Here is a 44,796-nt window from a genome sequence, read left to right as displayed (position 1 = left end):
TTCGAGAAGCATGCCAGCCTGAAGTATAAATATGGCAATCGGAAATTTTGGGCGGAGGGCTACTACGTCAGCACAGTAGGCTTAAACGAAGCAACTGTCGCAAAATATATACGTGAACAGGAAGCACATGACCAAGCAGTTGATAAACTGAGTGTGAAAGAGTATGAAGATCCGTTCAACAGAAACAGTAGCAAGAAGAAGTAAACCAGTTTAACTGGTAAGTGAAAGTGACAAGTTACACTGAGCCTGAACAATTTTATTGTAAGGCTAGCGTCTTTAGGCGCAGTTTGGCAACAGGGGGTTATACCCCAAGTGCAAACCACCCGTTGGACGGGTGGTTTTGATTTATGAGCGGGGGGAGGGGCTTATTAGGACAGTAGCTTGCGGAATTCCGCGGTAAGCAGCGGGACGATCTCGAACAGATCGCCGACGACTCCATAATCCGCCACCTGAAAAATCGGGGCTTCCGGATCGGTATTAATCGCGACGATGACGCGCGATTGATTGATGCCGGCCAAATGCTGAATCGACCCGCTGATGCCGCAGGCAAAGTAGACCTCCGGCGTCACCACCTTGCCGGTCTGCCCGATCTGGAGTGCATAATCGCAATAGCCGGCATCGCAGGCGCCGCGGCTGGCGCCGACCGCTCCGTTCAGGACGAGAGCGAGCTGCTGCAGCGGCTTGAACCCGTCCGGGCTCTTCACGCCGCGGCCGCCGGAGACAATGATTTTCGCCTTCGCCAGATCGATGGAGCCGCTCATTTTCGTGGCGACATCCCGCACGATAGAGCGTAGCGTAGGCGGAGGATCGGGGAGAAAGCGGCGTTCCGGCACTGCTGCGGTACCCGGAAGCGGCGCTCCCGCCTGCCCGCCGGGCGGGAAATTGTTCGGCCGGATGGTGAGAACCCAGCACTTCGATGCTTGGGTGAACCGCTTCGTCTCGAACGCCTTGCCGGCATAAATCGGCCGATGGAAGGCGAAACCGTCCTCATACGCTTCGATGGAAATAACGTCGGAGATTTGACCGGACTGCAAATGGGAGGCCAGCATCGGGGCCAGATCCCGACCCATCGCCGTGTGCCCAAGCAGGATAATATCGGGCTTCTCCTGATCGACGAAGGTGCGGGCGGCCGCAAAATACGTTTCTGCCTCATAATATTGATATCGATCGTTGTCCGCTGCAACGATCATGTGGATGCCGGGAAGAGACAGCGCGTCTACGGCTTTCCCGATGGCATGCCCGATAACCAGCACGATGACGCGATCCTCGACTTTCGCCATTTGCGCGACAGCACCAAGCGCTTCCCATGTCACTTGTCTGACCTGATTGCCACGCATTTCCGCGATAACGGCAAATGTGCGTCCCATGCGGACTCACTCCTTTCGTTCCTTCTGTTCATCATTCCATAGTAATGGCGGCTCATGCCAAGCTCTACGGATGCTATATGCATTCGCTTCCCGCCTTGCCAGGCGGTTTATCTGACGCTCTTTCCGCCAGCATGTGTGCGATCCGGAAGAATAGGCTTATTTTTAAGGACGCCGAGCCTGATTTTTCGGAACTATGGGATTGGGCCGCCTTAGATCATAAATGTTCGTGGACTCGCCTCAGTGCCGGATCGCTGCTATCCATCTTATGGCTCGGACTTGAAAGTTATTTCAATTTTTCGGCGCATAAGGGGGAAAGACATTTCAATTTACCATTGGGCAACATAGGCCCGGCATTGCATTTTTTAAGCCCGAAAGACATATCCATCAAGCAGGAGGAACACGAAGCGAAACTCGGGTTTCAGCGTTCATTTTCAGCGACGGCAACCGGCGCGATGCACCGTCATCGAGCCGGGTACAGCCAACGAGATGAATTCCGCAAGAAGAAGGGGAGGGTGTCATGCATGTCATAGAGAACGGCGAACGCCCCTGGCTTCGCCATTACCCTGAAGAAGTGGCACCGACTGCCGATTATCCGAAGCACAATGTCGCGCAATTGATGATTCAAGCGGCCGTCCAGTATCCGAACCGGACAGCCGTCCATTTTATGGGGGCGAACCTGTCATATCAGGCGCTGCTGGATGCAGCCTATCGCTTCGCGAACGGCCTGCACGCCCTCGGCATCAAATCCGGGGATCGGGTGGCCCTGATGCTGCCGAACTGCCCGCACATGGTCATCGCCTATTACGGAAGCCTGCTGGCCGGCGCCGTGGTCGTCATGACCAATCCGCTCTATATGGAGGGAGAGTTGATCCACCAGCTCAATGATGCCGGTGCGAAGGTGATCGTCACCCTCGATATGCTGCTGCCGCGTGTCAGGAAGGTCAAGCGGAGCACGCCGCTGACGTACATGATTTGCGGCTCGCTGCGCGAATACTTGCCGTTCCCGCTCCGGTTCTTGTATCCGCTGAAGGCGAAGAAGGAGGGCCATTCGCTTGATATTCCGAATGAGCCGGGCCTGTTCCGCTTCAAATCATGGCTGAAAAGCAATACGCCCCAGCCTGTGCTCTGTCCGGTCGACGCGGAGAATGACATCGCGATGCTGCAATATACGGGCGGCACGACAGGCACGGCCAAAGGCGTCATGCTGACGCATTACAATCTCGTCGCGAACACGATACAGACCGCGAATTGGTGCTACAAAGCGAACAGGGGAGAGGAGAAGTTCCTGGCGGTGCTCCCTTGCTTCCATGTATTCGGATTGACGGTGCTGCTCAATCAGGCGATGCATCTGGCAGGGGAGCTCGTCCTGCTGCCCCGGTTCGATACGCTGCAGGTATTGGCCGCGATTCAGAAGAAGAAGATAACGGTTTTCCCCGGCGCGCCCACGATGTATATTGCCATCAATCACCACAAGGAAGTACAGCGCTTCGACCTGTCTTCCGTTAAAGTGTGCGTGAGCGGATCGGCGGCTCTGCCGCTGGAGGTGCAGGAGCGGTTCGAGGCGCTGACGGGCGGCCGCCTGTTCGAAGGCTACGGGCTGACGGAGGCTTCGCCGGTCACGCATGCGAACCCGATCTGGGGGCTGCGCAAGACCGGGACGATCGGAATCCCGTTCCCGGACACGGACGCGAAGGTGGTCCACCCCGAGACGTTCGATCCGCTTCCGCCCGGCGAGATTGGAGAGCTGGCGGTGAAGGGGCCGCAGGTGATGAAGGGCTATTGGAACCGGCCGGAGGATACGGCAGCCGTCCTGAAGGATGGATGGCTTTTGACCGGGGACATGGCGAAGATGGATGAAGACGGTTACTTCATGATCGTCGATCGGAAAAAAGACATGATTAACGCCAGCGGCTTCAAAGTATATCCGCGCGACGTCGAGGAGGTGCTGTTCGAGCATCACGCCGTGAAGGAGGCTGTCGTGATCGGGGTGCCCGATCCGTACCGCGGGGAGACCGTGAAGGCGTTCATCGTTCGGGCGGAAGGGGCCGGGACGACGGCAGAGGAGCTGGAAGCGTGGTGCCGGGAGCGGCTTGCCGCCTACAAAGTTCCGCGGCTGTACGAGTTCCCCGAGGAGCTGCCGAAGACGATGGTCGGCAAAGTGCTGCGCCGCCGGCTGGCGGAAGACGAGAGGCAGCGCCAGGCCGGGGGCGGACTGGCGGAACCGTCCGGATTGGGCAAGCAGGAGTAGCGCGGCGTTCGGCTGACGGGCCGGTTCGGGGGGAGCCGGCCCGTCCGGCGGACGCGGCCGGACCGCGCTTGCCGCATACGGACTAGATGGCTAGACGCGCAGGTTCAACCGAGCCCAGGACATTTTTTTGCGAGAGGAGCAAGGCCGATGAGCGGAACGGGTGGGGACGCGATGAAGCGGTGGGCGGAGCTGGAGGAGCTGGCCGCGGCGACATTCTGGGGCCATCTGGGCTGCGAGCTGGTCAGCGTCGGCGAACGGGAAACGATTGTGCGCCTGCAGGCGCGGGAGCGTCATTTGAATATGATGGGAATGGTCCATGGCGGGGTGCTTGCCTCTCTGTTGGATACTACGATGGGCATTGCCGCGTCGGCGAACCGGCCCGATGATCAGGTTGTCACGAGCAATTTGAACGTTCATTACGTTCATCCGCTGCGGGCGGGCCTGCTGGAAGTCCGGGCCCACGTCGTTCATTCCACGAACCGGACGATGACGGTATACGGGAGCGTAACGGGCGAAGACGGCCGATTAGGGACGATTGGTACGGGTTCCTTCCGGGTCAAAGGGTAATTGGCGAGTTGAACATTTGACATCAATTTGTCATAATGACGATAAGCTTATCATTACCCTTACTGGGCTGGAGAGGAGACGATTCGCGATGAAAGCGTTAGTCGTCATTGATTACACGCATGATTTTGTCATCGGCCGGCTTCCGTGCGGACAGCCGGCTATTGACATTGAACGCCGGATTGCGGAGCTGACCGAGCAATTCGCCGCCCGAGGCGAATTCGTGGTCATGGCCGTGGACGTTCACGACGAGCAGGACCCGTATCATCCGGAGACTGCGCTGTTCCCGCCGCATAATATTCGCGGGACGGAAGGCCGCGAGCTGTATGGCGCGCTGCGGGAGGTGCATGAACGCCATGCCTCGGCGATATACTGGATGGACAAAACCCGGTACAGCTCCTTTTGCGGCACCGATCTCGACATGCGGCTGCGGGCGCGCGGGGTGAAGGAAGTCCACCTGGTTGGGGTTTGCACGGATATTTGCGTGCTGCATACGGCGATTGAAGCGTATAATCTAGGTTATCGCATCGTCGTGCATGAGGATGCGGTCGCTTCATTTAATGCCGACGCGCATCGCTGGGCGCTGGAGCATGTCCGCAATACGCTGGGCGCTCAAGTCGTCAGCGGGTATTGATGGATTTGCGGCTTCGGCCGAGGATAGGCAAAGGACGTCAGAAAGAAGGATGAATAAATGAATGCATCAATGGCATTGCATACCGACAAATATCAGATCAATATGATGTATGCGCATTGGAAGCATGGCACGCACAATCAGAAAACGGTGTTCGAAGCGTTTTTCCGGAAGCTGCCCTTCCATAACGGGTACGCCGTGTTCGCCGGCCTGGAGCGGATTATCGAGTATATGGAGCAGCTCCGCTTCACGGAGGAGGATATCGCGTATTTGCGCGAACAGGAGGAGGAGTACGAAGAAGCATTTCTGCAGGAGCTGCGCAACTTTCGCTTCACCGGCAATATCGATGCGGCGAGGGAAGGAACGCTCGTATTCGCGAATGAACCGCTTATTCGCGTGGAAGGGCGCATATTCGAGACGCAGTTGATCGAGACGGCACTACTTAATTTCATGAATTTCCAGACCTTAATCGCGACGAAGGCATCCCGGATCAAATATGTGGCAGGCAATGACATTTTGATGGAATTCGGAACGAGACGGGCTCAGGAAGCGGATGCCGCCCTCTGGGGAGCGCGGGCCGCCTATTTGGCGGGCTTCCATGCGACCTCCAACATGCTGGCGGGCCGCCGTTTCGGGATCCCGACCAAGGGAACGCACGCGCATGCCTGGGTGCAGAGCTTCGAGAACGAGCAGGAGGCGTTCCAGGCATTCGCCGAGGCGCTCCCGAACCAGGTGACGCTGCTGGTGGACACCTATGATACGCTGCACAGCGGCATTCCGAACGCGATCCAGATCGGCAAGGAATTGGAGAAGCGGGGCAAGAAGCTGCAGGCGATCCGCCTTGACAGCGGCGATTTGGCGTATTTGTCGATCGAAGCCCGGCGGATGCTGGATGAGGCCGGCTTGAACGAGGTTCAGATCGTCGCTTCCAACGATTTGGACGAGTACACGATCTCGGATCTGAAGCTGCAGGGAGCACGCATAGATATGTGGGGCGTCGGCACGCAGCTGATTACCGCGGCGGATCAGCCGTCTCTCGGCGGGGTGTACAAGCTGGTATCCCGCGAGGTCGACGGGGTGATGCAGCCAACGATCAAAATCTCGGCCAATCCGGAAAAAGTGACGACACCGGGCAAGAAGGACGTTTACCGCATTATCCATAAGAAAAAGAAAAAAGCGATCGCCGATTACATCTGCCTTACGGAAGAGGATGACGTCGAGCGCCGCGCCAAGATCAAGCTGTTCGATCCGATACATCCGTATCTCCATAAATATGTCGAGCACTATGACGCCGAGAAGCTGCTGCATCCGATCTATCGGGACGGGAAGCTGGTGTATGAGCGGCCGCCGCTGGACGAGATTCGCGAATATCACCGCGAGCAGCTGCAGCTGTTCTGGCCGGAATACTTGCGCAAGACGAATCCGGAGCGCTACCATGTCGACATCAGCACGAAGGCATGGCAGCTGAAGCATGACATGATCGAGTCTTACGTGCAGGAGCAAGAGCAGCGGATGCGTATTTTGCGGGAGAACGGGGACGACGGCGCCAACGGCCATTCAGGCGAATAGAAGTCCGAAGCGGCAATGGCAACCTGGCGGGAGCCTGCGCCGGAGTGCTTGCTTGGAGATCACGGGGCGTCCTTCAACAGCCGCCTGTGGAATTCGGTCCGGTTGGCCCATAAGGTGATGAAATTCACATGCAAAGGCGGGAAGCAAGTTACGGATGTCATGAATAGCAGCAGAACCGATCGGGTGGCAACCTACTAATTTTCGATAGCGCAACAATGTATCCTACTGGATTAGCGTAACAACTCTGCGATAATCGAGGGGAAAAGGTTTGGATTATCGATAGTGCAGCATCAGGCCACGACAGTGGAACAAATCAGCGGACGGGATGTTCGATAGAGACAGACGAGATAGCGCAGACAGCCGAACTTCTCTCGTCCGGAACGGGGAGAGAGGACGATGAGTGTGAAGGATCTGGGGCAAGGACGCCGCAGCGAGCAGTTCACCCCGCCGCACGGATTTACCGCCGGCGTCGAGGGGCCTGCCTGCGACAAGGAAGGCAATCTGTACGCCGTGAATTACGAACGGGAGGGAACGATCGGCAAGGTTACGCCGGAAGGTGTCAGCAGCGTTTTTCTGGAACTCCCGGAAGGAAGCATCGCGAACGGGATTCGGTTCAATCGGGCCGGCGACATGTTCATGGCCGATTATACAAGGCACCGAATTTACCGCTATTCTTGGCAAGAGCGCCGGCTGGACGTCCTGGCGGAGGAGCCGGCGATGAATCAGCCGAATGACATCGCGATCTCATCGCGCGACGTTCTGTTCGCCAGCGATCCGAACTGGGCGGACGACACCGGGCAGCTGTGGCGGATCGATCCCGACGGGAAGACGACGCGCCTGGAAGCGGGAATGGGAACGACGAACGGAATCGAGGTCAGCCCCGACGAGCGTCTGCTGTATGTGAACGAGTCGGTGCAGCGCCGGATCTGGGTCTATGATCTGTCGGAGGACGGGAACGTATCCAATAAGCGCTTATTCCATGAGTTCCCGGATTACGGTCTTGACGGCATGCGCTGCGATGTCGAGGGCTATCTGTATGTAACCCGGTTCGGTAAAGGAACCGTAGCCATCTTGTCGCCGGCAGGAGAACTGGTCGAAGAGGTTCAACTGCTGGGCAAGGAGTGCACGAACCTGACGTTCGGAGGCGAGGATGGGCGGACCGTATATGTCACGATCAAGGATAAGGGCAATATCGAACGCTTCGCTGCCGATCGTCCGGGCCGCTGCCGGAGATTGTTCGGGCTTGTCTAGCAGCCATTGGGCGGGGGCGGCGCCGTGCTGTTGGACCAGACCGTGCCCGGGGAACCAGGCGGAGAATAAGAAGCCAATCGAATACACGGAAAAGAGGCGCCACGGGTCGTGGCTCCTCAGACTGTCGACAGTCTTTTTTCTTGGGAAGGACGGGGCCGGGGAAGGCAGAACAGGTTAGGGCATGCTGGTCCGTGCATGAAATTGCTGCACAGGCGCAGCATTTTTAACCTCAATAGGCTAAATTCCGAGAAAATCCTGCAAAATTACATTATTTCGCCATTTTGAACGCTATTTATGCCTTGCCGCAGGCTAATTGCTGTATTTTTGCAGCAATCCTATTTTCGCAACCTCGTGTCAATGAAATTGCTGCATTCTTGCAGTATTGGTGGGGCAGATGACTAGAGTCGCGGGAGATACTGCAGCTTTGGTGGAGTGGATGACTAGAACTGTAGACGTTCTGGCCGGGAACGATGGAAGATTATATGGAGATATATTTGCGAACCTACCAGACCTAGAAGGGCGTTTCGGAGCGGCTGCCCGCCAGGGCGGATCAGGATCATCACCATCCGCTCGCCGCGGCTGAATGATGAATTTTTTGCGTTCTGCCGCAGCAATCCGTGTTTGCCTGACTTCATACCGCTGCATTTCTATCCGCATGACCATATCGAGGAGGTGCTTCACGCCGAACCGGCCGCTCCGCTGCGGCTCCCGTTGCATCCGTACCGCCAAATATTGGAGGAGTCCATGGGGCTCTCTCCGAATCCGGTGTATTTGCGGGACATGCTTGCGCAGGAGATGAGGCTGCTGGCCGAGCAAAGGCTGTCCGACAAGGTTCTCACGGAAGGGAATTCGGCCGCCTATCAGGGAATTGACGAATGAACCGTGTATAAGGCGGCCTATCTCGCCAAAGCCGTTGTCGATAATCTGAAAGAGGCGCCACGGGTCGTGGCGCCTCTTCTTGCGAACGGGCAGCAGGAGGAGCGGGGAATGAATTATTTCTCGGGAAAGCGCAAAATGCTGCATCCTTCTCCATCTGGCGACCGGTGTCGACGAGCCGCGGCGGGCGGAAGCGGCGAAGCGGATCAGACGATGTCGGCTCATGGTCCCGCCATGGGGATCGGCAGAAGCGCTCTCGCAATGCGCTTGCCAAACGCGTGCGCTCGGCACGGCTTCCGCTGGCCTTCGCCTGCGGCCGCCTTTAGAGCGGACGCAGGGCAATCTGCTCCATTTGCTTTAAGCCTTCCATCATATCCAGCCATGCCTGCGGCTTATTCGGCAGCACGGCGTAATACCAATGCAGGAACTCGGCCACGAGCGAAGCCGGAACGGAACTCATCCCCTCCTGCATCGGCATGAAGCAGAGGTCGAGCCCGCTGACGGCTTCCCCGTCGTTCGACCAGGACGGGTGAACGTAAGGGAAATCGAGGCGCTCGTATCCGAGATGGGACAGCACCTCGCGCCGGACGACCGGGTCCATCGGACGTATGCCGCCGAAGGAGAAGTCGCCGACCCGGTAGGGGTCGTAGATTTCGGCGAACATGCCGATGAGCGGCTTGCCTGCCGCTTCCGCCACGCTCAGCAAATCGCGCTCGCGCTGCTTGTACAGGAAGCGGCCGATGCCGAGTCCGGGTTCGCCGATGATGGTGAAATCGGTCATCGCCACCTGCAGCGCTTTCACATAGCGGTATTCGGTCGCGCCGACGACGCGGCCGTCAAGCACGGCGACAAAGACGCGGATATCGGGATCCTCCAGCGGCTCCCGCCACAGATCGAATTCCAGCACCTCTTCCTTCGGAAAAATTTGGCCCATCAAAGCATGCATTTGGGCAAACAGCGGATCTTCGATCGATTGGATACGGACATAGCGAAGCTGGGTCATGGGGATTCAGCACCTTTCCTCATTATCTCTCTTCATCTCAATTCATCACGAATGCGCGTTCAAATGGATGGTCAATACGGACGCCGCGTTACAGGAACGGGTTGCGCCATTCCATCAGCAGGCCGTAGTTGGCCGACTGCGCATCCTCCAAATAATCGGGCACGACCGCGACGGGGGTGCGGCCGCAGCGAAGCAAAAAGCTGACGACCGGATCGCGACGCCGGCCTTCCATGACCTCCCGCACATACTGTTCGGCGCTCATCTGCTCAGCGACGGCGCCGTAGCCGGGCATGCGGGCTCCGCCCAGAAGCCGGTCCAGCCGAAGGTGGACGACCGTGGCGTACATCGCCTGCATCATCCACTGCCCGATTCCATATTTCCGGTATTCGGGGCGGACGCACAGATCGACGACATACAAGGTTCGCCCCGCCGGATCGTGGTGGCGGATATACCCGTTGTCCGTCGCCGCTTCCCAGGACAGGTGCTCGGCTTCGGCGGCAGGCGGAAGCACGAGGGCGGTCATCGAGCCGACGAGCTGCCCGTCCATCTCGGCGCAAAGCGCCCCCGCCGGAAAGCGGGATACATGCTCCCCGATTTGCTCGCGGTTCCACCACAGATCCTCGGGGAAGGGCGGCGGGAAGGAGGCGCGCTGAATGTCGATGAGCGCGTCGGCATCGGCCAGACTATAATTGCGAAGCGTCAGCCGCTTCGTGCTCCCTTCATGGAGCACATACATCGATTGGCGGAGCATTGTCGCCGCCCCCTTTACCAATCCGGGTACAGATCCGTGCGGCGATCGCGCCATGTCGTTACAGAGCCGCGTTCTCTTACCTGCTTCAGCAAGGACAGATCCAGATCCGCGGTCACGATCATATCGTTGTTGAATTCTCCTTCGACGAGAATGCCGCGCGGCGGGAACGGGATGTCGTTCGGGGCGATAACGGCCGCCTGGCCGAAATTGGCCCGCATGAAATCAACGGTCGGCAAGGAGCCGACGGTTCCGGTCGCGACGACGTATACTTGGTTCTCGATCGCCCGGGCATGGCAGCAGTAGCGGACCCGGTAGAAGCCCTGCCGGTCATCGGTGCATGACGGGCAGAAGATGACATCGGCCCCTTGGGCGCGCACCATGCGGACGATCTCGGGAAATTCGATATCATAACAGGTGAGAATGGCGATAGTGCCCTTTTCTGTATGGAAGACGCGCACGCCCTCCCCGGCCGCCATATTCCATTCCGAGACTTCGGTCGGGGTAATATGGAGCTTCGCCTGCTCCTCGACGGTGCCGTCAGGGCGGAACAGGTGAGCCATATTGTACAGCTTGCCTTCCCGCTCGATAACATGGGTGCCCCCGATCAGATACATACCGTACTGCTTGGCCAAGCGGGTGAACAGCTCAAGGTAGGCTTCGGTATAGCCCGGAAGCTCGCCGATCGCGAGCGCCTCGCGCTCTTCGGTTCCAATCGACATGAGCTGGGTCGTGATGAACTCGGGAAAGAGCAGGAATTCAGCCTCGAATTCTGCTGCGGTCCGGATATAGTGCTCTACCTGTCTCGCGAACTCATCAAAGGATGCGATCGTATGCAGATGGTACTGGACGGCAGATACGCGCATTTTCATAGGAACACCTCCAACAAGGAAAAAATAAAGATCTCTCTCATTATGACCAGAACGGCCGTGGAGAGCAACCATTTCTTGCGGGCGGGCACCTGGAGCCTGCTACCGCGGGCCGGGCCGGTTCGAAGGGCAACACAGAGCCGATCTCGTTCCGAAAAAAAGGAGGAGGCGGCCGCTATCGCGAAGCTATAGAAAGGATCATTTCGACAGGCGGAAGGGGAAGTTCATATATGACATCACAATACGGACATCATGAAGCGCAGCAGGCCTTGCCCTATCCCGGCAGCATCACGGATGTGCCGGGCATTCGGCTCGGCCATGCGCAGGACGAGGCCGCGCTGACAGGCTGCACGGCAATCTTGGCGGAGGAGGGCGCGGTTTGCGGCGTCGATGTGCGCGGCTCCGCTCCCGGCACGCGCGAGACCGAGCTGCTTCAGCCTACCGCGATGGTGCCGCATGTCCATGCGATCTGCCTGAGCGGGGGCAGCGTGTTCGGGCTCGAAGCCGCTCACGGCGTCATGCGGTATTTGTCGGAGCGGGGCATCGGGCTGGATGTCGGGGTAGGGAGGGTCCCTATCGTGCCGGGCGCGATATTGTTCGATCTCGCCATCGGCCAGCCCGATGTGACGCCGACGGCCGCCATGGGCTATGCCGCAGCGGCGTCGGCCGCTTCGTCTCCTCCGGCGCAAGGCAATGCCGGGGCGGGCATGGGAGCGACCGTCGGCAAGTATGCGGGGCCGGAACGGGCCATGAAGGGCGGCTTCGGCACCGCTTCCGTGAAGCTGCCGAACGGGCTTGTCATCGGAGCGGCGGTCGCTGTGAACGCGGTGGGCGAGATCCGGCATCCGGTGCACGGCGGGACGGCGGCGGGAGCGCGGGGCGACGAGTCGGGCAGCTTCCTCGCGCCGCTTCGCTATCTGTCCGGATTGGACAAGCCATTTGCCGCGGTGAGGCCGGGCACCAATACGACGATTGCCGTCGTCGCCTGCAACGCCAATCTGACGAAGACGGAGATGAACAAGGTGGCGGAGATGGCGCATAACGGGCTCGCGAGAACGATCTTTCCGGTGCACACGATGTTCGACGGCGATACGGTGTTCGCCATGACGACAGGGGGCGTGGACGCTTCGGTCGATCTCGCCGGCATGTGGGCCGCGGAGACGCTGGCTTACGCCATTATCAATGCGGTGACGGCGGCCGAATCCGCGGGAGGGGTTCCGGCGGCGCGCGATTGGGCGGCGCAGCCCCCGCAATAAAACGCCAAAGCGCGCCGGACAGATTGCCGGCGCGCTCAGGCTCAGGACGGGAAGATGGAGGCGATGGCTTCCTTCAACACGGAGGCGGAGTGGTGGAGCTTCTGCTTCTCCTCGTCGGTGAGATGAAGCTCGTACACATCGCGAATGCCCTGGCGGTTGACGACCGCCGGAACGCCGAGATAGACATCCTCCAGCCCATATTCTCCGGTCAGCAGCGTCGAGACCGAGAGGACGGAATTCTCGTTCTTCAGGATGGCCTTCGTGAGGCGGGCCAATCCCATGGCGATGCCGTAGTAGGTGGCTCCTTTGCGTTCGATGATGTGGTAGGCCGCGTCGCGGACATTGATGAAGATGCGGTTCAGCTCCTCATCGGTCGGCTGGCCGTGCGTCTTGCGGTAATCGGCCAGCGGCTGGCCGCCGATGCTGACGTTGCTCCATACCGGAAGCTCCGTGTCGCCATGCTCGCCCATAATATAGGCGTGGACGTTGCGCGGGTCGACTTCCAGACGCTCGCCGAGCAGATAGCGCAGCCGGGCGGTGTCCAGAATCGTGCCGGATCCGATAACGCGGCTTGCCGGCAGGCCGGAATATTTCCAGGTCGCATACGTCAGCACATCGACCGGATTCGTCGCGACAAGGAAGAGGCCATTGAAGCCGCTCTCCATGACCGATTGGACGATCGATTGGAAGATTTTCGCGTTTTTGCCGATCAGATCGAGTCTGGTTTCTCCGGGAGCCTGATTGGCCCCTGCGGTGATAACCACCAGATCAGCGTCTTTGCAGTCGCTGTAATCGCCGGCCCAAATGCGCATATTGGACGCAAACGGCAGTCCGTGATTCAAATCCATGGCGTCCCCTTCGGCCTTCGGCCGGTTGGCGTCGATGATAACCAGCTCGGCGGCCAGCCCTTGATTGAACAGGGCAAAAGCGTAACTCGAACCGACGAAGCCGGATCCGACGAGCGCTACGCGTGAAACTTTCGTGAATTCACTCATGCTGATGGTGCCTCCTTGTGTACATGTGTACGTATGTAAATTCAAGCATATACAGGGCCGTAACCAATGAATCGGCAGTCATGCTGAATATTTAAATTGTAAACAATTTGGGGGTAATAATTCAAATTCAATTGAAAATAAATCAGAAAACAGGTATTGTATAGGGTAGGGGGGTATGCTATCATGGAGGCAAGAGGTGGTGATAAGATGAGTTCCCGGGAAGACGCGCTTATCAGCAACGATGATTCAACCAACGGCATGGGGGCTGCGGCCGAGACGGACTGCCATCGTCCGGAGGCAGCGGGCGAACGGAAGAGCCATCATTCGGCCGAGATGAAGAAGAAGCTGATTCACCGTCTGAACCGCATCGAAGGGCAAGTGCGCGGCGTCAAGTCGATGATCGACAAGGATACGTATTGCGATGATGTGCTCCATCAGATCGCGTCGATTCAATCGGCGTTGTATTCCGTCGGACGGCTCCTGCTCGAAGGCCATATGAAGAGCTGCGTCGTCGAACGGCTTCAGGAAGGCGATGATGAAGTCATTGACGAGCTGCTGGTTACGATACACAAATTATTGAAATAATAGGGCGTGTTCAAAAAGGTCGGACCATTTGCGCAGCCTCTAATCCATTCTGAGGAGGAATTGACAATGACTGAAGTAACTTGGAAAGTGGAAGGCATGACATGCGGACATTGCAAGCAGGCGGTCGAGAAGGCGGTGCGGGAGGCCGGCGGCGAGGCGCAGGTCGATCTCGGCTCCAAGCAGGTGAAGATTACGTACGATGCGGCGAAGGTTCAGCCGGAGAAGATCCGCGAAGCGATCGAGGATCAAGGCTACGACGTCGTCTCCTAAGCCGGCGAACCGGAGTTGGGAGGCTCGCATCATCCGTGATACAGGAACTCCTTGCGGGGAGTTTTCTTTTTCGATTCCAATATAGGGTATAGGGGTATACTGAACAAAAGGAGTGAGACAGAATGGCATCCAAGCAGCAGACCGTCAAAATCGAAGGCATGACCTGCGCCGCTTGCGCGACCCGGATCGAAAAGGGGCTGAGCCGGATGGACGGCGTCGTGAAGGCGAACGTGAATTTGGCGGCAGAGCTAGCGACGGTGGAATATGACGACGGACAGCTCTCGCTTCAGGAGGTAACGGACAAGATCGAGAAGCTGGGCTACAAGGTTCCGGCGGAGACGCTTGATGTGGACATCGAAGGGATGACCTGCGCGGCGTGCGCGACCCGGATTGAGAAAGGGTTGAAGCGTCTGCCGGGGGTCGATTCCGCCAATGTCAATCTGGCCGCCGAATCGGCCCGCATTACCTTCACCGGCTTGCGTCCCGAAGATCTATTGCGCAAGATCGAGCAGCTCGGCTATAAGGGCAAGGTGAAGACGGGCGAAGCGGGGGCGGAGGCGGCGCCGAACCGGACTGCGGTGCGGCTGCGCAATTCGTTCATCGTCTCCGCTATCCTGTCGGTGCCGCTGCTCTGGTCGATGGCAGGGCATTTCTCCTTCACCTCGTGGATCTGGGTGCCGGAATGGTTCATGAACCCATGGGTGCAGATGATATTGGCCGCGCCCGTCCAGTTCATTATTGGCGCCCGCTTCTACAGCGGGGCGTACAAGGCGCTGCGCAACGGCAGCGCAAATATGGACGTGCTCGTGGCGCTCGGGACATCGGCGGCCTATTTCTACAGCGTCTATCTCGTATGGGAATGGGTACGGGGGGGATCTCATCATCCGGACATGTACTTCGAGACGAGTGCGGTGCTGATTACGCTTATCCTGCTCGGAAAATGGTTCGAAGCGGCGGCCAAGGGCCGCTCTTCGCAGGCGATACGCGCCTTGATCGGCCTGCGGGCGAAGACGGCCACCGTTATCCGCGACGGCATCGAGCAAGAGGTGCCGGTGGATGACGTGCAGGTCGGTGACCGCGTCATCGTGCGCCCCGGTTCGAAAATACCGGTCGACGGCATCGTGATCGATGGTACGTCGACCGTCGATGAATCGATGCTGACCGGCGAGAGCGTCCCGGTCGAGAAGCAGCCGGGCGACCGCGTGTACGGGGCGACGGTGAACGCGCAGGGCGCCTTCACGATGGAAGCGACGCAGGTCGGCGCCGAGACCGCGCTGGCGCAAATCATCCGCATCGTCGAGGAAGCGCAAGGCTCGAAGGCGCCGATACAGCGCATTGCCGACAAAATATCCGGGGTCTTCGTTCCCATCGTCGTCGGTATCGCCGTCATCGTCTTCGGCCTCTGGTACTTCGCCATTGCGCCGGGCAACTTCGGGGAGGCGCTGGAGAAGCTGATTGCCGTGCTCGTGATCGCCTGTCCTTGCGCATTGGGTCTGGCTACGCCGACCTCGATCATGGCGGGAACGGGGCGTGCCGCGGAATACGGGATCCTCTTCCGCGGAGGCGAGCAGCTGGAAGGGGCGTACCGGGTCCAGACCGTCGTGCTTGACAAGACGGGCACCGTCACCGAGGGCGAGCCTTCCCTGACCGATTTCATCGTGATCGATCCGGAACGAGAGCAAGAGCTGGCGATCTGGGTCGCAGCCGCCGAACGGCGGTCCGAGCACCCGCTCGCCCAGGCGATCGTGAAGGGCCTTGACGCCCGCGGCCTGGCGGCCATCACGCCGGAATCGTTCCAGGCGGAGCCCGGCTTCGGCATTATGGCCCGGGTTGACGGGCATGAGATCGTCATCGGCACGCGGAACCTGCTGCGGAAGCAGGGCATTGATGCGGCGGAAGCCGAAGCGGAGCTGCAGCGGCTGGAGATCGAAGGCAAGACGGCGATGCTCTTCGCGGTTGACGGGCGCTGGGAAGGGATCGTGGCCGTAGCGGATCAGGTGAAGGCATCATCGAAGGCCGCGATCAGCCGCCTGCACGGCATGGGCATCCGCGTCGTCATGATGACGGGGGACAATGAGCGAACGGCGCGTGCCATCGCCGCCCAGGTCGGGCTGGACGACGTGTTCGCCGAGGTCCTTCCCGAACAGAAGGCGCAGCATGTCCGCGAGCTGCAGCAGAATGGCGCCGTCGTCGCCATGGTGGGCGACGGCATCAACGACGCGCCGGCGCTCGCGGCGGCGGATATCGGGTTCGCAATCGGCACGGGCACGGATGTGGCCATGGAGACGGCCGGCGTGACGCTGATGCGCGGAGACTTGAACGGCATCGCCGACGCGATGGAGATGAGCCGGCGGACGATGCGGAATATCAAGCAGAATCTGTTCTGGGCGCTCGTCTACAACAGTCTCGGCATCCCGGTGGCGGCGGCCGGCCTGCTGGCTCCTTGGCTTGCGGGAGCGGCGATGGCCTTCAGCTCCGTATCGGTCGTGCTCAATGCGCTCCGGCTGCAGCGCGTCAAGCTGTAACCGGAAAGTCGAGGTTTTCAACGCCGTGCCCGCATGGTATGATCGGATTACGGTCATTAGAATGAGGGGGAACGAGCATGCACTTACGGGTGACAGCGGAAGCGATTCAACGCTTTCAATCAGATTGGGGCTATTCAGCAGGGGATACCGTGCGCATCTTCGTGCGATACAGCGGATTCAGCGCATCCGGTCCCTATTCCTTCGGGATTATGAAGGATCAGCCGCGGCATCCGGCGGTGTCGGAGACCGTAGAGGGAATTACGTTCTTCATGGAGGAGAACGATCTGTGGTTCCTGGACAACCGCGAGCTGGTGCTGGATGCGAACGGCGAGGATATCGTCATCGTCCATGACGGAATGACGATCTGACGGGCAAGTCCGCGACAGGGAACCATTGGCAAAAAGTACTTGTCATTCCGCGCGCTTGCGTATATAATCATTCTCAATCGGACTGCGGCCTGTGCTGAGGCGCAGTCCGATTCAACAACATAAGGGGAACAGGTGCTTTGCGTAACGGCAGAGCTTAATAGGGAAGCCGGTTCGAAGCCGGCGCGGTCCCGCCACTGTAACAGACGAGGTGCGGCTTGGAAAGCCACTGGTCGAACGACCGGGAAGGCTGCCGCCACCGATGACGCTGAAGCCAGGAGACCTGCCTGTTCTGACAGCACTGTTTGTACCTACGGGAGATAGGGAAGTGTTCGTAGACTGGATAACTCGGTTCGCATGCACGCATGTGCCAGGTCGGGTCTTATTCATTGCTCCGTTATGGACGTTTGCGGACATCTCTATGCCTATGGCAGAGATGTCCTTTTTTGCGCATAAGGATAGCGGCCATCTGCGTCCAGGCCGGGGACAGCCGGTCCAGAAGGAGCGTAAAGACCTGCGGCAGGGGTGCATTGCGATTTTAATTCCTTGTTAACAGATAAGAATTATTGATTTAATAGTCCCTGTACTCCCGGTAGGAAGTTCCGCATTAAGGAGAGGAGACGCGACATGGCGAAAGGGCAAGTGATGACGAGTGTGTCCGGGTATCCGCGCATCGGATACGACCGGGAGTGGAAGAAGGCGTTGGAGCAGTATTGGGCAGGCAAGCTGACGCGAGGCGAGCTGGAGGCGGAGATGGAGCGGATCGAGCTGCTTCGTCTCGCGAAGCTGAAGGAGGAAGGCATCGACTATATTCCGGTCAATGATTTCTCCTGGTACGATCATGTTCTCGACATGACGGCCATGTTCGGACTGATCCCGGAGCGGTTCGGCTATGAGGGCGGACCGGTTACGGCGGACTTGATGTTCGCGCTTGCGCGGGGCACGGAGAAAGCGGTCGCCTGCGAGATGACCAAATGGTTCAACACGAACTACCATTATATCGTTCCGGAATGGGAAGGGAAGGGGCCGGTGCTGACCGAGAACCGGCCGCTCGCCTCGTACCGGAAAGCGAAGGAGAAGCTGGGCATCGAAGGGAAGCCGATCCTAGTCGGCCCGTACACCTATGTCCGCTTCATCAAAGGCATCCCGCAAGGCGAGCGCCGGCAGGTGCTTGATCAGTTCGCCGAGGTGTACGGACGGATGTTGCATGAGCTGGAGGCGGAAGGGGTCTCCTGCGTGCAGCTCGATGAGCCGGCGTTCGTGAGGCCGATGACGGCGGACGATTGGCAGGCGGCCCAAGCCGTGTACGAGCGGCTCCGCCAAGCGGCGCCGGGCTTGACCCTCTGGGTGCAGACATACTTCGATTCGGTCTCGGGACTCGATTCGTTCCTGCAGCTCCCGGCCGATGTCTGCGGCCTCGACTTCGTTCACGGGAGGGAGCGGAACGAAGCGGCGCTTCGCCAGACCGGGGTTCCGACCGGGAAACGCATCGCCTTCGGCATCATCGACGGTCGCAATATTTGGCGGACCGACCTGCTTGCCGCGGCAACCTGGCTGGAGTCGATTGAGCCGATCGTGCCGCGCTCGCACTGGATCGTGCAGCCGTCCTGCAGTCTGCTGCACGTGCCGTTGACGGCAGAGCGGGAGCAAGATCTGCCGGGCTATATTCGCGGCGCGCTCGCGTTCGCGGACGAGAAGCTGGCCGAGACGGCGCGTCTGGCCGCCCATCTGTCCGAGCCGACGGCGGAGAGCGCCGCGCAGTTGGCAGCGAGCGCGGCCGACGTGCTCGCCTGGCGCGAGGAGCCGGCGCGGAAGCGTCCGCAGGCCGTCGAGGCGGTGGAGCGCCTCATCCGGGAGGCGGAGGCCGATGGCGGCCGCCGCGCGCCGTATGAGCAGCGTCGCGAGGCGCATCGCCGCCGTTGGCCGGAGCTGCCGCTGCTGCCGACGACGACGATCGGCAGTCTTCCGCAGACGGCCGAGATTCGCAAGGCGCGGCTCCGCTTCCGCAAGGGAGAATGGAGCGCCGAGGCGTATGAGTCGTTCCTGCGCCAAGAAATCGGGCGTTGGCTGCGGATTCAGGAAGAGATTGGCCTCGATGTGCTTGTGCACGGGGAATTTGAGCGGACGGACATGGTCGAATATTTCGGGGAGAAGCTGGCCGGCTTCGTCTTCACGAAGTTCGGATGGGTGCAGTCATATGGCTCCCGCTGTGTCAAGCCGCCGATTCTGTACGGCGATGTCGCCTTCCGCGAAGCGATGACCGTCGCGGAGACGGCATATGCCCAATCATTGACGAAGCGTCCCGTGAAGGGAATGCTTACCGGGCCGGTCACGATTCTCAACTGGTCCTTCGTGCGCGACGACGTTCCGCGCGAGCAGTGCGCTTATCAGCTGGCTTACGCGCTGCGCCAGGAGATTCGGGAGCTGGAGCAGGCGGGAATCGGCATGATCCAGGTCGATGAGCCGGCCGTGAAGGAAGGGATGCCCCTGAAGCCGGAGGATGCGGCGCGCTACCGGGAATGGGCGGTGCTCGCGTTCCTGCTGGCGACGAACGGAGCCGGTCCGGATACGCAGATTCATACGCATATGTGCTATTGCGACTTCTCCGATATGGTGGAGACGATTCGCCGCATGGATGCGGATGTTATCTCGCTGGAGACGGCGCGCAGCGGCGGTGACATGGTCGACACGCTGCGGAAGGAGCGGTATGAGCTCGGCATTGGGCTGGGCGTCTATGATATTCACAGCCCGCGCGTTCCGTCGGTCGAGGAGATCGGACGGTTCATCGAGACCGCGCTGACGGTGCTGCCTGCCGAGTCGTTCTGGATCAACCCGGATTGCGGACTCAAGACGCGCAATGAGCCGGAGACCGTTGCTGCGCTCAAGCATATGGTGGAAGCGACGGTGTCGGTCCGGCAGGCCCGTTCCGCGTCGGCGAAGCGGTAAGCGGGGCGGGGGCCGGGTACGGGCGAGCCAGCTATTGGCGGGTCGGCCACGGGCGGGGCGGGCTGCGGCTGGCGGCTCACGACGAATCTGCGAGTGAAAGCCGCGATGGGGATAGCCCGCCCTTGCCCGACCGTGCGGTCATCCCGCCGCTGAGCTTCCCGTTATCGGGCTTCCGCCTCCGCGGCTGGCTCGGCTGGCTGGGGCGTCCGGGCGGCCCGTTGCCTACAGGAGCGATTCCGCTCCGTCAATAACGATCTGGGCCCCGGTAATATGACTGGAGGCGTCCGATACGAGGAACGCCACCAAATCGGCGACCTGCTCGGGCTTGCCGGGCCCATGCGCCAACGGCTGGCTTCCCTGTGGATACTCGACCGGGATCGAGATGCGGTCTACGGACGGTCTGCGGTCCGTATTCTCGCCGATATGGGTCTCGATGGCTCCGGGGCAGATGACATTCACGCGAATCCGATAGCGGGCCAGTTCAAGCGCCGCCATCTTGGCGAAGGCGACCTGGCCCGCTTTGGATGTGCTGTAGGCGCTCATCCCGAACCCGGAAAACTTGCGGCTGCCGTTAATCGAGCTCGTAATGACGATGCTGCCGCCATGTTGCTTCAAATAGGGGAGGGCGTATTTTACGGTAACGAACGTCCCGGTCAGATTGGTCCGGATCGTATCCTCCCAATCCTCCACCTTCATGTCCTCGATCGAGGACAGCACCCCGTTGATGCCGGCATTCGCGAATACGGCCCTGATCGGCCCGTGCGCTGCGGCTTCCTTGATCGCGTTCCCGACGCGGGAAGCGTCCTTCAGGTCAACATCGTACGCGTTGGCCCGCCCGGGATACAGGGCGTTCATCCGCCGCTCCGCCTCATAGGTCCGATCATCCTTCCGATCGAGCAGGGCGACGGTCATGCCCGCTTCCGCCAAGCGGAGGGCGGCGGCGCGTCCGATGCCTGACCCGGCTCCGGTGACGATGGCGACGCCTTCCATGGGCGCGGGCGCGTGTTGGTGCTGCTGGTCCATGTCACAACTCCTCTCTATATCCATCGGCAGGCCGATCATTACCGGCAGGCGCAGCCTGCCGCGATCGGGCCCCCGCTTCGTAGTGCTGCCTTTTACCTCTGCAAATAGGTCCGAAAACAGAGGAAAGCAAGGGCATTCCATGTTATAATGGAACTGTAAGCGAATACAATATACTTGCTTCCTGAATGCTGTACAGGAACGGGAGAAAGGTGGGTTCGATGATGCGGTGGTTCAAGCGGCGCAAGCCTTCTGCCCCCCGGCACGAAGCGGTTCATGTCACGTTGGACGAGATGAAGCGGGCGGTGCTCCAGTATGAACAGGATATGCAGGAGCAAATACCCCGAACCACGCTGCTCCGCCCCGACCAAAGCATTGATTTGTCCCGATTGAAGCGTTACCTGGGCGGAATTTCGGATCAGCGCTTTTATATGTCCCGTATGACCTATGAGATTTTTGAGGAACAAGACAAGCATATTCCGCTGTCCCTTGACGTCGTGCAGGCGGCAGTTGACGATTATTTGGAGAATCACGATGATTTGCCGGTCATTCCGGGCACCCGAAATCGCCAAGTTCATTACGACAAGCTGATCGAACGGCATTATTTAAAAGAGAAGCCGCCGATTCCGCTCTACTTGACGACAGAGCAGTTCATGCTGACTCATGAGCCGGATTGGCCTGGGCGGCTGCAGTAACGTTGGCGCACGGCAGCAGCGCGGCACAGCCGGATCAGGCGGCGCTTGCCGCCGCCTGCACCAAGACCAGCATGAGACCGGAGTTCCCGCCACGGGAGCTTCGGTTTTTTTGGGGGAAAGAGGGCTTGTTCATACGAGCCCGGACAGGCGGGATAGATTCGAACGGATGGAGTGAAAATTGATGTGGACCGCAAAAATGCTGGACACGGACAGAGGAAGATTCGAGATCTTTATGCAAGGCCAAGGCGATCCGTTATGCATTGCGCATTTGTACAGCGAATTTAATGAGCGAGGCTACTATTTTGCTGACCGGTTCACGGAACAATTTCGGGTGTATCTAATCAATTTAAAAGAGGCGGGCAATTCGTGTAAAATAAAATCCGAGCATGAGCTTGGAATGGCCGAGACATGCAAAGATTTAGAAGCGGTCAGGGAAGCGTTGGCACTGGAACAATGGAGCTATGCCGGCCACTCGACAGGCGGAATGCTTGGACTGATGTACGCGATACTATACCCTGGCTCGTTGACGAAAATGCTGGTTGGCGGCGCTGCGGCCTCGAATCGGTATATGGAGCATGAAGGCAGCATGTATTGCCCGAGGAGTCCGCTGAATGCCAGACTGCGCGAGTTATTCTCGATTTTCCAATCTCCGGAATCTACACGAGAAGAGCGATCGTTGGCGGGGAGGGAATGGACAGAGATGTCACTGTACAAGCCGGAGCAATTTGAACGTTATTTCTCTGAACCGAGCAGCGGGCGAGTCATTCAGCGCAGGCTGGATTATTATTCGTATGTCGAGCTGCCGGATTACGATATTACCGGGATGCTGCCTGGCGTTCTTACGCCGTCGATCGTTTATTGCGGAGCACATGACACCCAGTGTCCGCTGCCCTTTTCACAGGAAATACAGGAACTTCTGCCGCACTCGCAACTGGTTGTGTTCCGTGAAAGCAGCCATGTTCCTTATTTGGAAGAGGAGCATCTCTTTCTGGAGATGGTCAAGGAATTTAGAAATAGGAGGAATCCGGATGAGCATACTGAGTTGGATTGCCGAACGCAAAATCGAAGAGGCGATGGAAGAGGGCGTTTTCGATGACCTGCAGGGCAAGGGCAAGCCGTTGAAGCTGCGGGATCTGTCCCATGTGCCCGAGCATTTGCGCGCGGGTTATTTGGTGCTGGATAACGCAGGTTTGCTCCCCGAGCGGCAGAAGCTGCGCCAGGACATTGTCCGGCTGGAGCAATTGCTGGCGGCTTGCACGGACGAGGAGGCCCGCGACGGCATCCGCCGGCGTCTGACCGAGCGCCAGGTGCGGCTGGCCAAGATGTCGGAGGATCGCGGTTGGGCGGCGAATGAAGCATATTACCGATACGAGGGCCGCATCCGCGACAAGCTGTCCGGATCCGGCATGGAGAAGCGTTAGGAGGAAGGGCGGCTTTCCCCGGCTCGAATGGCGCGAGCCGCGCATATGGAGCGTATGGAATGCCGCCTGCCTAGACACGCTATGGACATCAATGCGTGAAGCAAGGGAAGGATGACGCGGTGTGATAGCAGCACATTGGAATGAATTGGAGCGGGAGCTGCCGCAGTGGCTGGAGGAGAGCCGGCGGATGGCGGCTGCCGGCAAAGTGGCCACTTATATTCCGGGTCTCGCCGAAGCAAGACCGGATGCGCTCGGCATCTCGCTCTGCGGGATACGGGGAGAACGGGTGAAGGCCGGCGAGACGGAGGAGCCGTTCACGATGCAGAGCGTGTCGAAGGTGTTTTCGCTGCTGCTCGCGCTCCTGGACAGCGGCGAGGCCGGGGTCTTCGCCAAGGTGGGCAAGGAGCCGACCGGCGATGATTTCAATTCGATTTTGAAGCTGGAGCTGGTCGATCCCGGGAAGCCGTTCAACCCGTTCATCAATGCGGGGGCGATCGCGATCGCCTCGTTGATCGAAGGACGGACTCCGGAGGAGAAGTCGGAGCGGCTGCTGGAGTTCATCCGGATGCTGGCGGACGATCCCGGCATCACCTGGAACCGGCGAATCTACGAGAGCGAACGGGAGACCGCTTACCGGAACCGTTCGCTGGCTTATTATTTGAAGGACAACGGCATTTTGGAAGGGGACGTGGAGGCCACGCTCGACGTCTATTTCCGGCAATGCGCCATCGAGGTCCGGACATGCCAACTGGCGCGGATGGCGCTCGTGCTGGCGAACCGGGGATGCGATCCGGTTACGGGACATTGCTATATTCCGAGGAGATACGTTCAGATCGCGACCTCGTTCATGACGACCTGCGGGATGTACAATGCGTCGGGCGAATTTGCGCTCGAAGCCGGGATTCCGGCGAAGAGCGGCGTATCGGGGGGCATCATGGCGCTCATTCCGGGCCAGTTGGGCATCGGCGTCTATGGCCCGGCGCTTAATGAGAAGGGGAATAGCGTCGCCGGCGTGCACATTCTGTCTATGCTGTCCGAGCAATTTGAATGGAGCATTTTCTGAGCGGCCGCCCTCACAACGGTCTGGCGAGGGACCGTCCGGCAAGGGTTCCGCACGGCCCTGCCGACTGGCGCATAGGCTGATGTATTCCAATCTATGGAAGGAGTGTCCGCCATGGCGCCTTATGTGCCCGGACCCCGTTATCCGTCCGCGCCCGGAAGCGCGGCAGCGAGCGGAACATCGCCGATCTCCAGGCCCGATCCCTATCCGGCGGTGAAGCCGGATAAGTTCGTCGCCTCCGCCTCGACATCGAAGCGCCTGTCCCGGCAGGCGATTGAGCTGCTGTCCGCCATCGAGAGAGATCGAAGGCTGGCCGCCTCGGTTATGGACGCGGCTCAGCGCGGCCACGAGCAGGAGGTGCTGCGGCTGCTCCGATCAACGGGGATCTCGGTCCCCATCGCGGTCAAAGTGACGCCGGCCGGCATCAAGATCGCGATGCGGCCCGATACGGACCCGAACGATTGCTGCGAGCTGGATGTGAAGATGCGGTGGAGCGGACCGGTGTGAGGCATGAACCGCGGTGTTCCGCATGCCTCCGGTCATACGCACAGAAGCGCCGGCGTCCTGTCAAGGGTGCCGGCGCTTCGTCATGCGCTAGAGAGATTAAGGCTGTTCCGGAAAACGTTCCCGAATAACGGTCTGTTCCAGCGGGAAGCGCCCGGTCGGGTGGGCGGGCGCAGCCGCTTGTCCGATCGTTACAAGCATAACCGGGACATACCGCTCCGGAATGCGGAATGTCTTGATCAGCTCGTCGCGGCGGAAGCCGCCGATCGGGCATGAGGCGTAGCCTGCGGCGGTCGCCGCGAGCATAAGCTGCATGGCGGCGAGGGAGGCATTGCGGATCGCTTCCTCCACGCCGACTTGAGGCGATGACGCATAGGCCCGGTTAATATTGCCGACCAGCGTGTCATGCACTTGCTGCGTAATCGAACCCGCCGCCAGCTGGGCGCCGTAGATGTCGGCAGCGACCAAGTTCGCCTGCGTGTCGCCCAGAATGGCGACGACGGCGGAGCAGTCGACAATCTGCTGCTGATTATTCGCGATCGGCAGCAGGGCCCGCTTGTTCTCCTCTTCCTCGATCACGAGAAAGCGCCAATGCTGCAAATTCCATGAGGACGGGGCCGTTCCGGCCAAGCGCAGGATTTCATTCATGTCTGCTTCCGGGATGCGCACGCCCGGAACATATTTGCGCACCGAATGCCGGGAGCGCATCGTCTCGGCGGCCGTGGCCGCAGGGGGCTGTTGGTTCATGCTGATCATCATCCTTCCTGAGGTCTACATGTGTAGCATGGGCTGAGGCAGCCCGGATTAATCCATTTGCTCAATACTAACTATAATATAGTAACATATGTAATGTAATTACGCTATGGGCGGAGAGCAACGGTGCTGTCGTATGGCGTCCTTCATTATGTCCGATGCTGTCACGAAACCATTTATAGACGATTTAAAGATTTGTTTTCCTTCACGGGACGCCCGTATGATGGAATTAGCAGCAATGATTACAAGCTACTCATCGGAGGGAGGAATTACCCGTGTTGATGCAAACGGAGCAACCGTTGATTCATTCGGAAGAACAATTGGAACAAATGCTGTCTACTCCATCCCGACGGCTGATCGAGGATGTGCGCCGTCTGGACGGCGATATTATGCTGCTTGGAGCGGGAGGCAAAATGGGCCCCACGCTGGCGAAGCTGGCGGTCGAGGCGATGCGCGCAGCCGGCGTGGATAAAAAGGTGTACGCCGTATCGCGTTTCTCGGAACCGGGTCTGATGGAAAAGCTGACTGCGGGCGGGGTAGGGGCGATCTCCTGCGATCTGCTCGATGACGATGCGCTGCAAGCGCTCCCGGATGTGCCGAATGTCATCTTCATGGCCGGCACGAAATTCGGAACGACAGGGAAGGAGCATCTGACGTGGGCGATGAATACGTACTTGCCGGGACGGGTCGCCCAGAAGTTCAGGTCGTCCCGCATCGTCGTCTTCTCGACCGGCAATGTGTATCCGCTTACGCCGGTGAAGCAGGGGGGAGCTTCCGAGAGCCAGTCCCCTGCGCCGATTGGCGAGTACGGACAATCCTGCCTCGGCCGTGAACGGATGTTCGAGCATTTTTCGCGACAGTACGGAACGCCGATCTGCATTTACCGGTTGAATTATGCCATCGATTTGCGCTATGGGGTGCTGCTCGAAATCGCGAAGTCGGTCGCGTCCGGACAGCCGATCGATCTGACGATGGGGCATTTCAACTGCATTTGGCAGGGGGACGCGAATGAGATTGCGATCCGGGCGCTGCTCGCTTGCGATACGCCGCCGGCCGTCTATAACATAACCGGTCCGGAGACGGTGGCGGTCCGTTATGCGGCCGAAGAGCTGGGAAGACGGCTCGGCAAGCAGCCGATCTATACGTCCGAGGAGTCCTCCGAGGCGCTGCTCAGCAACGCGTCAGCGGCCATGCAGCGGTTCGGGTATCCTTCCGTACCTCTGCAGACGCTGTTCGACTGGACGGCGGAATGGGTGAAGCGGGACGGGAAGACGATGAACAAGCCGACGCATTTTCAGGAACGGGAGGGGAAATTCTGACATGGCCGCGAACTGGACAGAAGGGCTGACGCGGGCGCTGCACGACGGCCTGTGCATTCCGGCCCATCCGTTGGCTCTGAATGAACGCAGGGAGCTGGACGAGCGCTATCAGCGGGCGTTGACCCGCTATTATGCGGCTTCGGGCGCCGGCGGCATCGCCATCGGCGTGCATTCGACGCAGTTCGAAATCCGCGACCCGAAGCACCGCCTCTATGAGAAGGTGCTGGCCTTGGCCGCGGAGGAGGTCGACCGGGCCCGGCTCGCAAGGCCGTTCCTGATGGTCGCCGGGCTATGCGGGCCGACGGAGCAGGCGCTCCAGGAAGCCGAGACGGCCCGCAGTCTGGGCTACCATGCCGGTCTGCTGAGCATGGGCGTGTCCGGCTATACCGAGGAGGAGCTGCTGGAGCGGACGAGACGGGTTGCCGCGGTCATGCCGGTGTTCGGCTTTTATTTGCAGCCATCGGTGGGCGGCCGGGTGTTCAGCTATTCATTCTGGAGAGCGTTCGCCGACATCCCCGGCGTCGTCGCCGTCAAGATGGCGCCCTTCAACCGGTACCAGACGATCGACGTCGTACGCGCGGTATGCGAGTCGCCGCGGCGCGACGAGATTGCGCTCTACACCGGCAATGACGACAACATTATCAATGATCTGCTGACGGTGTTCCGGTTCCGGGTGAACGGAGAGACGGTGGAGAAGCGCATCGTCGGCGGGCTGCTCGGCCATTGGGCCGTCTGGACGCACAAGGCGGCCGAGCTGCTGGCGTCGATTAAGGAGGCGCGGGCTTCCGGATCGCTCGACGCCGAATGGCTGACCCGCAATATCGAGGTGACCGATTGCAACGCGGTGCTGTTCGATGCGGCCCATCAGTTCGCCGGCTGCATTCCCGGCATTCACGAAGTGCTTCGCCGGCAGGGACTGCTGCCGGGCATATGGTGCCTTAATCCGGAGGAGACGCTCTCTCCGGGCCAGGCCGAGGAGATCGACCGCATCCAGCGGGATTATCCGCATTGGAGCGATGATGCGTTCGTGAAGGCGCATCTGCAGCAATGGCTGTCCTGAATGCGATTATGATATGATACGGGTATCTGCATGATGCGGACAAACAACTTCAGTGAATGAGTGGAGTCGATAGCTATGCCGGACATGACCGAACACCCCGTATCGGATCGCATTCAGATTGGATTGGCCGGCTGGGGGGATCATGATATTTACCCGCCGGGCACGAAGGGGGCGGAGAAGCTGGCGGAGTACGCCAAGCGGTTCCCTGTCGTCGAGATGGACAGCTCCTTCTACGCGATCCCGTCGCCGGAGCGGATGGAGAGCTGGGCGGCCCAGACTCCGGACGGATTCCGCTTCGTCGTCAAGGCGTACCAAGGGATGACGGGACATACGCGGGGCCGCATCCCGTACGATAATGCGCAAGCGATGTTCCAGGCCTGCCGGGAGGCGGCCGAGGTGCTGCATGCCGCGGGGAAGCTGCACTCCGTGCTGTTCCAGTACCCGCCCTGGTTCCACTGCGTGCGCAAGCATGTCGATATCCTGCGCCGCACCCGCCAGTGGATGGGCTCGCTGCCGGTCACGCTTGAATTCCGGCATCAGAGCTGGTTCACGCCGGAGATGCGCGAGCGGACGTTGGCGTTCATGCGCGAGGAAGGCTGGATTCACAGCGTCTGCGACGAGCCGCAAGCCGGAGAAGGTTCGATCCCGATCGTACCGGTGCCGACCGACAAAGGGCGGACATTGATTCGCCTGCACGGACGGAACGCGTCCGGCTGGCAAGCGCAAGGCCAGGCGAACTGGCGGGATGTCCGCTATTTGTACCGCTACAACGAGCAGGAGCTGCTGGAATGGAAGGGGCGGCTGCTCGCGATGCTGGCCGAGACGGAGCAGTGCTGCGTTATTTTCAATAATAACTCCGGCGGGGACGCCGCTCCGAATGCGCTCGAGCTGATGCGTCTGCTCGGTATGGAGCCCCCGTCCATCGGACCGGAGTGGGAGCAGATGAGCCTGTTCGGGGATACGCCGTAACCGAAGGGGCGGCAGCGATCCGCAACATAAGGGGAAGGGATGGTCTGAGGGCCATCCCTTTTCTGCGTGGCCAGGCTTGCGGGATGGGCGAGGTTTCATTTCCGGATGCATGGTGTAAAAAGGACATAGGCACGATGACGAAGCTGCACCACGGCGCACCACGGAAAGAGACAGCCATGAACAGGAGGCCTAGCCATATGACGACCGAACAGATGATGAAATGCATCCGGGAATGTCTCGAATGCATGAAGAAATGCAACCAGTGCTATGATGCATGCATGCATGAGGAAGAGGTGAATCCGATGACCGACTGCATCCGGCTGACGCGGGATTGCGCGGACGCCTGCGTCCTGGCCGCCCAATTCATGACGCGGAACAGCGAGCATTTGAAGGAGGCCTGCGCGCTATGCGCCGATATTTGCGAGCGATGCGCGGAGGAATGCCGGAACCATGCTTATGAACATTGCCAGGCATGCGCCGAGGCCTGCGAGGCTTGCGCGAAGAAATGCCGCGAAATGGCGGCCGCATAGGCGGAATGGAGATAGGGATGCGGACAGTTGCAAGTCTGCAGCCCCGGCTCATTCCAGAACTCGAACTTCCAGGTCTCCACTTCCTCCGCGCTGTAACGATTCAAGCAGTGACGCCGGAACCGGGCCACGAGAAGGCACCAGTGGTCGATCGATTGCGGCGGACTGACGCAGCTTGCCTTGTAGAACACCTACTTGCCCGGAGCGGCCCGCAGCAAGGAAGGCATGAAGCCCAGTTCCACGAAGGGCTTGAGGCCGCCGGACAGCAAGAAGTCGAACCGTTGATCCGCGAAGCCGAACAACTGGTCCGCGAACCGGAAATGAAACCTGGGCCGCCCCGCCTCGTCCTCATCGTAGACCATCTTCTCCTCGTCGAAGATGCCATGAAATCGCAAATAGCGGAAGGGGGACCCCCGCTGCACATGCTGCAGTTGATCCTGAACATCGACATGAATACCTTCCTTGGCTTTGCCGGTCGTGATCAACTGCTTCCACGTATGCCGGATCGACTCGTCGGGGACGGGCAGGTCCACATCGCAGGCGGTCTCTCCCGCCTCGCGAATATCATCATCCGCTGCACCAAGCGATTGGCTGCGCTGCTAATACTGATTTATCATTCTCAGCACGCTGGATGGATTGAACGCCAAAACGTTGGCCGACGGCTTTTCCATCTGCTCCACCAAAGCTGCAACATCTCTCGCACCTCCGGTCATCTGCTCCACCAATACTGCAAGAATGCAGCAATTTCATTGACACGAGTATGCAAAAATAGGATTGCTGCAAAAACACAGCAATTCCCCTACGGCAAGGCGCAGATAGCGTTCAAAGTGGCGAAATGATGCAGTTTTGCAGGATTTTCTCGGAATTTCGCCTTTTGGGGCTAAAAATGCTGCGCCTGTGCAGCAATTTCATGCGGGGACCCGCTTGTTGCACGCACGGACCAGCCTGCTGCATGCGGGGACCCGCTTGCCCTAGCCTGTTCTGCTTTCCCCGGCCCCGCCCTTCCTAATAAAAAGACGGTCGACAGGACTTTGTCGACCGTCTGGAACAAGAGAGGCATGCCGCCCCCCTTGTCTAGGTTTGTTATTTGGATTCCGAGCCGACGGTGAACCGCTGCTTCAGATGGCGAGGCTGTTCGATCTCGTCCACGACGGCGATCGCATAGTCGGCATAGCTGACATAGCTTTGTCCCGCCGAATTGATGAGAAGCTGATCTCTGCCGGTTACATACTTGCCTGTGCGCGGTCCTTCCGGATCGAAGAAGGCGGAAGGGCTGATGAACGTCCAGTTGATGGAGCTGGCGCGGAGATCCTCCAGGTTTTGTCCTTGATTTTTCGCGGTTGGAAGGTATTCCGCCGGGAAGTCCGGCGTATCCATGACACGGACCGTTCCTTGCTCATCGGCGAACAGGCTGCCAGCTCCGCCCACGACGATCAATCTGGTGTTCGGCGCATCCTTCAGCGCCTCGATCAGCACCCGTCCGGCTTCGACATGAAGATGCTCGCTGCCCGGCGCCGCGCCGAACGCATTGACGACGACGTCGAAGGGCTGCAGGTCGTTAGCGTCAAGCTGGAACACGTCCTTCTCCAACACGCGCGGGGTGGACAGATCCGCCAGCTTCGACGCGTCTCTCACGATAGCCGTTACTTGATGTCCCCGCTCCAATGCTTCTGTCATAATGCGTCTGCCGGCTTTTCCGGTCGCTCCGATAATTCCGATGTTCATGGAAATCGCTCCTTTTCTTGTCGTTGGTTCATTATGCTACCTATGTTGTAACTCATTCAGGTACAACATATTCACAAAATCACTTTGCATCAGGCCTATGAAAGTCTTTTGTTGTAACAATTATAGTTACAACTAATCGCTGCTGTCAAGCTTCATTTTTCATTCCCTTCCCCGGATGCGGGAGCAAGGCCGATGCAAGGCAGCCCCGGTACGGCTTCCCGGGAAGAGCCCCTCATGCGGTTGCGCTTGATTTTCAGAAATTTTCTCTTCCCATTCCAGCGAACTTGTTGTATACTTCTCGACATATTCATTCGACACAATGCGGCTTTCTTTGCCAATGCCAGGCAAGGGATGACGCCTATTATTAGCAGCGACTCTTTATTCTCGTATATGTGCAGGAATCGGCCTGCATGTTTCTACCCGATCACCGGAAATGATTGGACTACGGGAACCCGATTCGACAGCTTGCCGCAAGGGCGCGCCGCGCCGCTTGGCCGGCCCGCTGCCGTTGCCGATCATGCCGCAGGCCGGCATGATGCGGCCGGTTCCCTCAGCCCGTGCCTCTCATTTCCTTGTGGAATGCGTGGCGCGGGCTTTTTGTCATTGCAGGGTGCATCAAATGCGGAAAAGATGGACAGGCTGCCAATATCGAAAGGGGAATATGAACAGTGAAACGGCTTCAGGACAAAGTGCTGCAAGAGGGATTGGTGCTAAGCGACCGCGTGCTCAAGGTGGATTCATTCTTGAACCATCAGATGGATCCGGTGCTTATGAAGGAAATCGGGGAAGAATTCGTGAAGCGCTACGACGGCGAGCGGATTACGAAGGTGCTGACGATCGAATCATCCGGCATCGCGCCCGGCCTAATGACGGCGCTGGTGCTCAATGTGCCGCTCATCTTCGCGAGAAAGCAGAAGTCGCTGACGCTGCGAGACGATATTTTTGTCGAGAAGGTATATTCCTTCACGAAGCAAGAGACGAATGAAGTGACCGTATCCAAAAAATTTCTTTCGCCGGACGATCGCGTCCTCATCATCGATGATTTCCTCGCGAACGGCGAGGCGGCCTCCGGTCTGGCCCGCATCGTCGAGCAAGCCGGGGCGGGTGTCGTCGGCTTCGGCATCGTGATCGAGAAGTCGTTCCAGCCTGGCCGCGATCATTTGCTGGCTGCCGGCTACCGCGTCGAATCGCTGGTCCGCGTCGCCTCGCTTGAGGACGGAACCGTGACCTTCGTCGATGAGGCGCCGGAGGTGGCCGCCGAATGAGCATGGTGGACAACAAGGTGTTCCAAAGGCACCGCCACCCGCTGAAAACCTTCTCGCTCGGTCTTCAGCATGTGCTGGCGATGTACGCCGGCGCGGTGATCGTGCCGCTGATCGTCAGCAGCCAGCTCGGCTTCACCCAGGAACAGACCACTTACCTCGTCGCGATCGATCTGCTTATGTGCGGCATCGCGACGCTGCTGCAAGTCTTTACGAACCGCTTCTTCGGAATTGGCCTGCCGGTCGTCCTCGGTTGCGCCTTCCAGGCGGTGATGCCGATGATCGCCATCGGCTCGGAGTACGGCATACCGTATATTTACGGATCGATATTGGCGATGGGGCTGTTCGTCATTCTGTTCGGCGGATGGTTCGGGAAGATGATTCGCTTCTTCCCGCCGGTCGTGACCGGGTCGGTCGTCACCATCATCGGCATTACGCTCATCCCGGTCGCCTTCGGCAATCTGGGCGGGGGACAGGGAAGTCCGGATTTCGGCAGCCCGGACAATCTGCTGCTCGGGTTCGGGGTGCTTATTTTTATCGTGCTGCTTAATAAATTTTCGAAAGGCTTCATGCGCGCGATCTCGGTCTTGATCGGACTGCTGATCGGGACGCTGGCCGCGGCGCTGACGGGCAAGGTCGATATTGCCCCTGTGCTGGACGCGAGCTGGTTCCATGCCGTGCAGCCCTTCTATTTCGGGACGCCGAAGTTCAATCCGACCGCGATTTTGACGATGATTATCGTCGCGATGGTCGGCATCGCCGAGTCCACCGGGGTATTTATGGCCCTGAGCAAGATCGTGGACCGCGATCTCGATTCGAAAGACTTGGCCCGCGGCTATCGGGCCGAAGGGCTGGCGATTTTCATCGGCGGACTGTTCAATGCGTTCCCGTACACGACCTTCTCGCAAAATGTCGGCCTCATCCAGATGAGCCGCGTCAAGACGCGGGACGTCATCGTCGTCGCGGGCGGCCTGCTCATGCTGCTCGGCTTCGTGCCGAAAATCGCGTCGCTCACGCTGCTCATTCCCGATTCGGTGCTGGGCGGGGCGATGGTCGCGATGTTCGGCATGGTCATCTCCAGCGGCCTGCGCATGATCGGATCCCAAGTGGACCTGAACCGACACGAGAATCTGTTCGTCATCGCCTGTTCGGTCGGGATGGGGCTTGGCGTCACGGTAGCGCCGGGCATCTTCGACAGCTTGCCTGACACGGTGCGGATTCTTACCGACAACGGGATTGTCGCAGGGACGTTCACCGCGCTCGTCATGAATCTGCTGTTCAACGGCGTGAAGCGTCAGCCGGAGGAGGCGAAGACGCAGGAGTCCGAAGAGGAGACCATAGTCGCCTGAAGCTGAAAATAAAGCAAAGCCCCGCATCCTTCTTCTGGAGCGGGGCTTCTGTTATTGCCGGATTATTCGGCTTCCGTATAGGCGCGGTTCCGGAAGAACAGGGCGAGCGTGCCCGGGCCGGAATGGGCGCCGATCGCGCAGCCGATCGAGCCGGTCATGATGTTATGCATGCCGAACCGTTCGTTAATGATTTGCTTCAGCATCTCCATCGCTTCCGTGTCGTCGCCGTGAGCGATCCCGATAAGCTGATCCTTGTCATCCAGATTGGCGCGCTGCTCCATCAGGTCGGCCAGCCGCTGGATCGATTTCTTTCTTCCTCTGACCTTGTCCACAGGGATAAGCTTGCCATCCTCCACATGCAGGACCGGCTTAATGTTCAGCAAGCCGCCGATGACGGCGGAAGATTTGCTTACCCGTCCCCCGCGGTACAAGTATTCCAGATCATCCACGGTGAATACATGCTCCAGTCCCGCGGCCAAGGAGCGCACCTTGGAGACGAGACGCTCGCGGGACATGCCTTGGGCCGCCCAGCGCGCCGCCTGCTCGACGACGAGGCCGAAGCCCATGGAGGCGCATTTGGAATCGATGATATCTATCGCTGCGTCAGGATAATCCTCCTTCACCATATCAAGCATCATCCGCGAGGACGCGTATGTACCCGATAACTCGGAAGAAAAGGCAATGTAGATCGCTTCTTCGCCGGATTCCGCGATGGCCGCGAAGGTCTGCTGGAACCGCTCCATCGGAACTTGGGATGTTTTGTACACGAGCCCCTGGCGCATGCCGTCGAACATTTGCTTCGGTTGTATAGTAACGCCGTCCTCGTACTGATTCTGATCGAGAGTTACGATAATCGGCAGCACCGTGATGTTCAGCTCCTCGAGGACGGAGCGGGGAAGATCGATCGCGCTGTCTGTAAGGATACGAACTTGCTTCATGAGGATACCTCTCCTTAACAAGCTTTTTCTCTTATCATACCATGTCTTGGCCGGATTCGATGCGAAAAATGCGTGAACGCCGAAATCCCGCGTCATATTTGGCGCTCCTGGCTCATACCCGTAATCGAACCGGTTGCGGGGTGTCCTCGCGCGGAGCATGAGGAAGGGAAGGTGAGAGGGAGCATGGCCAAAAACAAACGCGGAAAATCGCTGTGGAAGCTGCCGGCGCGCGGGAGAGGAACCTGTCCCGTCTGTGCCAGCACGCGAATCAAGCTGCTTTACAGCCGGACGAATTCCGACGGCAAGGAATTGAAGGTATGCAAGAAATGCTATCAGGCCGTTCAGCAACGAATTGACGCCTGTACCGGCTGAAGGCCGAGGGCCGGAACCGATGCGGGGCCAGCGGCCGAGTAAGCAGCCAGACGCTAACGAAGCTTTTTTGGTGCCGGAAAAGGCTTCTGCCCGCGCTTTGCGCTATTCTCCCTTCGGCTCAGTCCCGTGCAGCGGCTGAGGAAAGGGGAGAGGAGAGCGACGGGAGATGATGTCCGCTTCGGGCTCCTTTCGAGCCCGAAGCGGCTCCCTCTATATAGGGGTTTGATAATTATACGGCTTTGGCAATCGAACGGAAGTCGAGGATCGTCTCATATTCATTTTCCAAAACTTCGGATCTGTGCTCGTCTTGACGGTGACGACTCCGGCTTGCTGGGACATTAGCGATATGCGAATCGATATGGGCGGGGCGGGCGCCGTTATCGGGGCGATGGAAATTATCCGCCGCCGCGGAGTGCGGGCCAACATGGTCGCGATCATCCCCGCCGCCGAAAATATGCCGGACGGCCGCGCGCTGCTGCCGGGAGACGTCTTGACGTATCCGAACGGCGTCTCGGTTCAGGTCGGCAATACCGATTCGGAAGGCCGGCTCGTCCTGGCGGACGCATTGATACATGCTCATGCGCTCGGCGCGAAGGAAGTGGTCGATATTGCGACTCTGACGTATTCCTGCCAAGGCGCGCTCGGCTCGAAGAACGCGGATCTGGGGAGACGAGCCTACGGTGTCGACGCTTCGGAGCCTGGGCCGGCTCACGGGAGAGAAGGTAGGGGAGCTTCCGCTCGCCGAGGAATATGCAGGCTACTTGGCAAGCGATTATGCGGATCTGTGCAATATCAGCCGGGTCGGCGAGGCCGGAGCGATTACGGCGGCGTTGTTCCTGCGCCGGTTCGTGCATCCGTCCATGAGCTGGGCTCATATTGATATGGCGGCCATGAAGGAGGCCGCGTCCACGGCCGGATATATAACTGCCGGCGCCACAGGCTACGGGGCCCGCTTGCTGGCCGAATTCGTGGCGGAGCGTTCGCGCTCGTCGTAAAGTTCGTCCACAGCAAAGCACGTCATAGCAAAACACGTCACGCAGAACACGTCACAGCAGAAGACGCCGCAGCGGAACACGTTCACGGCAAAGCTCGTTATAGTAAAGCTCGTTGACTAGAAGGGAAGACAGGTGGGGAGAAGCCGTGATTAAAGCGATCTTGTTTGATTTTGACGGGCTTATTCTGGATACGGAAACGACGGAATTTATCGCTTTTCAAGAAATATGCAAGCAGTATGATCATGAGATGCCCTTGGACGTATGGAGCCAATGGACGGGATCGACCGATTCGGTGCAGCGCGCCTGCCTCTATCTGGAGCAGGCGATCGGGGCTCCGCTTGATCGCGATGCGATTCGAACGCGCCACGGAGACATCTTTTATACTTATAAGCAGTTGGACCGGGCGGAGAACCGGATTCAATTAAGCCCTGTCTATGCGCATCGGGATATCGTGAAGCTCGACGACATTCTCGACATCACCAAGCAGCGGAGCATCAAGCTCAATCTGGATATTAAAAATGAGGACACGGTGGCTCCGGCGATGGAATGCGTTCTCCGGCACGGCATGGGGAATCAGGTGTTCGTCACGGGGTGCGGCGCGGGGATTGCAGGAAAATATGACGGCATCCGCGTTGTATATAATACGCCGGATGAATTAAGCGAAGCGGATATCGCCGATTACGGGGCGTTCGCGCGGCGGGCATGCGACGAAGCGCTCCGATGCTCCGCCTACGGCTTGAACATGGATTACCGGACATGCCGCAGGGAGCTGGTGGAAGCGGCCCATGAGCGTCAGTTGGCCGTCTGGGTGTATACGATCAACGCGTCAGAGGAGTTCAAGCGGTATATCGGCATGGGCGTCGATGCGATTACGACGCGAACGCCTCTTGCGCTGCTGGAGCTGAAGCCGTCCGCCCGGCAGCAAGGGGACGGATTGGCAGCTTTTTCGCCCGAATGGAACGGAAATGTTGATTTCTCGGCCCGCGCAAGATATAATGGACGACATTAACCGCATATCAGAAGACGATGATCGGGAGAGTACCGAACGTGGAGCCGTCAGCAGAGAGCCGGAACAGGTGAAAGCCGGCACGGCAGCGTCAGGGAAGCGGACCCGGGAGTTGAATGCCTGAACCGAAGCCGCCGCGCACCATGGCGGAGGCGTGAAGTAGGGCATTCCGGCGCAGCCGTTATTCGGGAATAAGGGGAACCTGGCATTCGCATGCCCGGTTCAATGAGAGTGGTACCACGGATCCAATGCCTCCGTCTCTTTGCAGACGGGGGCTTTTTTTATTTTCATGATAAGGTAATGGAGGTTGTCGTCATGTTAAAACACGCTGCAGCCGAGCTGCTGCAACCGTTAGTCCAATTGCCGATGGAGGAACTGCTGCGCAGTCTGGAGCTGCCGCCGAAGCCGGAGCTGGGCGATTATGCGTATCCTTGCTTCCCGCTGGCGAAGCGGCGCAGACAGGCCGCGCATCTGATTGCGGCCGAGATCGCCGCGCAGGTGAATGATCAGGGACGGGACGGCGTCCGCGCCGAAGCGGCCGGCGGATACGTCAATCTTTACTTCGATCCGACCGTCCAGGCGCCGAAGCTGCTCGAGCGCATGCTTCAGCCCGATTATGGGCGCTTGCACACCGGAGCCGGCAAGCGGGTCGTCATTGACATGTCGTCCCCGAATATCGCGAAGCCGTTCGGCATCGGGCATTTGCGCTCCACCGTCATCGGCAATGCGCTGGCCAATCTGTACAAACAGGCCGGGTATGAGGTGGAGAAGGTGAATCATCTCGGCGATTGGGGCACCCAATTCGGCAAGCTGATCGCGGCTTACCGGCATTGGGGCGATGAAGAGGCGCTGCGCCGCCAGCCGATAGAAGAGAGTCTGAAGCTGTATGTGAAGTTCCATGAGGAAGCGGAGCGGCATCCGGAGCTGGAGGACGAGGCGCGCGAATGGTTCCGCAAGCTGGAGCAGGGCGATGCGGAGACGCTCGCCTTATGGTCGTATTTCGTCGATGTGAGCATGGAGGAATTCAACCGGGTGTATGAGCGGCTGGGCGTTCAGTTCGATCATGTGCTCGGCGAGAGCTTCTACAACGACAAGATGGGGGCGGTCGTGGAGCGTCTGACCGAACTTGGCCTGCTGGAAGAGAGCGATGGCGCCATGGTCGTCCGTCTCGATGAGGAAGGCATGCCGCCTTGTCTCATCCTGAAATCGAACGGCACGACAATCTATCCGACGCGCGATCTGGCTACGGCGATCTACCGGAAGGGAATGATGGGCGCCGACAAGCTGCTGTATGTGGTCGGCGCGGAGCAGCAGCTTCATTTCCGCCAAGTGTACGCGGTGCTTCGCAAGATGGGGTATGCCTGGGCGGAGGATTGCGAGCATGTCGCCTTCGGCTTGATGACCTTCAACGGCAAGAAAATGTCGACGCGAAGAGGCAAGGTCGTCTTTCTGGATGAGGTGTTGAATGAAGCGGTCGCCAAAGCGATGGCGATTGTCGAGGAAAAGAACCCGCAGTCCCCGGACAAAGAGAGCATCGCGGAGGCGATCGGAGTCGGGGCGATCGTGTTCGGCGATGTGAAGAACAGCCGGATGCTGAGCGTGGACTTCCAACTGGAGGAGGCGCTGCGCTTCGAAGGGGAGACGGCCCCTTACATGCAGTACACGTACGCGCGCACGCTGCGTCTGCTGGAGAAGGGGCGGGATTTGGACGTGACAGGCGGGCAGGACGATGCCGAAGCAGCTGCTGGGCCGGTTCAGGGCTTGCATCTGTCCGGCCCCGAAGCATGGGCCTGCGTGAAGACGCTGTCCCAGTTCGAGGAGACGGTCGCTGCCGCCGTCCAGCACAATGAGCCTTCGCTGTTCGTGCGCCTGCTGCTGGAAGCGGCGAAGCAGTTCAACCGCTTCTATCACCATGAGCCGATTCTGGTGGACGACCCGGAAGCGAGAAGAGCGAAGCTGGCGCTGACCGCCGCCGTCTCGAACGTGCTCCGCCAAGGGCTGCGCATTATCGGAATTCAGACGCCCGCACGAATATAGCGCTTGGGGCGATGCAGATTACGGGCCGCTTCCTCACCGAGGAGCGGCCCGATACATGCGGGGAATCGGCATTAGTAGGCGCGATTCGTATAGGAGGTCGCCCCGTAGGACGGCTGAACATAGCTAAGGTTGGCGGCGCTTTGCATCGATTGCTCCATTTGCTGGCAGAGCTGGGTTACTTGCTGCATTTGCTGCATCGCCGTCTGATGGCCTTGCAGGGCCGTCTGGATAACTTGCACCGCTTGGCGTTCGCGTTGAGCCAGTTCTTCCAGACGGGACGCGTTTTGCTGCTCCTGCTGCATCAATTGCTGGTACATTTGCGATGCTTGCTGCGTTTGGCGCATCATTTGGGCAATGATTTGCTCGCACTGATTGATCTGGGATGAGATAGATGCATTGTACATCGTGTGTTCCTCCTAAGTGTTGTTGGTAGTTGCATACTTGGTTAGTGTTGCGCATGCATGAGAAATTATGCATAAATCGATTTTTTTACCGTTTCAAATCGTTACATGCCGATGAAAACGCTGTTATAGATTTTTGCCGGACCATCCCCTATAATAGCCTCAAGCTGATTCAGTCATCATGATTTCAAAACGATGACATATGGATGGAGGAGGGGCAATGATGACCCACAAACTGCGCTGGGGGATACTCGGGTGCGCCAGCATAGCGATCCGCGCCGTCATCCCCGGCATTCGCGCTTCCGAGACGGGGGAAGTGGCGGCCATCGCCAGCCGCGAGCTGGTCAAAGCGGAGGAGACCGCCCGGAAGCTCAACATTCCGCAGGCGTACGGCAGCTATGAGGAGCTGCTTGCCGATCCGGACATCGATGCCGTCTATATTCCGCTTCCGAATCATCTTCATATGGAATGGACGATCCGGGCGGCGGAGGCGGGCAAGCATGTGCTGTGCGAGAAGCCGATTGCGCTGACGGCCGGCGAGGCCAAGCGGATGGCCGCGGCTTGCCGCGAGGCGAAGGTGCTGCTGGCGGAAGCGTTCATGTACCGCCACCATCCCCGCTATGCCCGCATCCGCGACATTATTGAGGCAGGGGAGATAGGCGAGGTGCGCGGCATTCACGGGGCGTTCACCTTCAATAATGCCGGCGATGCCGGCAATGTACGGTACAAGAAGGAATGGGGCGGCGGTTCGATCTATGATGTCGGCTGTTATCCGATCAGCGCCGCCCGGTATGTGCTCGGGACGGAGCCGGTCGCTGCCACGGTGCAGGCATTCTTCTCCCCCGAGCACGGGGATGTGGATATGATGGCGTCCGGGCTGCTGGAGTTCCCGAACGCGGTGGGCTTGACGTTCGATTGCGGGATGTGGGCGGCCTCCCGCAACACGCTGGAGATTCTCGGATCCGACGGGCGGATTGAGCTGCCCTCGGCCTTCGTCGGCAATGCCGCGTTTACTGTACACGGCGTGAACGGAACGCGGGAAGAAACGCCGCCGGAGCTGAATACATATGCGCTTCAAGCCGACAATCTGGCGCGGGCCGTCTGGGGCATGGAGAAGCTGCTGTTCGAGCCGGAGGATGCCGTTCTCAATATGAAGGCGATTGACGCCTGCTTGGCCTCCGCGCGGGAGCGGCGGCGAGTCGTTATCCATGATATGTAATGGACAGGGGAGGAGGAAGCCGATGAAGATGCTGGACATTCACGGGCTGGAGCAACCAGTATCCCGCTTAATTATGGGTTCGGACTTTTTTGCGCCGGAGACGTATGATCATGTGGCCCAGGTTCTCGATGATTTCACGGAGCTTGGCGGCAATACGATCGATACGGCCTACATTTATTGCGGAGGCAAGAGCGAGCAGGCGATCGGCATGTGGGTAGAAGAGCGGCGGAACCGGAAGGACATCCGGATCTGGACGAAGGGGGCCCATCCGAATCAGAGTGGCCCACAAATGAACCGGCAGGCGATTCGCGACCAGCTGGAACAGAGCCTGGAACGGCTGCGGACCGATTATGTCGATCTGTATGCGCTGCACCGGGACGACCCGGACGTGGAAGTGGCCGTCATTCTCGATATTTTGAATGAATTGGCGGAGGAGGGCAAAATACAGGCTTTCGGAGGCTCGAACTGGACCTGGCAGCGGCTGCAGGAAGCGAACCGGTATGCGGCAGCCAATGGGCTGCGCGGGTTCTCGTTCAGCAGCCCGAACTTGAGCCTGGCCAAGGCGAAGGAACCGTATTGGCCGGACTGTATCAGCGCGGATGCGGAGACCATCGGCTGGCATCGACGCACGGGACTGCCGCTTTTGTCCTGGTCTTCCCAAGCGCGAGGATTTTTCACGGGCCGCTATACGAGAGAGAATTGCCCGGATCCGGATCTTATGCGTGTTTTCTACAATGACGCGAACTGGGAACGTTACGATCGGGCCAGCAAGCTCGCCGCGAGCAAAGGAGTCGAGCCGATTCAGATTGCCCTGGCTTACGTCCTGCTTCAGCCGTTCCCGACGGCGGCCATTATCGGCGCCCGGAACCGCAAGGAACTGGAGTCCTGCTTTGCGGCCGCACGGCTGTCGCTAACCGAACAGGAAATCGCATGGCTTGATTTACAGCCTGCCTAAGTTTACGCCCCATGAAACACCCGTTGTCCCGTCCGGGAGGGCGGGTTATTTGCCGTATATTGACGGAAGAAGATAAGCGGTCTACGAGTCCCGGCGCCGCTGCAGCTCCTTGAACAGATGCCAGAGCGCAGAAATGGCCAGCGTGATGCTGACGGCGATTCCCGAGAAAATAACGGCCATCGCCAGATATTCGAAGAAAGAATATTCGGATAGCCGCTTCCATTTCATCGGGTATTCCAAGTCGTCGATGATCTGATTCATCCCGTATATCCCGCTGATGACCGTGTAAATGGTCAGTATTTGCAGCATATAGCCGGAGCGGCGGCCCGTTGTATTCGCCTGGAATTCATACAGATCCGACAGGGTTCGCTTGACATCGTTCAGCAGCGCATCATTCCCGTATTGTTCGCGGATGAGGCAGAAAATGTCGCGCAATTGGGATTCCGCCGCCATCTTGCGAAAGTAATATTTGGAGGAGAAGAGCGTAATGTCGTGGATTAGTTCCTTGACCGTGTCTTCATTCTTGCCTACTTGAAGATGGACATGCTGGTTGGACAGCTTCACGACGCGTGAATCGCTTGAAGGTCTCCGCACTCAGACGCATAAAAGCCGATGGCGAACATGCGCTCATTAATGAGAAAAGGAAGCTTTTCGAAGGCTCCGGACGGCTGCTCCTCCCGTTCGATCCAATCGAATAGCCCCGGTATCAGCTCCTTGCTCATGAATTCGCGCGTTTCCCGATAGGTGCTGCCCGTATCCAAGGAATGGATGAAGGAGCGCCGATCATTCAGCTCCCGGTTCTGAAGGGAACGAAATCGTTTGGCGAATTCAAGGGCATGGCTCAAGGAGCAGCTAGCCTGCACCTCGGTGCGAATCGTAACAAGCGCCACATCGAACGGGCACAAAATAACGTCGGCCGATCGGATGACGGCATGCAGCTTGGCATACGCCATCTGGAACAAGAAGGTTGTCTCGAAGGCTTTGGAATAACGCTGGAAGCCTTCCTGGTCCGGCAGAGAATCCGGAAACAAAATATAGTCCGTGTAAGGCAAAAACATGCTTTCCATCAAATGATGAGATACCGCATGACGAGGCCCGTAAAAAGCGGTCTCCTGCGAAGAATCCGACAAGCAAAACGGGACAAACCCTTCACGCAGCAACTGCTTCTCCACACTGGCGAAGGCTGCCTTTTTTATTGAAAAGGGAAAAATAAACTGATGCAATGCGGTGTGTAATGTTTTCTCCTCTAATGGAATGATCTGCATTGGCACGCACCACCTGTTCACCTAGATTAAGCGATGATATCCATCTAGCACTATTTACACCGGAATGGCGCCATTGAACAGCGGACGCACAGTCTTGACAATCAATCGCGAATGTGAAAAAATCTAACTAACGTTAGTTAGGTAAAAAGAAAATGGAGGGATGGCGCATGACAGCCAATCGTATTTTGGAAGCTGCGCTGGAGCATTTCGCCGCGAGCGGATACGAAGGAGCTGCCCTGTCCGATATCGCCAGCCAAGTCGGTATTCGAACGCCATCGATATACGCGCATTTCAAGAACAAGGATGATCTGTTCTTGAGTGTCATCGACAAAGCGGTCGCGGATCAATTGGAGCGGCTGGCGGATTATTTCGCTCAGCAGGGGGAGCTGAAGGCAATTGAGGATCAACTGTACGGCCTCATTATCGATTACGAGGAACGATATCAGAGCGACAGCAATGTGAAGTTCCTGCTTCGCGTGATGTTCTTTCCGCCGCCGCCGCTGCTGGGCCCGGTCATGGAGCGGGTCAACGGCTATCTGGATGAAATGGAACGAATGCTGGCCGGAGTGTGCGAACAGGGAATGGCGAGAGGACAGCTGGCCAAGCTCGAGCTGAACACCGTCACTGCCGCCTACATGTGCTTGCTGGACGGGGTGCTGGTGGAAATGCTGCTGGGGGGGCCGCTTCGTTTCAAAAAGAGGCTGGAAGCGTCGTGGACGATGTTCCAGCGCAGCATCGCTCCGTAATCGGGCGGCGATAGATAAGCCATACTACGCAGAGAGCCGGCAACAGGAGAGGTGAGACTATGAATATTCATTGGGTCAAAGTGTTTATCGCTGCATTTTTTGAAGTGTTTTGGGTCATTGGCTTGAAGCATGCCAGCAATGTATGGGAATGGATTGGCACGATAATTGCCATCCTCATCAGCTTCTACGTCATGATCATGGCAGGGAAGAAGCTGCCGGTTGGCACTGTATATGCGGTGTTCGTCGGTCTGGGCACCGCCGGAACGGTATTCTCCGACATTGTCTTCTTCGGCGAACCGTTCAGCGTGCCGAAGGTTCTTCTTATTCTCTTGCTCCTGGGCGGAGTTATCGGCCTGAAAATGGTTACCAAGGAGAAGGACAAGGAAGGAGCTGAGGCATAAATGGCATGGATCTCGCTGCTGCTGGCAGGGTTATGCGAAATGGTTGGCGTAACGATGATTAACAAATTCCATGCGGAAAAAACATGGCAATCCGTGATCTACATGATGATAGGTTTCGGAGCGAGCTTCGCCTTCCTGGCTTATGCAATGGAGACGCTGCCGATGGGAACCGCGTATGCGATCTGGACCGGTATCGGCGCATCGGGCGGCGCCATTGTCGGCATGCTGGCCTACGGCGAATCGAAGGACTGGAAGCGAATTGTCTTTATATGCATGGTGCTGGGAGCCGCCATTGGCTTAAAGCTCGTATCGTGAACTAATGTGATAATGTCAAATCAGCGCCAGCGTGCGCTGCGGGAAATCCCGGTCCGGGTGGCCGGGATTTTTTTGTTATGGGCTTTAGCCCGTTGAGTGCGTGAAACGCACGAAACAAAAAACCACCCGCTATGCGGGTGGAGGGATCGAGGGTTTGACCAACAAGACCATCCCGATAAAATTGAGATGTTCAGGCTCAATGAAAGGAATGGTCTTAGATGGCAAACAAGAACTATAGTCTAGCTCACACGAAGTGGATGTGCAAATACCACATTGTGTTCACCCCGAAGTATAGACGGAAAGAGATTTATAATCAAGTGAGAAAAGAGCTTCTTCGCCGTTATAAATGCAATGACTTGTCGATACTGGAATTAAGAACCCAGTAGAGGACAGGTGTTTTCATATGTTTGCAGC

Annotated in this window: 46 protein-coding genes, 3 pseudogenes, 2 riboswitches and 1 other annotated feature; of the genes and pseudogenes, 36 read left to right on the top strand and 13 right to left on the bottom strand. The window is 58.7% G+C overall.

All coding sequences use genetic code 11. The features are described 5' to 3' along the window. The coding region (locus tag ABD76_RS04285; protein WP_197254502.1) for a transposase at positions 1-204 on the top strand (204 nt) is incomplete at its 5' end. Between the two features lie 164 nt (positions 205-368). Here ABD76_RS04285 and ABD76_RS04280 read toward each other — a convergent pair. Further along, positions 369-1,367, bottom strand: a complete 999-nt coding sequence (locus tag ABD76_RS04280; RefSeq protein WP_197254500.1) for an electron transfer flavoprotein subunit alpha/FixB family protein — start codon at positions 1,365-1,367, stop codon at positions 369-371. A gap of 517 nt (positions 1,368-1,884) precedes the next feature. On the opposite strand from ABD76_RS04280, the gene ABD76_RS04275 reads away from it, so the two are divergent. The 7 genes from ABD76_RS04275 (at position 1,885) to ABD76_RS04245 (ending at position 8,509) form a co-directional block, all read left to right on the top strand. After that, on the top strand, positions 1,885-3,615 hold the full coding sequence (locus tag ABD76_RS04275) for a long-chain-fatty-acid--CoA ligase (RefSeq protein WP_197254498.1): 1,731 nt from the start codon (positions 1,885-1,887) through the stop codon (positions 3,613-3,615). Positions 3,616-3,762: 147 nt separating this feature from the next. Continuing rightward, on the top strand, positions 3,763-4,182 hold the full coding sequence (locus tag ABD76_RS04270) for a PaaI family thioesterase (RefSeq protein ID WP_197254497.1): 420 nt from the start codon (positions 3,763-3,765) through the stop codon (positions 4,180-4,182). Positions 4,183-4,270: 88 nt separating this feature from the next. Further along, the gene (locus ABD76_RS04265) at positions 4,271-4,813 is read left to right on the top strand and encodes a cysteine hydrolase family protein (RefSeq protein WP_197254495.1); all 543 of its coding nucleotides are present in this window, start codon (positions 4,271-4,273) and stop codon (positions 4,811-4,813) included. Between the two features lie 57 nt (positions 4,814-4,870). After that, complete coding sequence (locus tag ABD76_RS04260; protein WP_197254494.1) at positions 4,871-6,379, top strand: nicotinate phosphoribosyltransferase; 1,509 nt, start codon at positions 4,871-4,873, stop codon at positions 6,377-6,379. Between the two features lie 15 nt (positions 6,380-6,394). Then, positions 6,395-6,577, top strand: a complete 183-nt coding sequence (locus ABD76_RS04255; RefSeq protein ID WP_197254493.1) for a hypothetical protein — start codon at positions 6,395-6,397, stop codon at positions 6,575-6,577. Between the two features lie 198 nt (positions 6,578-6,775). Next, a complete protein-coding gene (locus ABD76_RS04250) occupies positions 6,776-7,630 on the top strand; it encodes an SMP-30/gluconolactonase/LRE family protein (RefSeq protein WP_197254492.1) in 855 nt (284 codons plus the stop codon). A 621-nt stretch (positions 7,631-8,251) separates the two neighbouring features. Next, on the top strand, positions 8,252-8,509 hold the full coding sequence (locus ABD76_RS04245; RefSeq protein ID WP_197254491.1) for a hypothetical protein: 258 nt from the start codon (positions 8,252-8,254) through the stop codon (positions 8,507-8,509). Positions 8,510-8,828: 319 nt separating this feature from the next. Here the strand turns inward: ABD76_RS04245 and ABD76_RS04240 are convergent, their stop codons facing one another. The 3 genes from ABD76_RS04240 to ABD76_RS04230 all read right to left on the bottom strand — a co-directional run bounded on the left by ABD76_RS04240 (position 8,829) and on the right by ABD76_RS04230 (position 11,129). Then, a complete protein-coding gene (locus ABD76_RS04240) occupies positions 8,829-9,509 on the bottom strand; it encodes a GNAT family N-acetyltransferase (protein ID WP_197254490.1) in 681 nt (226 codons plus the stop codon). Positions 9,510-9,597: 88 nt separating this feature from the next. Next, positions 9,598-10,260, bottom strand: coding sequence for a GNAT family N-acetyltransferase (locus ABD76_RS04235; protein WP_197254489.1), 663 nt, complete (start codon positions 10,258-10,260; stop codon positions 9,598-9,600). Positions 10,261-10,274: 14 nt separating this feature from the next. Continuing rightward, on the bottom strand, positions 10,275-11,129 hold the full coding sequence (locus ABD76_RS04230) for a carbon-nitrogen hydrolase family protein (RefSeq protein WP_197254486.1): 855 nt from the start codon (positions 11,127-11,129) through the stop codon (positions 10,275-10,277). Positions 11,130-11,356: 227 nt separating this feature from the next. Here ABD76_RS04230 and ABD76_RS04225 point away from each other — a divergent pair, with 227 nt between their 5' ends. After that, complete coding sequence (locus ABD76_RS04225) at positions 11,357-12,382, top strand: P1 family peptidase (RefSeq protein ID WP_197254485.1); 1,026 nt, start codon at positions 11,357-11,359, stop codon at positions 12,380-12,382. A 41-nt stretch (positions 12,383-12,423) separates the two neighbouring features. On the opposite strand, the gene ABD76_RS04220 is transcribed toward ABD76_RS04225, so the two are convergent. After that, entirely contained in the window at positions 12,424-13,377 is a 954-nt protein-coding gene (locus tag ABD76_RS04220; RefSeq protein ID WP_197254484.1) for an L-lactate dehydrogenase, read from the bottom strand. 258 nt (positions 13,378-13,635) lie between these two features. On the opposite strand from ABD76_RS04220, the gene ABD76_RS04215 reads away from it, so the two are divergent. From ABD76_RS04215 to metE, 5 genes are all read left to right on the top strand, one after another. Next, positions 13,636-13,962 carry a metal-sensitive transcriptional regulator gene (locus ABD76_RS04215; protein WP_197254511.1) on the top strand — a complete coding sequence of 109 codons (327 nt, stop codon included), beginning with the start codon at positions 13,636-13,638 and terminating at the stop codon, positions 13,960-13,962. 66 nt (positions 13,963-14,028) lie between these two features. After that, the gene (locus ABD76_RS04210; RefSeq protein WP_197254483.1) at positions 14,029-14,232 is read left to right on the top strand and encodes a copper ion binding protein; all 204 of its coding nucleotides are present in this window, start codon (positions 14,029-14,031) and stop codon (positions 14,230-14,232) included. A 122-nt stretch (positions 14,233-14,354) separates the two neighbouring features. Next, positions 14,355-16,757 (top strand): heavy metal translocating P-type ATPase, encoded by a 2,403-nt coding sequence (locus tag ABD76_RS04205; RefSeq protein WP_197254482.1) that lies wholly within the window; start codon positions 14,355-14,357, stop codon positions 16,755-16,757. Positions 16,758-16,834: 77 nt separating this feature from the next. Next, complete coding sequence (locus ABD76_RS04200) at positions 16,835-17,125, top strand: HesB/YadR/YfhF family protein (RefSeq protein ID WP_168179659.1); 291 nt, start codon at positions 16,835-16,837, stop codon at positions 17,123-17,125. Positions 17,126-17,238: 113 nt separating this feature from the next. After that, positions 17,239-17,427: riboswitch (cobalamin riboswitch) on the top strand. 322 nt (positions 17,428-17,749) lie between these two features. Continuing rightward, on the top strand, positions 17,750-20,068 hold the full coding sequence (gene metE / locus ABD76_RS04195) for a 5-methyltetrahydropteroyltriglutamate--homocysteine S-methyltransferase (RefSeq protein ID WP_197254481.1): 2,319 nt from the start codon (positions 17,750-17,752) through the stop codon (positions 20,066-20,068). Between the two features lie 222 nt (positions 20,069-20,290). On the opposite strand, the gene ABD76_RS04190 is transcribed toward metE, so the two are convergent. Then, positions 20,291-21,091 carry an SDR family oxidoreductase gene (locus tag ABD76_RS04190; protein WP_197254480.1) on the bottom strand — a complete coding sequence of 267 codons (801 nt, stop codon included), beginning with the start codon at positions 21,089-21,091 and terminating at the stop codon, positions 20,291-20,293. A 221-nt stretch (positions 21,092-21,312) separates the two neighbouring features. Here ABD76_RS04190 and ABD76_RS04185 point away from each other — a divergent pair, with 221 nt between their 5' ends. From ABD76_RS04185 to ABD76_RS04165, 5 genes are all read left to right on the top strand, one after another. Continuing rightward, positions 21,313-21,783, top strand: a complete 471-nt coding sequence (locus ABD76_RS04185; RefSeq protein ID WP_197254510.1) for a DUF3939 domain-containing protein — start codon at positions 21,313-21,315, stop codon at positions 21,781-21,783. A gap of 181 nt (positions 21,784-21,964) precedes the next feature. After that, positions 21,965-22,879 (top strand): alpha/beta fold hydrolase, encoded by a 915-nt coding sequence (locus tag ABD76_RS04180; RefSeq protein ID WP_197254478.1) that lies wholly within the window; start codon positions 21,965-21,967, stop codon positions 22,877-22,879. Then, positions 22,812-23,204, top strand: a complete 393-nt coding sequence (locus tag ABD76_RS04175; RefSeq protein ID WP_197254477.1) for a DnaJ family domain-containing protein — start codon at positions 22,812-22,814, stop codon at positions 23,202-23,204. The genes ABD76_RS04180 and ABD76_RS04175 overlap by 68 nt, the downstream gene beginning before the upstream one ends. Positions 23,205-23,325: 121 nt before the next feature. Continuing rightward, entirely contained in the window at positions 23,326-24,267 is a 942-nt protein-coding gene (gene glsA, locus ABD76_RS04170) for a glutaminase A (RefSeq protein WP_197254476.1), read from the top strand. A gap of 111 nt (positions 24,268-24,378) precedes the next feature. After that, a complete protein-coding gene (locus tag ABD76_RS04165; RefSeq protein ID WP_197254475.1) occupies positions 24,379-24,771 on the top strand; it encodes a YuzC family spore coat inner layer protein in 393 nt (130 codons plus the stop codon). A 96-nt stretch (positions 24,772-24,867) separates the two neighbouring features. Here the strand turns inward: ABD76_RS04165 and ABD76_RS04160 are convergent, their stop codons facing one another. Next, entirely contained in the window at positions 24,868-25,515 is a 648-nt protein-coding gene (locus tag ABD76_RS04160; RefSeq protein WP_197254474.1) for a nitroreductase family protein, read from the bottom strand. A gap of 308 nt (positions 25,516-25,823) precedes the next feature. On the opposite strand from ABD76_RS04160, the gene ABD76_RS04155 reads away from it, so the two are divergent. The 4 genes from ABD76_RS04155 (at position 25,824) to ABD76_RS04140 (ending at position 29,399) form a co-directional block, all read left to right on the top strand. Continuing rightward, positions 25,824-26,840 carry an NAD-dependent epimerase/dehydratase family protein gene (locus ABD76_RS04155; RefSeq protein WP_197254508.1) on the top strand — a complete coding sequence of 339 codons (1,017 nt, stop codon included), beginning with the start codon at positions 25,824-25,826 and terminating at the stop codon, positions 26,838-26,840. A 1-nt stretch (position 26,841) separates the two neighbouring features. Continuing rightward, positions 26,842-27,900, top strand: coding sequence for a dihydrodipicolinate synthase family protein (locus tag ABD76_RS04150; protein ID WP_197254473.1), 1,059 nt, complete (start codon positions 26,842-26,844; stop codon positions 27,898-27,900). A 75-nt stretch (positions 27,901-27,975) separates the two neighbouring features. Beyond that, a complete protein-coding gene (locus ABD76_RS04145; RefSeq protein ID WP_197254472.1) occupies positions 27,976-28,869 on the top strand; it encodes a DUF72 domain-containing protein in 894 nt (297 codons plus the stop codon). A 197-nt stretch (positions 28,870-29,066) separates the two neighbouring features. Beyond that, positions 29,067-29,399 carry a four-helix bundle copper-binding protein gene (locus ABD76_RS04140; protein ID WP_197254471.1) on the top strand — a complete coding sequence of 111 codons (333 nt, stop codon included), beginning with the start codon at positions 29,067-29,069 and terminating at the stop codon, positions 29,397-29,399. Here ABD76_RS04140 and ABD76_RS04135 read toward each other — a convergent pair. After that, positions 29,324-29,929, bottom strand: a pseudogene (locus ABD76_RS04135) (GH39 family glycosyl hydrolase). The gene ABD76_RS04140 and the pseudogene ABD76_RS04135 sit on opposite strands and share 76 nt — an antisense overlap. Before the next feature lie 550 nt (positions 29,930-30,479). Continuing rightward, the gene (locus tag ABD76_RS04130; protein WP_197254470.1) at positions 30,480-31,121 is read right to left on the bottom strand and encodes an NAD(P)-dependent oxidoreductase; all 642 of its coding nucleotides are present in this window, start codon (positions 31,119-31,121) and stop codon (positions 30,480-30,482) included. A gap of 364 nt (positions 31,122-31,485) precedes the next feature. Continuing rightward, positions 31,486-31,586, top strand: a riboswitch (purine riboswitch). 203 nt (positions 31,587-31,789) lie between these two features. Here ABD76_RS04130 and ABD76_RS04125 point away from each other — a divergent pair. Both ABD76_RS04125 and ABD76_RS04120 read left to right on the top strand, forming a co-directional pair. Continuing rightward, complete coding sequence (locus ABD76_RS04125) at positions 31,790-32,386, top strand: xanthine phosphoribosyltransferase (RefSeq protein ID WP_197254469.1); 597 nt, start codon at positions 31,790-31,792, stop codon at positions 32,384-32,386. Next, the gene (locus ABD76_RS04120; protein ID WP_197254468.1) at positions 32,383-33,732 is read left to right on the top strand and encodes a nucleobase:cation symporter-2 family protein; all 1,350 of its coding nucleotides are present in this window, start codon (positions 32,383-32,385) and stop codon (positions 33,730-33,732) included. The genes ABD76_RS04125 and ABD76_RS04120 overlap by 4 nt, the downstream gene beginning before the upstream one ends. Positions 33,733-33,794: 62 nt before the next feature. On the opposite strand, the gene ABD76_RS04115 is transcribed toward ABD76_RS04120, so the two are convergent. Then, positions 33,795-34,670 carry a DegV family protein gene (locus ABD76_RS04115; protein ID WP_197254467.1) on the bottom strand — a complete coding sequence of 292 codons (876 nt, stop codon included), beginning with the start codon at positions 34,668-34,670 and terminating at the stop codon, positions 33,795-33,797. Positions 34,671-34,853: 183 nt separating this feature from the next. Between ABD76_RS04115 and ABD76_RS04110 the strand changes: the two genes are divergently transcribed. From ABD76_RS04110 to argS, 5 genes and pseudogenes are all read left to right on the top strand, one after another. Further along, positions 34,854-35,042 carry a hypothetical protein gene (locus ABD76_RS04110; protein WP_197254466.1) on the top strand — a complete coding sequence of 63 codons (189 nt, stop codon included), beginning with the start codon at positions 34,854-34,856 and terminating at the stop codon, positions 35,040-35,042. 346 nt (positions 35,043-35,388) lie between these two features. Then, a pseudogene (locus ABD76_RS30140) lies at positions 35,389-35,640 on the top strand (peptidase M17); the annotation flags it as partial. An 82-nt stretch (positions 35,641-35,722) separates the two neighbouring features. Next, positions 35,723-36,037 (top strand): hypothetical protein, encoded by a 315-nt coding sequence (locus ABD76_RS30135; protein WP_338125034.1) that lies wholly within the window; start codon positions 35,723-35,725, stop codon positions 36,035-36,037. Positions 36,038-36,182: 145 nt separating this feature from the next. After that, positions 36,183-37,046: a glycerophosphodiester phosphodiesterase family protein gene (locus ABD76_RS04100; protein WP_338125033.1), complete on the top strand. Its 864-nt coding sequence runs from the start codon at positions 36,183-36,185 to the stop codon at positions 37,044-37,046. A gap of 8 nt (positions 37,047-37,054) precedes the next feature. Next, positions 37,055-37,308, top strand: a binding site (T-box leader). Positions 37,309-37,358: 50 nt separating this feature from the next. After that, positions 37,359-39,080 (top strand): arginine--tRNA ligase, encoded by a 1,722-nt coding sequence (gene argS / locus ABD76_RS04095; protein ID WP_197254465.1) that lies wholly within the window; start codon positions 37,359-37,361, stop codon positions 39,078-39,080. Between the two features lie 71 nt (positions 39,081-39,151). Here argS and ABD76_RS04090 read toward each other — a convergent pair whose 3' ends face one another. Continuing rightward, positions 39,152-39,484, bottom strand: a complete 333-nt coding sequence (locus ABD76_RS04090; protein ID WP_197254464.1) for a hypothetical protein — start codon at positions 39,482-39,484, stop codon at positions 39,152-39,154. A 217-nt stretch (positions 39,485-39,701) separates the two neighbouring features. Between ABD76_RS04090 and ABD76_RS04085 the strand changes: the two genes are divergently transcribed. Together ABD76_RS04085 and ABD76_RS04080 are read left to right on the top strand one after the other, a co-directional pair. Then, positions 39,702-40,700, top strand: a complete 999-nt coding sequence (locus ABD76_RS04085; protein WP_197254463.1) for a Gfo/Idh/MocA family protein — start codon at positions 39,702-39,704, stop codon at positions 40,698-40,700. A 22-nt stretch (positions 40,701-40,722) separates the two neighbouring features. Further along, complete coding sequence (locus tag ABD76_RS04080; protein ID WP_197254462.1) at positions 40,723-41,655, top strand: aldo/keto reductase; 933 nt, start codon at positions 40,723-40,725, stop codon at positions 41,653-41,655. An 81-nt stretch (positions 41,656-41,736) separates the two neighbouring features. On the opposite strand, the gene ABD76_RS04075 is transcribed toward ABD76_RS04080, so the two are convergent. Continuing rightward, entirely contained in the window at positions 41,737-42,219 is a 483-nt protein-coding gene (locus ABD76_RS04075) for a hypothetical protein (protein WP_197254461.1), read from the bottom strand. Continuing rightward, positions 42,216-42,920 (bottom strand): hypothetical protein, encoded by a 705-nt coding sequence (locus ABD76_RS04070; protein ID WP_197254460.1) that lies wholly within the window; start codon positions 42,918-42,920, stop codon positions 42,216-42,218. Before ABD76_RS04070 ends, ABD76_RS04075 begins: the two co-directional genes overlap by 4 nt. Positions 42,921-43,087: 167 nt before the next feature. On the opposite strand from ABD76_RS04070, the gene ABD76_RS04065 reads away from it, so the two are divergent. The 4 genes and pseudogenes from ABD76_RS04065 to ABD76_RS04050 all read left to right on the top strand — a co-directional run. Next, a complete protein-coding gene (locus ABD76_RS04065) occupies positions 43,088-43,666 on the top strand; it encodes a TetR/AcrR family transcriptional regulator (RefSeq protein WP_197254458.1) in 579 nt (192 codons plus the stop codon). 59 nt (positions 43,667-43,725) lie between these two features. Beyond that, positions 43,726-44,067: a DMT family transporter gene (locus ABD76_RS04060; RefSeq protein ID WP_206765510.1), complete on the top strand. Its 342-nt coding sequence runs from the start codon at positions 43,726-43,728 to the stop codon at positions 44,065-44,067. Further along, positions 44,068-44,382 carry a DMT family transporter gene (locus ABD76_RS04055; RefSeq protein WP_197254456.1) on the top strand — a complete coding sequence of 105 codons (315 nt, stop codon included), beginning with the start codon at positions 44,068-44,070 and terminating at the stop codon, positions 44,380-44,382. A gap of 218 nt (positions 44,383-44,600) precedes the next feature. Continuing rightward, positions 44,601-44,714, top strand: a pseudogene (locus tag ABD76_RS04050) (transposase); the annotation flags it as partial. Between the last annotated feature and the right edge of the window lie 82 nt (positions 44,715-44,796).

Source organism: Paenibacillus dendritiformis (genome assembly GCF_015845845.1).
Classification (GTDB): Bacteria; Bacillota; Bacilli; order Paenibacillales; family Paenibacillaceae; genus Paenibacillus_B; species Paenibacillus_B dendritiformis_C.
This window is presented reverse-complemented; position numbering and strand designations above follow the sequence as displayed.

Bases quoted from the DNA above. Each gene is read 5' to 3' on its own strand.
- ABD76_RS04270 (WP_197254497.1), top strand. From the start codon at position 3,763: ATGAGCGGAACGGGTGGGGACGCGATGAAGCGGTGGGCGGAGCTGGAG.
- ABD76_RS04060 (WP_206765510.1), top strand. From the start codon at position 43,726: ATGAATATTCATTGGGTCAAAGTGTTTATCGCTGCATTTTTTGAAGTG.
- ABD76_RS04085 (WP_197254463.1), top strand. From the start codon at position 39,702: ATGATGACCCACAAACTGCGCTGGGGGATACTCGGGTGCGCCAGCATA.
- ABD76_RS04250 (WP_197254492.1), top strand. From the start codon at position 6,776: ATGAGTGTGAAGGATCTGGGGCAAGGACGCCGCAGCGAGCAGTTCACC.
- ABD76_RS04180 (WP_197254478.1), top strand. From the start codon at position 21,965: ATGTGGACCGCAAAAATGCTGGACACGGACAGAGGAAGATTCGAGATC.
- ABD76_RS04220 (WP_197254484.1), bottom strand. From the start codon at position 13,377: ATGAGTGAATTCACGAAAGTTTCACGCGTAGCGCTCGTCGGATCCGGC.
- ABD76_RS04160 (WP_197254474.1), bottom strand. From the start codon at position 25,515: ATGAACCAACAGCCCCCTGCGGCCACGGCCGCCGAGACGATGCGCTCC.
- ABD76_RS04130 (WP_197254470.1), bottom strand. From the start codon at position 31,121: ATGAACATCGGAATTATCGGAGCGACCGGAAAAGCCGGCAGACGCATT.
- argS (WP_197254465.1), top strand. From the start codon at position 37,359: ATGTTAAAACACGCTGCAGCCGAGCTGCTGCAACCGTTAGTCCAATTG.
- ABD76_RS04150 (WP_197254473.1), top strand. From the start codon at position 26,842: ATGGCCGCGAACTGGACAGAAGGGCTGACGCGGGCGCTGCACGACGGC.
- ABD76_RS04210 (WP_197254483.1), top strand. From the start codon at position 14,029: ATGACTGAAGTAACTTGGAAAGTGGAAGGCATGACATGCGGACATTGC.
- ABD76_RS04145 (WP_197254472.1), top strand. From the start codon at position 27,976: ATGCCGGACATGACCGAACACCCCGTATCGGATCGCATTCAGATTGGA.
- ABD76_RS04280 (WP_197254500.1), bottom strand. From the start codon at position 1,367: ATGGGACGCACATTTGCCGTTATCGCGGAAATGCGTGGCAATCAGGTC.
- ABD76_RS04255 (WP_197254493.1), top strand. From the start codon at position 6,395: ATGGCAACCTGGCGGGAGCCTGCGCCGGAGTGCTTGCTTGGAGATCAC.
- ABD76_RS04190 (WP_197254480.1), bottom strand. From the start codon at position 21,091: ATGGACCAGCAGCACCAACACGCGCCCGCGCCCATGGAAGGCGTCGCC.
- ABD76_RS04175 (WP_197254477.1), top strand. From the start codon at position 22,812: ATGAGCATACTGAGTTGGATTGCCGAACGCAAAATCGAAGAGGCGATG.
- ABD76_RS04215 (WP_197254511.1), top strand. From the start codon at position 13,636: ATGGGGGCTGCGGCCGAGACGGACTGCCATCGTCCGGAGGCAGCGGGC.
- ABD76_RS04205 (WP_197254482.1), top strand. From the start codon at position 14,355: ATGGCATCCAAGCAGCAGACCGTCAAAATCGAAGGCATGACCTGCGCC.
- ABD76_RS04115 (WP_197254467.1), bottom strand. From the start codon at position 34,670: ATGAAGCAAGTTCGTATCCTTACAGACAGCGCGATCGATCTTCCCCGC.
- metE (WP_197254481.1), top strand. From the start codon at position 17,750: ATGGCGAAAGGGCAAGTGATGACGAGTGTGTCCGGGTATCCGCGCATC.
- ABD76_RS04080 (WP_197254462.1), top strand. From the start codon at position 40,723: ATGAAGATGCTGGACATTCACGGGCTGGAGCAACCAGTATCCCGCTTA.
- ABD76_RS04265 (WP_197254495.1), top strand. From the start codon at position 4,271: ATGAAAGCGTTAGTCGTCATTGATTACACGCATGATTTTGTCATCGGC.
- ABD76_RS04090 (WP_197254464.1), bottom strand. From the start codon at position 39,484: ATGTACAATGCATCTATCTCATCCCAGATCAATCAGTGCGAGCAAATC.
- ABD76_RS04055 (WP_197254456.1), top strand. From the start codon at position 44,068: ATGGCATGGATCTCGCTGCTGCTGGCAGGGTTATGCGAAATGGTTGGC.
- ABD76_RS04240 (WP_197254490.1), bottom strand. From the start codon at position 9,509: ATGACCCAGCTTCGCTATGTCCGTATCCAATCGATCGAAGATCCGCTG.
- ABD76_RS04230 (WP_197254486.1), bottom strand. From the start codon at position 11,129: ATGAAAATGCGCGTATCTGCCGTCCAGTACCATCTGCATACGATCGCA.
- ABD76_RS04070 (WP_197254460.1), bottom strand. From the start codon at position 42,920: ATGCAGATCATTCCATTAGAGGAGAAAACATTACACACCGCATTGCAT.
- ABD76_RS04275 (WP_197254498.1), top strand. From the start codon at position 1,885: ATGCATGTCATAGAGAACGGCGAACGCCCCTGGCTTCGCCATTACCCT.
- ABD76_RS04225 (WP_197254485.1), top strand. From the start codon at position 11,357: ATGACATCACAATACGGACATCATGAAGCGCAGCAGGCCTTGCCCTAT.
- ABD76_RS04260 (WP_197254494.1), top strand. From the start codon at position 4,871: ATGAATGCATCAATGGCATTGCATACCGACAAATATCAGATCAATATG.
- ABD76_RS04200 (WP_168179659.1), top strand. From the start codon at position 16,835: ATGCACTTACGGGTGACAGCGGAAGCGATTCAACGCTTTCAATCAGAT.
- ABD76_RS04065 (WP_197254458.1), top strand. From the start codon at position 43,088: ATGACAGCCAATCGTATTTTGGAAGCTGCGCTGGAGCATTTCGCCGCG.
- ABD76_RS04140 (WP_197254471.1), top strand. From the start codon at position 29,067: ATGACGACCGAACAGATGATGAAATGCATCCGGGAATGTCTCGAATGC.
- ABD76_RS04235 (WP_197254489.1), bottom strand. From the start codon at position 10,260: ATGCTCCGCCAATCGATGTATGTGCTCCATGAAGGGAGCACGAAGCGG.
- ABD76_RS04165 (WP_197254475.1), top strand. From the start codon at position 24,379: ATGGCGCCTTATGTGCCCGGACCCCGTTATCCGTCCGCGCCCGGAAGC.
- ABD76_RS04120 (WP_197254468.1), top strand. From the start codon at position 32,383: ATGAGCATGGTGGACAACAAGGTGTTCCAAAGGCACCGCCACCCGCTG.
- ABD76_RS04185 (WP_197254510.1), top strand. From the start codon at position 21,313: ATGCGGTGGTTCAAGCGGCGCAAGCCTTCTGCCCCCCGGCACGAAGCG.
- ABD76_RS04110 (WP_197254466.1), top strand. From the start codon at position 34,854: ATGGCCAAAAACAAACGCGGAAAATCGCTGTGGAAGCTGCCGGCGCGC.